We start from the raw sequence: 42,799 nt of genomic DNA, 5'->3' as shown, positions 1-42,799 counted from the left end.
AGGGCGTCCTCGACGCGCGCCTTCTTCTCCTTCATCTCGATCTCGGTGGCGGCGCCGACCTTGATCACGGCCACGCCGCCGGCCAGCTTGGCGAGACGCTCCTGGAGCTTCTCGCGGTCGTAGTCGGAGCTGGTCTCCTCGACCTGGGCGCGGATCTGCTCGCAGCGGGCCTTGATATCCTGCTCGGAGCCGGCGCCGTCGATGATGGTGGTCTCGTCCTTGCCGACCTGGATCTTCTTGGCGGTACCCAGATCGTTGAGGGTGGCCTTCTCCAGCGACAGACCCACCTCTTCGGAGATGACGGTGGCGCCGGTCAGGATGGCGATATCCTGCAGCATGGCCTTGCGACGGTCACCGAAGCCCGGAGCCTTGACGGCGCAGACCTTGACGATGCCGCGGATGGTGTTGACGACCAGGGTCGCCAGGGCCTCGCCCTCGACGTCCTCGGCGATGATCAGCAGCGGACGGCTGGCCTTGGCGACGGCCTCGAGCACGGGCAGCAGATCGCGGATGTTCGAGATCTTCTTGTCGAACAGCAGGATGTAGGGCGCGTCGAGCTCGGCGCTCTGGCTCTGCTGGTTGTTGATGAAGTAGGGCGACAGATAGCCGCGATCGAACTGCATGCCTTCGACGACGTCCAGCTCGTTGTTCAGGGAGGTGCCGTCCTCGACGGTGATGACGCCTTCCTTGCCGACCTTCTCCATCGCCTCGGCGATGATGTTGCCGATCGACTCGTCGGAGTTGGCCGAGATGGTGCCGACCTGGGCGATGGCCTTGGACTCGGTGCAGGGCTTGGACAGGCTGCGCAGCTCGGCGGTAGCCGCCTCGACCGCCTTGTCGATACCGCGCTTGAGGTCCATGGGGTTCATGCCGGCGGCGACTGCCTTCAGACCCTCGCGGACCATGGCCTGGGCGAGAACGGTCGCGGTGGTGGTACCGTCACCGGCGATGTCGGAGGTCTTGGAGGCGACTTCCTTGACCATCTGGGCGCCCATGTTCTCGAACTTGTCGCTCAGCTCGACTTCCTTCGCGACGGAGACGCCGTCCTTGGTGACGGTCGGCGCGCCGAAGGACTTCTCCAGCACCACGTTGCGGCCCTTGGGGCCCAGGGTGACCTTGACGGCGTTGGCGAGAACATTGACACCTTCCATCATGCGGGCACGGGCGTCGCCGCCGAACTTCACGTCTTTTGCGCTCATTCTCTGATTACCTCGGTTGAATTCTTGATCTGTGGGAATAACTGGTCGGTGAGATGCAGACCGGGCGGAGGGGCTCAGCCCTCGACGACACCCATGATGTCTTCTTCACGCATCACCAGGAACTCCTGACCGTCGAGCTTGACCTCGGTGCCGGAATACTTGCCGAAGAGAACGCGGTCGCCGACCTTGACGTCGAGCGGACGAGCCTCGCCGCTGTCGAGGATCTTGCCGTTGCCGACGGCGACGATCTCGCCCTGGATCGGCTTTTCGGTCGCGGAATCGGGGATCACGATGCCACCGGCGGTCGTGCGCTCTTCTTCCATGCGACGGACAACGACGCGGTCGTGCAAAGGACGGATGTTCATGAAGAATCTCCTCGCTTGGTTGAGAAGTGATGGATGAGTGCCGAGATACGAGACTGGCTGCCCGGCCTGTTAGCACTCACTGGAAATGAGTGCTAATGGTAGAGCCAAATATTCAGCTGTCAAGGCTTGAGTCGAGGAGCGAGGCACGCGAGGGATGGACGGAAGAGACGTGGGACGACACCGGCTGGCGATTCAGCCCGACCAGACAGTCGCCGTCACAGGAGCGGGCCGAACCGGCGGACGATGCCGAGCCCCCATCGACAGGGAGCGCAACCGACATCGACCGTCTCACATGAGCGATCGCGCCGCCAAGAGCGGGCAGCCTCGAACGGCGGGATTCGCGTCATCAGTCCTCGCGGCGATAGTCGCCCTCGATGACGCGAGGCCCTTGACCAGCGGGCTGACCGGGGTGCCCCTGTGCGGGGACGACGCGAACGAAGCGCGACACCATCCAGCGACGGAACGGAGGCACGAGCAGCAGGAAACCCAGTCCATCGGTCAGAAAGCCCGGCAGCAGCAGAAAGAGTCCGGCCACCAGGATGAGGGCGCCGTCCAGCATCTCCAAGGCGGGAACCTCGCCACGGTCCATCACCTCGCGGACACGCATCAAAAGACCGAACCCCTGGAGGCGCACCAGCCAGGTTCCGATGATGGCGGTGAGGATGGAGAGCGCGATCGTGGGCAAGGCCCCGATCTCGTCCCCGACCTGGATCAGGAAATAGAGCTCGATCAGCGGCAGGCCGATGAACAGGGATAGGATGATGAGGGGCATGAAGGTCTCTCTCGGCGCATTCGCCGGCGCAGTTCTTCCGGAGCCGGTATCGCCCCGCTCGGCCAGCCATGTTCGGCGGCTCGGTCGCGGCACCGGCTCGACGCATCTTTGAACCTGAAACATACCGGTCCGGCCTGATAAAGTCCAAGCCGAGAGACCCCGAGGGCGAATTCCAGTCGAATCGGGACGCGAAATGAAACCTCGGGATGCGATCGCCATCAAACCCCTGATCGATGCCACTCGACCCGAGACCCCAAGAGCTCGGGGCCATCGCGAGGCCCCGTGCGAGGATCCCGACCATGCATTCACGACATCGTCTGCTGCTCTGCACCTGCCCCGACCCGGAAACGGCCCAGGCACTGGCCGAGCGGCTGGTCGACGAACGGCTGGCCGCCTGCGTCAACATCCTTCCGGGCATCCGTTCAGTTTACCGCTGGGAGGACGCGGTCCAGCAGGACAGCGAAACGCTGCTGCTCGTCAAGACGGGCGCCGAACGCGTCTCCGAACTCATCGAGCGGCTGCGCGAGTTGCATCCCTACGAGGTGCCCGAGATCATCGCGCTTCCGATCACCGAAGGACTTTCCGACTATCTGAGCTGGGTGGATGCATGCACATCTTCGTGAAATCACGGAACAGAGACCTGGAACCCCATGCCGAGGACGAGTTCGCCCTCCGACACCATCGGCCGCGCACCTGGTCCTCCGTCCTAATCCTGCTATTGGCGATGCTGGCGCAGCCGGCGCTCGCCGACGATGAATTCCTCCAGCCCGATCAGGCGTTCAAGCCATCGGTTCAGGTGCTCGGACCGGACACCATTCAGGTCCGTTGGGACATCGCCGAGGGCTATTACCTCTACCAGAGCAAATTCCGCGTCGAGTCCGAGAGTGTCGGCATCGAACTCGGCCGCCCCCAGCTTCCCGAAGCAGAAATCAAGCAGGACGAATTCTTCGGCGCCGTCCCCATCTATCACGACAGCGTCGCCATTCGCGTCCCCGTCGACCGAGAGGCCGGCGCCGGAGACCGGCTCGAGCTCGAACTGACCTCTCAGGGCTGCGCCGAGGCCGGACTCTGCTATCCGCCTCACCGCCGGACACTGTCGGTCGACCTGCCGCCCATGGCCGACTCGACAGCCGCGTCCGGCCCCACCGCAGACCCGGTTCCGCCCGATCACGAGCCGGCCAGGGTCTCAGATGCGCTCGGACTGCAGGACTCCTTCGGCATATCCAGCGAGGACGAACTGCTGACCGCGGAAGAGGCATTCCGCTTCCAGGCCGAGGTCGCCGCGCCGGACCGTATCCAATTGACCTGGGACATCGCCCCCGGCACCTACCTCTATCGTCACTTGGTCCAGATCGGCCTCGAAGCCTCCGACGGCGTCCGACTCGGCGTCTTCGAGCTGCCCGAGGGTGAGACCAAGGAGGACGCGGTACTGCCGGACGGCAGCCTCGGCGACATCCAGGTCTACCACGGCCGGGTGGATATGACACTGCCCCTCCTGCGCGAGATCCGAGAGCCGACCCGGATCACGCTGATCGCCAGATACCAGGGCTGCGCGGAACTCGGCATCTGCTATCCGCCCCAGACCCAACGGGTGCAGCTCGATCTGCCGGCGGCCGACGTCACCGCGCCGGCCATGACCGCAACGCCCGACGCCGCTCGGACGACCGCGACGCGCACCCCCGAACCGAGCACCGTACCCCCTGCGTCCGAACAGGACCGAATCGCCGCCGTCCTCGCCGGAGGCAGCCTCTGGGTCATCGTCGCGGCCTTCTTCGGTTTCGGACTGCTGCTCGCCTTCACGCCCTGCGTCTTCCCCATGATCCCCATCCTCTCGGGCATCATCGCCGGTCACGGGGACCGGATCACGACCGGCAAGGCCTTCGTGCTCTCGCTCGTCTACGTTCTAGCCATGGCGCTGACCTATACGATCGCCGGCGTCCTGGCGGGTCTGTTCGGCGCCAATCTGCAGGCACTGTTCCAGGATCCCTGGATCCTCTCGTCGTTCGCGCTGGTGTTCGTGCTGCTGGCGCTCTCCATGTTCGGCTTCTACGACCTGCAGCTGCCCTCGAGCCTGCAGACCCGCCTGGCCGCGATCAGCAACCGCCAGCAGGGCGGCACACTCATCGGGGTGGCCATCATGGGCCTGCTTTCGGCACTCATCGTCGGACCCTGCGTCGCGCCGCCGCTGTTCGGTGCGCTCATCTACATCAGCCAGACCGGCGATGCGCTGCTCGGCGGACTCGCGCTCTTCGCGCTGAGCCTCGGCATGGGCGCACCGCTCATCGCCATCGGCACCTCGGCCGGCAAGCTGCTGCCCCGCGCCGGGGTCTGGATGGATGCCGTGAAGGCGGTCTTCGGGGTCGCACTGCTCGGCGTCGCCATCCTGCTGCTCGAACGCATCCTGCCGCCCGCCATCGCTATGGCGCTCTGGGGGCTGCTGGCCATCTGCTCGGCGGTCTATCTCGGGGCGCTCAGCCACCTTCCGCACGACAGCGGAGGCTGGGCCAAGCTATGGAAGGGACTCGGCGTCGCCCTGCTCGTCTATGGCGCCCTCATGCTGGTGGGCGCCGCCGCTGGCGGCAAGGACACGATCCAACCGCTGCGCGGACTTGTGGCGGGCACGCTCGCGCCGAGCGCCGAGCATGCCTCGTTCGCGCGCATCAAGACGACCGAGGATCTGGAGCGCGCCCTCGCCGAGGCGCGCGCGGCCGGCCGGCCCACGATGCTGGATTTCTATGCCGACTGGTGCGTCTCCTGCAAGGAGATGGAACGCTACACCTTCAGCGATCCGGCCGTGACGACCGAGATGGCGCGCTTCAGCCTGCTGCAGGCCGACGTGACCGCCAACGACGCGGCGGATCGCGCCCTCATGCAGGAGCGGTTCGGCATCCCCGGACCGCCGGCCATCCTCTTCTTCGATACCAGCGGTTCCGAGCAGGTCCACCTCCGGCTGGTGGGCTTCAAGCCCGCGGAGGAGTTCGCGGCCCATCTTCGGAGGATCCAGCCATGAAGCCGATCAAGGTCGTCCTGGTCACCTTTCTGGCCGGAGGCATCAGCATCGGTGCCGCCATCTTCGGCCAGCAATGGCTGGGCGAGAGCCCGCTGGTCGAAGGGCTCGCGGACCGCAGCCGAAACCGTCTCGACACCCTGCCCGACTTCCGCCTGACCGACCTCGACGGACGCGAGGTCCCGAGCAACGCCTGGGCCGGAAAGGTGCTGGTCCTCAGCTACTGGGCCCCCTGGTGCCCCGCCTGCCTGGAGGAGTTGCCGCTCTTCGTCGGCACCCAGGAGGCGCTCGGGGATTCGGGCGTGCAGTTCGTGGGCATCGCGGTGGACCGCCCCCAGGACGTCCGAGACTTCGTCGCGGAGCACCCCATCAATTATCCTCTGCTCATCGCCGATCCCGAGGTGATCGAGCTCTCCAAACGGCTCGGCAACCGGCTCGAGGGGCTGCCCTTCACCATCGTCTTCGATCGCCGCGGCCGGCGGGTCTTCAGTCAGCTCGGCCCCATGACCGAAGCCGAACTGAACGAACAGCTCGCCCCCCTGATCGCCCCATCCACCCTGCTGTCGTACAAGGCCCTCGACTGAGACCGACCGAGCCCTCGCTGCACACTGGTTGCGAGGACTCCGCGGACTTATTCGAGAATCCAAGCCATCCGCTGATGAGAACCGACATATGAGTTCAGTCGTCGAACTGTACGATGCGCTGACCTCGGCCCCGGACGATCGCGCACGCGCACGGGTGATCGCCGAGGCGTTCGAGCGCCTGGAAGATCGCTACCCGCACCTGCCGAACCTGGCCACCCAAGGGCACGTCCGCGAATCCGAGTTGCGATTGCAGAAAGAGATCGAGCAGGTACGAGCCGAGTCAAGATCAGGTCATCCGTCCGTCCTACTCTGCGACTGGACAATATCCCGCGAATTCCGGACAATTCGACGCGATTTGCCGCCGATTCCGACCGGACTGGCAAGCCCCGAAATCGACTACCGTCTGGAAGGCAATTGGCGCCATGGCCTCGATCCTGGTCCTCAACGGACCCAATCTCAATCTGCTCGGCACCCGGGAACCCGGAGTCTATGGCCGCACGACCCTGGCGGACATCCAGCGCGATCTGGAGTCGACCGCGCGGTCCGAAGGTCATGAACTCGAGTTCCTACAGAGCAACGCCGAGCATGTCCTGATCGAGGCCATCCATCGCGCCCCGCAGAGCGGGGTGGATTTCATCATCATCAATCCGGCGGCCTTCACCCATACCAGCGTCGCCTTGCGCGACGCCCTGCTTGGCGTGGCGATCCCCTTCATCGAGGTGCACATCTCGAACGTGCACGCCCGCGAGCCGTTTCGCGCCCATTCCTATTTCTCCGATATCGCGGTGGGCGTGATCTGCGGGCTCGGGGTCCAGGGATACGCACTGGCGCTACGCGCCGCGCTCAGCCGACTGGCGCAAGACCACACGAACGAGAACAAGTGACAATGGATATCCGCAAGGTTAAGAAGTTGATCGAGCTGTTGGAGCAATCCGACGTCGCCGAGATCGAGATCCACGAGGGCGAGGAGTCGGTGCGCATCAGCCGACACGGCAGCTCCAGCATGCCGTTCTACATGCCGCAGGCCATGCCGACCGCGGCCGCCCCAACAGCGCCGACGGTGGTGACCGCCGCAGAACCCGAGACAGAGGACGAAGACGAACTCCTTGGCGAGATCGTGCGCTCGCCCATGGTCGGAACCTTCTATCGCGCCCCGGCGCCCGGCTCCAAGCCATTCGTCGAGGAAGGACAGTCGGTCAAGTCCGGCGATACGCTCTGCATCATCGAGGCCATGAAGATCCTCAACCAGATCGAGTGCGAGCAGGCGGGCACGGTCAAGCGCATCCTGGTCGAGAACGGTCAGCCGGTCGAGTACAACCAGCCGTTGTTCGTGATCGAATGACCCGCGCGCGCTCCCCCGAGAGGCGTCCGAGCGCGTCGCGCCACCGCGTCCGGCCCGAGGGGCGCCCGACAGGGCGCCGGGCCGATCCAATCTGCCGTCCCCAACCGAAGACACTCCCATCATGGCTGCAATGATCGAGAAGGTTCTGATCGCCAATCGGGGCGAGATCGCACTGCGCATCCTGCGCGCCTGCCGCGAGCTCGGGATCAAGACCGTCGCCGTCCATTCCGAGGCCGACCGCGACCTGAAACACGTGCTGCTGGCGGACGAGTCGGTCTGCATCGGACCCGCCCCAGCGATGCAGAGCTACCTGAACGTACCGGCCCTCATCAGCGCGGCCGAGGTCACGGACACGGTCGCCATCCACCCCGGCTACGGCTTCCTGTCCGAGAACGCCGACTTCGCCGAGCGCGTCGAGCGTTCCGGATTCATCTTCATCGGACCGCGCCCAGAGACCATCCGCATGATGGGCGACAAGGTCTCGGCCATCGCCGCCATGAAGGCGGCCGGCGTACCCTGCGTGCCCGGCTCGGACGGGCCGGTCGACGACAACAAGAAGCGCACCCTGGAACTGGCGCGCGAGATCGGCTACCCGATCATGATCAAGGCGTCCGGCGGCGGCGGCGGCCGCGGCATGCGCGTGGTGCATTCCGAGGCGACCCTGCTCAACGCCATCTCCCTGACCAAGGCGGAGGCGGCGGCGGCCTTCAACAACGACATGGTCTACATGGAGAAGTACCTGGAGAACCCGCGCCACGTCGAGTTCCAGGTCCTCGCCGATCAGATGGGCAACGCCATCCATCTCGGCGAGCGCGACTGCTCCATGCAGCGTCGCCATCAGAAGGTGCTGGAGGAGGCCCCCGCCCCAGGCATCACCGAGGAACAGCGCCAGGAGATCGGCGAACGCTGCGCGGCGGCCTGCCGCAGCATCGGCTATCGCGGCGCCGGGACCTTCGAGTTCCTCTACGAGAACGGGCACTTCTACTTCATCGAGATGAACACCCGCGTCCAGGTCGAGCATCCGGTCACCGAGATGGTCACGGGCGTCGACATCCTCAAGGAGCAGATCCTGATCGCCGCCGGCGAGCCGCTGCGCTATCAGCAGCAGGACATCCAGATGCGCGGTCATGCCATCGAGTGCCGCATCAACGCCGAGGACTCGGAGACCTTCATGCCGAGCCCGGGCAAGATCACCGAGTTCCATGCCCCGGGCGGACCGGGCGTGCGGGTCGAGACCCACATCTATTCCGGCTACACGGTGCCCTGTCACTACGACTCCATGATCGGCAAGCTGATCACCCATGGCGAGGACCGCGAGGCCGCGGTCGCCCGCATGTGCAACGCCCTGCGCGAGACCGTGATCGACGGCATCAACACCAACATCAAGCTCCAGCGCTCCATCCTGCGCGACGGCGCCTTCCTGGCCGGCGGGGCGAACATCCACTATCTCGAAAAGAAGCTCGGGATGTAACGTGCCCTGGTTGCAGCTCTCATTCGATGTCCCGCGCGCCGAGGCGGAGACCTATTCGCTGAACCTGGAGATGGCCGGTGCGCTCTCGGTCACGCTCGGGGACGCCGGGGACGAGCCCCAGCTCGAGCCCGGCCCGGGCGAGACCCCGCTCTGGTCCCAGGTGACGCTCACGGCCCTGTTCGAGAGCGACCCGGAGAACCAGGCGCTGGTCGAGCGTCTGGCCGCCAGCCTCGCCGAGCGACTGGAGACGCCGCCGCGCATCGAGCGGATCGAGGACCAGGTCTGGGAACGCGTCTGGATGGACAGCTTCAGGCCGACCCGCTTCGGCCGGCGCCTCTGGGTCTGTCCGCACGGACAGCCGCCGGACGCCGAGGATGCGGTGGTGGTGGATCTGGATCCTGGTCTGGCCTTCGGCACCGGGCATCACGCCACCACGGCGCTCTGTCTCGAATGGCTAGACGGTGCCGACCTCGCCGGCAAGACCGTCCTGGATTTCGGCTGCGGCTCGGGCATCCTCGCCATCGCCGCGCTCAAGCTGGGTGCCGAGCGCGCCATCGCCGTCGACCACGACCAGCAGGCCCTGGACGCCACCCATGACAATGCCGCGGCCAACGGGGTCTCCGAGCGTCTCGAGGTCTATCTCCCCGAGGAGGCACCCAAACAATCGGTGGACTGCGTGCTGGCCAACATCCTCGCCGGTCCTCTGGTGAGCCTGGCCCCGACCCTGATCGCCCGCCTGCAACCGGGCGCCGACCTGGTGCTTTCGGGCGTCCTGGCCGATCAGGTCGAGGGCGTCCGCGCCGCCTACGCCGACCGGATCCAGCTCAAGCCCACGCGGCTACGCGAGGACTGGGCGCTGATCTGCGGACGACGTCCCCGCACCTGATCCACGCCCCGGGCTGGTCGCCATCCCCATCCGTCGCGGTCGACTCGACCGCGACCGCACTCTAGGTCATCATAGACTTTCGTCATCCTAGAGAAACAATCCAACCCTCTCTCGCTCTCCCGTGGCCGAATCCCCTACCCCGCTCCTCCGCCCCTTCAGCATCGGCCCCTACAGGCTCGCCAACAACCTGATCCTGGCCCCGATGGCCGGCATCACCGACCGCCCCTACCGGGCGATCTGCCGCCGCATGGGCGCCGGCCTCGCCGTCGCCGAGATGGTGTCGTCCAACACCACGCTCTGGGGCCAGCGCAAGTCGCTCAAACGGCTCGACTACGACGGCGAGGAGGGTCCGGTCTCGGCCCAGATCCTCGGCTCCGACCCGGCCGAGATGGCCGAGGCGGCACGGATCAACATCGACCTCGGGGCCGACATCCTCGACATCAACATGGGCTGTCCGGCGAAGAAGGTCTGCAAGGTGGCAGCGGGATCGGCGCTGCTGCGCGACGAACGGCTGATCGGGCGCATCCTGGAGGCCGTGGTCGGCGCCGTCTCGGCCCCCGTGACGCTCAAGATCCGCACCGGCTGGTCGCCCGAGAGCCGCAACGCGGTGCGCGTCGCCGAGATCGCGCGCGACTGCGGGATCGCGGCACTCACGGTGCACGGACGCACCCGGGCCTGCAGCTACGGGATCGCGGCCGAATACGACAGCATCCGGGCGATTCGCGAGCGGGTCGCGATCCCGCTGATCGCCAACGGCGACATCGCCAGCCCCGAACGGGCGCGTCACGTTCTGGACTACACGGGCGCCGATGCTATCATGATCGGACGCGCGGCCCAGGGACGCCCCTGGATCTTTCGCGACATCGCCGCCGACCTGGCCTCGGACGCCCCCGCTCCGGGGACAACGGGTCGTGGAATCCACCGCCCGGATCGGATTCCATCCGCGAGCTGGATCAGAGACATCCTGACGGAGCACCTCGAGGCGCTCTATCTGTTCTACGGTCCCCATGGCGGCGTTCGCATCGCGCGCAAGCACATCGCCTGGTACTGCCGCCACCTGCCCGGTGCGGCGAGCTTTAGAGAAGACATCAACCGAACGGAGACCCCGTCCGACCAAGTGTCGCGGGTTCTCGCGTTCTTCGATCAATGCCCCGACACGGAGACGAAAGCAGCATGAAGACAGCGGCTGCACATGACGCATCGCCACACGAATCGACGGGGCTCCAGATCCTGGAAGCGAATCGCGCCGACCCGCTGGCGCTCTGCGTGCGCAACGCACTCAAGTTCTATCTCGAGAACATGGCGGATCACGAGGTGACCGGGCTCTACAGCCTGGTCATGGAGGAGGTCGAGCGCCCCCTCTTCGAGACCGTCCTCCATCACACCAACGGCAATTTGAGCCATGCCTCGAGGATGCTCGGAATGACGCGCAGCACCCTGCGCAAGCGACTCACCGATTACGGAATCGACCGCGATTTCTGAGCGCAAGCTCCTCCCCGAGTACAAGCACCCTACCCCTCGAGCACAGAGAACCCGGACCACAGAAGATGCAAGCCATTCAACGCGCTCTGATCAGCGTTTCCGACAAGACCGGCCTGGTCGACTTCGCCAAGGAACTCGCCGCACGCGGCGTCGAGATCCTCTCCACCGGCGGCACCGCCCGCCTGCTCGCCGACCAGGGGATCCCGGTGATCGAGGTCTCCGACTTCACCGGCTTCCCGGAAATGATGGACGGACGCGTCAAGACGCTGCATCCGCGCATCCACGGCGGCATCCTCGGGCGTCGCGGCGTCGACGACCAGGTGATGGCCGACAACCAGATTCAGCCGATCGACCTAGTGGTGGTCAATCTCTACCCCTTCGAGCAGACGGTCGCCAACCCGGACTGCGACCTGCCGACCGCGATCGAGAACATCGACATCGGCGGCCCCACATTGCTGCGCGCAGCCGCCAAGAACCACGCCAGCGTGACCGTGGTGGTGGACGCCTCGGACTATCCGCGCGTCCTGGCCGAGATGGCCGAGAGCGGCGGCGTGAGCGACGCGACCCGCTTCGACCTGGCGGCCAAGGTCTTCGAGCACACCGCCCGCTACGACGGCGCCATCGCCAACTATCTGGGCGCGCGCGCCGAGGGCGAGTCCGACGCCGGCTTCCCGCGCGTCCTCAGTCTCCAATTCAAGCGCAAGCAATCGATGCGCTACGGCGAGAATCCGCACCAGAACGCCGCCTTCTACGTCGAGCGCGCGATCGAGGAGGCCGGCATCGCGACCGCCGAGCAGATCCAGGGCAAGGAGCTCTCCTACAACAACATCGCCGACACCGACGCCGCGCTCGAATGCGTCAAGCAGTTCGACGAGGCCCCGGCCTGCGTCATCGTCAAGCACGCCAATCCCTGCGGCGTCGCCTTCGGCGCCGATCTGCTGGAGGCCTACGACCGCGCCTATTCGACGGATCCGGAGTCGGCCTTCGGCGGCATCATCGCCTTCAACCGCGCGCTCGACGCCGAGACCGCGAGCGCCATCGTCGAGCGCCAGTTCGTCGAGGTGATCATCGCGCCCAGCATCTCGGACGCGGCCCGCGAGGTGGTGGCGGCCAAGAAGAACGTGCGTCTGCTCGCCTGCGGCGACTGGGCCAGCGAGTCCATCCATCGCTTCGACTTCAAGCGGGTCAACGGCGGTCTCCTGGTCCAGGACGCCGATCTGCGCCTCACCGGCGACGTACGGGTGGTGACCGAGCGCGAGCCCACGCCCGAGCAGATGGACGACCTGCTCTTCACCTGGCGGGTGGCCAAGTTCGTCAAGTCCAACGCCATCGTCTACGGCCGTGAGCGCATGACCGTCGGGGTCGGCGCCGGACAGATGAGCCGGGTCAACTCGGCGCGCATCGCCCGCATCAAGGCCGAGCAAGCGGGCCTGGTCGTGGCCGGCTCGGTGATGGCCTCCGACGCCTTCTTCCCCTTCCGCGACGGCATCGATCAAGCGGCGGAGGCCGGCATCACGGCGGTCATCCAGCCCGGCGGTTCGATGCGCGACGAAGAGGTCATCGCCGCCGCCAACGAGCACGGCATGGCCATGGTCTTCACCGGCATGCGTCACTTCCGTCATTGAGAGCGGCCAGCTTCCAGCCACCAGCCTCCAGCTGTCGAGCCATTAGAGTGACGAGGTTCCAGACAGCCACCGCTGGAAGCTGGAGGCTGAACGCTGGAGGCTATACCCATGTCCATCCATCCCACCGCCATCGTCGAGGACGGGGCCGAGGTCGACCCCAGCGTCGCCATCGGCCCCTACTCCATCGTCGAGTCCGGCGCCGTGATCGGCCCGGGCTGCCGCATCGAGAGTTGCGTGCGCATCTTCGCCAACACCCGCATGGGCCGCGACAACCGGGTCTGCCACGGCGTCACGCTCGGCTCCGAGCCCCAGGATCTGAGCTTCACGCCGGAGAAGGCGCGCCCGCTGACCATCGGCGACCGCAATCACTTCAAGGAAGGGGTGAACATCAGCTGCGGCCTCAAGTCGGAGGACGGAACCCGCATCGGCAGCGACAACTACTGGATGGCCTTCTCGCACGCCGGTCACGACTGCATCGTCGGCGACCACAACATCTTCGCCAACTCGGCAACGCTGGCGGGACACGTCGAGGTCGAGGACCGCACCTTCATCTCGGGCCAGGTCGCCGTGCACCAGTTCTGCCGCATCGGCTCATACGCCATGGTGGCCGGGGTCTCCGGGGTCCCGCAGGACGTACCGCCCTATGCCCTGGCCGACGGACATCGCGCCCGCATGGTGGGACTGAACCTGGTCGGCCTGAAGCGCAACGGCTTCAACCAGGAGCAGCGCACCCGCATCAAGGAGGTCTACCGGCTGGTGCTGCGCTCCGGCCTGAAGCTCCCGACGGCACTGACCCGCGCCGAGCAGGAGTATCCAGGGCCGGAGACCGACCATATCCTCCGCTTCATCCGGTCGAGCCGACGCGGGATCATCTCCTTCGGTGAGACGACGCCATGAGTCATCGGCCAACAAGCATCCAATTCACTGAGTGGGTCCGATACGACCCGGAGACGTTTCGATGAAGATTTTGATCATTGGCAGCGGTGGGCGCGAGCACGCACTTGCCTGGAAGGCCGCTCAATCCCCCCTGGCGGAACAGGTCTTCGTCGCCCCCGGAAACGGCGGCACGGCACGCGAGCCCGGCGTCCGGAATCTGCCAATCACGGCGACCGACATCCAGTCTCTGGTCGATTTCGCGGCCAAGGAATCCATCGGACTGACCATCGTGGGCCCTGAGGCCCCTCTGGTCGCCGGCCTGGTCGACGCCTTCGAGGCCGCCGGACTGCCCTGCTTCGGCCCCACCCAGGACGCGGCCCAGCTCGAGGGATCCAAGGCATTCACCAAGGATTTTCTCAGCCGTCACCAGATTCCGACCGCCGCCTACGGCGTCTTCACCGAGATCGCGCCAGCGCTCGACTACCTCGAACAGGTCGGAGCCCCCGTGGTGGTCAAGGCCGACGGACTGGCCGCCGGCAAGGGCGTCATCCTGGCCGACGACCTGGAAACGGCCAAAACGGCGGTGCGCGACATGCTGGACGCCGGACGCTTCGGCGCCGCCGGCGCGCGGGTCGTGATCGAGGAATTCCTCACCGGCGAGGAGGCGAGCTTCATCGCCATGGTCGACGGCAGCCATATCCTGCCCCTGGCCTCCTCGCAGGATCACAAGGCCCGCGACGAGGGCGACCGCGGCCCCAACACCGGCGGCATGGGCGCCTACTCCCCCGCCCCCATCGTCACCCCCGAAATCCACGACCGCATCATGCGCGAGGTCATGGAGCCGACCATCGCCGGACTCGCCAGCGAAGGCATCCGCTATCTGGGATTCCTCTACGCGGGCCTCATGATCGGCAAGGACGGCACGCCCAAGGTTCTGGAATTCAACTGCCGCATGGGCGACCCCGAGACCCAGCCGCTGCTGATGCGCCTCGAATCCGACCTGGTCGAGCTCTGTCTCGCCGCCGTCGAGGGTCGACTGAACACGGCGACGGCCGATTGGGACCCACGCGCCGCGCTGGGCGTCGTGATGGCGGCCGGCGGCTACCCCGACGACTATGCGACCGGCGACCGCATCTCGGGACTCGACGCGGTGCCGGCCGACGAAGCCAAGGTCTTCCACGCCGGAACCAGGATCGAGGAAGAGGATGTGGTGACCAGCGGCGGTCGCGTACTCTGTGTTACAGCTCTTGGACACAAGGTGTCCGCGGCACATAAGCTAGCCTATCAGGCGATCGATCGAATTCACTGGGATGGTTGTTTCTGTCGGCGGGACATCGGTCATCGGGCGATCGAGCGAGAAGAGTGACTCGCCCATCGGCTCCATCGAGCAGCAGTGAAACGGCAGAGGTAGTACAACTTTAGGATTGGCCACGAGATGGCGGGACACCAGAATAGGATCGTCCCGTTCAACTGTCCCACCAGAGCGTGGAGCGCACCCTCATGTCAGCTGACTTTTTGAGCAAGACCTATCTGGTCGTCGACGATTTTTCCGATATGCGGGCGGTGGTCAGAAGCATTCTGCGTTCGCTCGGCGTCACTCAGGTCGATCAGGCGCGCGATGGCAAGGACGCCATCGATCATATGCAGCAGAAACGTTACGATGTCGTCCTCTGCGACTACAACCTGGGCGTCGGCAAGAACGGCCAGCAGGTGCTCGAAGAGGCCCGTTATCGCCAGTTGATCGGTGTCGACACCATCTTCGTCATGATCACCGCCGAGAACACCCGGGACATGGTGATGGGGGCGGTGGAGTTCGCCCCGGACAGCTATCTGGCGAAACCCTTCACCAAGGAGCTGCTGCAGACCCGTCTGACCAAGGTCTTCGAGCGCAAGGGCGACCTCAAGAAGGTCAACAAGGCGCTGATGGCGAAGGACTACCGGGGAGCCATCGCCGAGCTCGACAGGCTGCTCGCCACCAAGCCGAAGAACCTCGCCGAGCTGCTGAAGCTCAAGGCGGATGCCTGCATGGCGGCGAATCGCCACGACGAGGCCCTGGCCATCTACGAAGAGGTTCTGGGGACGCGCGAAATCGCCTGGGCCAGGATCGGGGTCGGCAAGGTCCAATTCCACAAGAAGGACTATGCGCAGGCCAAGGAGACCTTCACCCAACTGATCGAGCAGGACCACAATCTCATTCTGGCCTACGACTGGCTGGCCAAAACGCAGACCGCCCTGCACGAATTCGCCGAGGCCGAGCAGACCCTCCAGAACGCGGCCAAACTCTCGCCGCGAGGACTCCACCGCCAGCAGCTGCTCGGCGACCTAGCCTTGAGCAATGGCAACACCGGGGAGGCCGAGACGGCCTATCAGCGCGCCGTGTCACTGGCCAAGCACTCGGTCCTCAACCACCCTGCGCTGTTCGCCGGACTGGCCAAGTCGAAGTCGTCCAACAACAAACATGCCGAGGCGCTCAAGGTCATCGGCGAGATCGGCAAGACCTTCGCGGACTCGGACCAGGCACATTTCTACGCCTCCACCGCCACGGCGGTCGTCAAGGGCAACCAGGGCGACACCGAGGGCGCCAAACAGGCGATGCAGGCCGCCGAACAGGCCATGAGGAATCTCGGCGACCAGCGCCAGAACCCGAAACTCGCGCTCGAGATGGCCAAGACCTACGCTGGACTCGGCGAGAAGGAGAAGGCCGCGGCCCTTCTGCATCAGGCCATCGCCAACAATCACGACGAAGACGAATTCCTGACCGAGATCGTCCAGGTCTGCCGCGCTGCCGACCTGGACTACGATGCCCAGAAGGCCATCCGCGAGATCCAGCAGGACGTCATCAAGACCAACAACAACGGCGTTCGCCTCATCAGGCAGGGCGAATTCGACGCGGCCATCAAGCTGCTGCGCGAGGCAACCGAAGAGATGCCAGCCAACAAGACCATCAACCTCAACACGGCCAAGGCAATCATCATGAAGATGGAGAAGACGGGTGCCACCACCGAAGACATCCTCGCGGTCAGGCATTACATCGACCGAGTGCAGGCGCTCGCGCCGGACGACTGGCGTTTGGCGGATATCATGATACGTCTCGGGCAGCTCGCCGCATCCAGGAACTAGGAACCCAACACGATGGATTTTTCCGACATCCTCGCCTCCTCGATCCACGACATCAAGAATTCGCTGAGCCTCATCCTGAACAATCTCGACGAACTGATCGGCGATCCGAAGAATCGCATCAGGGATCCGCGTCAGGCCCGTCTGCTTCAGCACGAGGCGCAACGCGCCAACAGCAACCTGATTCAGCTCCTGACCCTCTACAAGCTCGGCAATGCCCAGCTGGTGGTCCGCATCTCCGAGTACAATCTCGAGGATTTCCTCGACGAGGTCATCGCCGCCAATCAGGCGGTCTGTCAGGCCCTCGGCCTTGAGCTCACACACAACTGCGGCCCGGATCTGAGCGGATATTTCGATTCGGAGCTGATCCGCAGCGTGCTCGACAACGCGATCGGCAATGCGCGCCGCTATGCGAAAAGCCGCATCCTGCTCAGCGCCGACCGCGAGGACGACTGTCTGGTCATACGCGTCGAGGACGACGGCGCGGGCTTCCCGGCGCGTCTCATCGGCGAGAGCCAATCGATCATGCAGCCCCCCATCGATCCGGACAACCCGGCCAGAACCCAGCTCGGCCACTATTTCGCGGCCCAGATCGCGGCCCTGCACGAGACACGGGACCGCCAGGGTCGCATCCAGCTCAAGAACGCGCATCGGCTGCCCGGTGGCTGCTTCGAGCTCTGGCTGCCCTGATCGCGGACAAGATCGTTCGAGCGGTCCATGACCCATGGATCACGACCGGATGGGGTTCAAGAAACCGCCCAGGCGGCCGAGACACTCAGCATGCAGCTCATCCAAATCCTCAGCCTTCGGCAAGGTGCCAAACGCCTTCCGATTCTCCTGACACTATTGCTATCTTCGCTGTGGCTCGCGACCGCCACCGCCAAGACGCCCGATGTCCGCATCCTGATCGACGTTTCCGGCAGCATGCGCCAGACCGACCCTGGAAACCTGCGGGTTCCGGCGCTCCAGCTGGTCAACGAGCTGCTGCCGGCCGGCGCCAGATCGGGCGTCTGGCTGTTCGCCGAGAAGACCGAGGAGCTCTCGCCTCCGGAAACGGTCGACGACCGCTGGAAGGGCAAGACCCGATCCCAACTCAAGCGCATCCACTCGCGCGGCCTCTTCACCGACATCGAGCAGGCGATCGCGACCGCGACCGTCGGCTGGGATCGGCCGGATGAGGAATACGAGCGTCACCTGGTCCTGCTGACCGACGGGATCGTCGACGTCTCCAAGGTGGAAGGCGAGAGCGCGGCATCGCGTGAGCGCATCGTCTCGACCCAGCTCGAGCGGCTGAAGGAAGAGGGCGTCAAGGTCCACACCATCGCACTCTCGAACGCGGTGGATACGGATCTGCTGCATCTGCTCTCGGACGAGACCGGCGGCTGGTTCGAAACGGCCAAGGACGCCGACGCACTGCAGCGGGTCTTCCTCCATATGCTGGAGCAGAGCGCCGCGCCCACCACCGTCCCGCTGAAGGGCAATGCGTTCGAGATCGACGGCCAGGTCTCCGAATTCACCCTGCTCGCCTTCCGCGAGGGTGACAACAAGACCGAGCTGACCACGCCGGACGGCGAGACGCTCTCGAGCGCCCGGCCGCCGCCCGGCGTCATCTGGAGGGCCGAACTCGGATACGATCTCATCACAATCAGCAATCCCAAGCCAGGCGAATGGCGGCTCCAGGGCGTCTCCGATCCGGACAACCGGGTCGTGGTCATCACCGACCTGGGGATCGAGGTCGGTGAATTGCCCAGCCGCATCCTCGCCGGCGAGGCGCTCCGGATCGAGACCTGGCTGACCGATCATCGCCAGCCCGTCACCCGCCCCGACCTCCTCAAACTGCTCTCGGCCAGCGTGGTCCGGACCTCGACAGAGGTCCAGAGCCCGCCCGCCCAGGAGGCCCCGGCCATCGCGCAAGCCCCCCCCGCCGAGGAAGGCATGGAACCCGGGCCGGACACGGAACCGGCGCAAGCCCAATCGAACGCAATCGACATGACGCTGGATGCCGAAAGCAGCCGTTTTCAGGCCACCCTGAACACCAGCTCGCTCGAGCCCGGCACCTACCAGCTTCAGTTCGTGATCGACGGAGGCACCTTCGAGCGCCAGCTGGTCCGTCATTTCAAGGTCAGCGGGCCACCTATCTCGGTGAAATTCGAGCAGCGCTCTCCCTCGGAACAACTCCCGACCCACGCCATCGACGTCATCATCGACGCCGAGCCCGAACTGATCGATCCAGGAAGCCTGGCCGGTTATCTGCTTCTGAAGGCCCCCAAGGACAAGGAAACGGCGCTCGAGCTCTCGCCGCCGAAACAGCTACCGACGGGCATCCGCTTTCCGGTGCTCCAACCCGGCGAATACGAGCTGTCAGCCAAGGTGTTCGCCCAGACCCTGAAGGGCAATCCCATCACCTTCGCCCCCGATCCTGGCCATTTCAATTTCGAGTTCGAGCCCCCCCAGGCACTCCAGGACGAAGATGAGTCCGACGCCGATGCGGACTTCTCCTGGCTCGACCTGACGCTGGTGCTGGCCGGAGGCAACATCGCCCTGGCACTCCTGATCGGGCCGACCATCTTGTATCTGAAGGGTCCCAGCAAGACAGGCAAGAATCAGGCGAAGGGCGCCGCCGGAAAGGCGGGCAAGACCAAGAAGAGGAAAGCCAAATGACGGCCATCGAGATCGGTAGCCTCGTTCTCGCCGGTGAATTCGGCTTGGTCGCTTGGGGCATCCTCTTCTACCTGCTGAGACAGCATCGCGATCTCAGACATGCGGACCACCACCATGCCGGCGCCGTCATGGAGGAACTGGAACAGGCTGAGGTGGACCGCCGAGACGCCCTGCAGACGCTGTTCGCAGAGACCTACCGGCTCGAAGGAGACGAACTCTCGGCCAAGGTGGACGAATACATCGATCGGGAGAAGGCGTTCTACAACGCCATGCTGAGCCTCTATCTCGAACGCGACGGCGAGAAATTGAAGGAGATGCCGGTCGAGCTCACCAAGGTGCTCGCCCCCTGGGCGCATATGACCCCGAGCGGCATGGTGCATGCCAGCGAGATCGGAAGCCTGGAAGAGGAAAAGGCCGCACTGGCCTCGGAGCTGCAATCGACGAAGCAGACGCTCGAGGACCTCATGGAAGAATACATGGCCGCCTTCGACAAGAATCAAGAGGCCGCGCAATTACCGGTCGAAGAGGACCAGCTGCAGGAGGAGCTGGCCCAGGAAGAGATGCCGGAGCCGGAACCCGAGGAAGCGGCCGAGATCACCTTCGACGAACCGGCCGCCGCCTCCCCCGAGGAAGAGATGCCGCTGGAAGATGAGACGGATCCGACGGCCGGCATCGAATTCGACGCACCGGGCGCGGAGACACCGAAAGAGGTTCCACCAGAAGAAGAAATGGACGTCGCGGCCGAACTGGGCATCGACGAACCTCCTGCGTCCACGCCATCGGATGAATCCACCGCACGTCAAGAACAGCAAAAGGAAAGGGAACAGATCGACCCGCTGGAAGAGCCGGAAGACCTCGACGACGTCTCGCTGAGCGCATTGGGTATCGACCCGGAGCCCACCCCAGCCATCCCTGAGCCAGAGACCGCCGAAGATATCGAGCCGGGCAACCTCGAAGAAGACCTGTTCGAAATGCCGGATTCCCCGGACCAGCCCGAACAGCCGAAGCAGAAGAATCAAACCGAAGAGACTCCACCAACCGAGGAGGATTTGGAGGATGCCCGGGCCCGGGAAGAGCTGGAGGGCCTGGCGGATCTGTTCGATCCGCCATCCGACAAGCCATGAGTCAGCCGGCAGCTGCCACGGGCGATGCCTGGCGTTCGCACCTGAAAACCGCTGGCGTCTTCAAAACGACGGCTCTTCGACCCCGGTCGCCTGATTCTGGATCAGGGACTCATGTACGTTCAGTGGCGGCTCCACCGTCGCATCGCGCCCACGGATGAAGGACTGCTCTTCGACGATGACCCGATAGGCCTTGTCGAGCGTCAACGCACGCTCGGCGGACGGCAGGAGCAGCGTGCCCATGTCCTCGTGCAGCGCCTGGATGCGCTCGGGAAGCAGGTTGCCGTCGGCATCGAAGAAGCGTTCCATCACCTCCGTATTGGCGCGGAACTCGTCCCCCGCCCCGTTGATCTCCAGATAGCGGCTGTACTCGTAGCTGCCGTCCTCCAGACGCGGCTCGGGGATCCCGGCCAGTCCGTGCTGGCTCCAGTGGAACCAGCCGTGCCGATAGGTCTCGTAACCCAAACGGCGCGGGAATGAGAAGATGGTGTCCGTGGTGGCACCGATCCCGCCGTGACAGCCCATGCAGAAGAGCGTCTCCTCCTGGGATTGGGGACGCAGGCTCCCCTGCCCGTCCTCGATGAACCCCTGATAGACCCAGCCCTGGGTGAACATGCCGCGCTCGAAGTCGCCCGGCACGGACTTGAGGATGTCCGGATCCAATGCGCGCTCGGCGCCCTCGCGGTCGTTGATGCCCTTGAGCTCGGCATAGCTGTACCAGGCGTTCTTGCGCGCGTATCTCAGCTCCTTCATCCGCGCCGCCAGACGCACGGCACCCGCCTCGTCCAGGTCGATGTAGCGCACGCTGTGCAGGAACTCGGTGCCCTCGGGGAAGAGACCGGCGGCCAGGTGCAGCTCGCCCTTGGATTGCAGCGCGCCGGCCTGCCCGGCGTAGCTCATGGATCGCCCTTCGAGCGGCGCCCAGTCGAAGACCAGGCGCGTCGCCTCGCCCAGGATGCCGTCATCGTCCAGGTCCAGCCCCACGGCGATCTCGTCGACCGGATCCAACCGGACGTCACGGCGCCGCACCAGCGACTCGACGATCGCCAGATTGACCCGGTAGATGCTCAGATCGAATCGTCCGTCGGCGTTGCGCTGGAAGACGGCCGGCAGCCGGATGAGGACATCGTCGGTCGAGCCGTTGGTCGGCCAGAAGGTACCAGGAAAGGGGTGATAGCCGAAGGCGCGCCAGCCGCTGTAGCCCCCGTCCGGGGTGCGGTCGAAGCCCGCCTCGTCGAAATCGAAATAGGCATCCGGGACGTAGCCGTCCCACTGCCCGTTGCCATCGAGATCCCAGGTGTCGGGCAAGTCCCGGGTCAGGGTCTCGGCCAGGATGGGGCGGCCCTGCGCATCGCGATAGTTGTCGGTGCGAACATAGTCGAGGATCGCCGCATCGCCGATCGCGGCCACCCGGGCGCTGCGGTCGACCTGCAGGTTGGTCCAGGGATTCGCCAAGGCATCGCCCGGCAGACTGTAGGAGAGCTGCAGGTCGTGATCGTCGAGATAGGTGGGGATGCGTCCGCGCGTATGGCAGGTGAAACAGGGGTTGGAGACCCGACCCGAGTCGTCCTCGGTTCGAGTGTAGCACTGGGCGCTGATATAGGCCGTGAGATTGCCGATCCGCGGATCGCTCAGATCCACGACGGACTCGTCCGCTCTGGAATCGCCGCCGATCCATGCCAGCGCGCCCGCGAGCACGAAAACCCCGGCAAGCCCCACAAGACCGATCCGGTCGCCAAGATGTGTCATCGCCTTGACCTCCATTCCAACGCATGGGCGCGCACCCCGACAGGGTGCGCGCCACTCTGGGGATCCTGGACGTCGATCAGTCCAGGGGCGGGAATGGACCGATATAGCCCACGTGCGACTCCTTGTCGTCCGCGCTCTGGGCCTGATCCGCGTCGGACTCGCCGTAGGGATGCTGGGTGACCAGGGTCAGATAGCCGTGGCCATTGATGTCGGCATGCCAGAAGGGCGAGGTCGTCTCGGCGCCGTAGGGCGTGGTGGCGATCCGGGTCAGACGCCTGGAGTCGACGTTGTAGCTCCAGACATAGTCGTTCTGATGGGCGCTGGTGTCCTCGCCGATCACCAGGGTGCGGTACTTGGGCAAATAGGTCAGGTTGTCGGGCGAGGCGATGCCATCGACGTCGCAGCTGTTCTCGGACAGCTCGGTCCCGCTGTAGTCCTTCGACTGGCCGGCGACCATGCCCCACATGTTGCGGGCGACATACTGGCTGTCGATCGCATGACCCTCGGTGTCCGAGACCCCGCCCGCGAGGTTCATGCCGTAGACCGCGCCGCACTTGTTCTTGGGCAGACGGATGTGGTTGGGACCGCCCACGTCCTGAGAGGCGCCATCCTCCATACCCTTGGCGACCTCGCTCATGGCGACGTAGAGCACCTTGTCGTCCGGGTTGTAGGTCAGGCCCTCTTCCTTGCGGAACTCGGTCGTCGCGCCCTTGTGGGCGGCATAGAGACGGGTCTCGAGACGCGAGGCGATCTTGTCCATGCCGGACTTGAGACGGGTGCAGAGCAGCCCCTCGTCGTAGGTGTTGGTGCTGGTGTAGCCGTCGGGACAGGTACCGGCCTCCGCGTCGAGCGGCTCGACCCGGTCGAACATGTCGGCAAAGGTGGTCTTGGCCTCGATGGCGGCACGGACCTCGTCGTTGGTGGCGTGACCCAGGTTGATCCATTCGATATCGGCGCGACCGGAGCCATCGGCCGAGGTCTGAACCCAATGGGCGGCATAGAGGGTTCCGGAGCTCAGCACCCTGGCGCGGTCGGCGACGAAGAGGAAGAGCCCCACGTTGGTGCCGTCGTCCGAGAGATAGACGGTGCGCTCGTCCGGCATCACGTAGGCCAGCTCATGGGCGAAGCGGCCCATGGCGAAATGCTTCATGACGCGGTGCCGCCCGTTGGCGGAGATGATCTTGATCTCGGGAATCCAGCCGAACATGTAGCCGAAATAGGCGGCGTTCTCGGCGGTGTTCTCGATCTTGTTGTAGTCGGCGATGGCCTGCATGTGGGCGTCGTGCCAGGTGGGGTCGTCGAACCAGGCCTGGTTCTCGGCATCGGCATCGAAGATGGCCATCGGCGGCTCGTATTCCTCGGAACCCAGATGGCTGTTCCAGGGCGTGGTCATGCCGGCACAGTTGACGTAGGTCCCGTAGACGTCGGAGAAATCCACCGAGGTGGTGGAGAGCGCCTTGAGGGCACCCAGTCCGTCCTGCTCCAGCTTGGTGATATAGGCCCCGCCGAGACTGCATTCGAGCTGGGTCACGGCGAACAGATCGGTCCCATAGCGCAGAAGGGAGGTATGGTCGGGTCCGGAACCGTTGGTGCAGACCCAGGGACTGCCATCCTCCTGGAGCAGTGCGTCGCCGTTCTTGTCCTTGAGCAGACCAAAAACCTGGGTATCGTTGCCGCGGCCGCCGAGCTCGGCCAGTGTTTCGTTGGTACGTACCAGATCCCGATAGCCGATCGCGTAGGCGACTCCGTCGATCGTCACGCTGTCCGAGGCACGGATGGCGCGCTTCTCCTCCTGCGTGGTGGGAACCGAGAGCTCGGAGAATTCGAGCGTCCCGAAATCGGCCGAGTTCGATTGGCTGCAACCGAGCGACAGCATCAGCACCGGCAGGCCGCACGCGGCTTTACTGAGGGCATGCATCATGAGTCGGGCTCCAAAATCTATAGTGGTGCCGAACGCCCCGGAGGCGTCATAGCGGACGTCGACGGAGGAGTGCCGAGATTAAGGAAAAACCTTGGACCCCGGATCAGGGGAACGTGAAGGTTGGATGAAGATGCGATGACGACCGGTCGATCCCAAGTCAGGAATCTGACCACACCAACCTGGGTCACGTATAATCCCGCCCTTTGCGCGAATCACTGCTGATCCATGAGGCTTATCCGAGGCTTGCACAACCTGCGTCCCGCCGACAGGGGCTGTGTCGCCACCATCGGCAACTTCGACGGCGTCCATCTCGGCCATCGTGCCGTTTTCAGGCGTCTGCTGGCCCGGGGGCGGGAGATGGGTCTGCCGGCGACCGTCATCATCTTCGAGCCCCAGCCGATGGAGTTCTTCGCGCCCGCCGCCGCGCCGGCGCGGCTCACCCGCCTGCGCGAAAAGCTGGCGGCGATCCGGGACGACGGCATCGAGCGCGTCATGCTGCTCGAGTTCGGCCCCAGGCTGGCGACCATGGATGCGCGCGATTTCGTGCAGCGTCTCCTCCTCGACGGACTGGGGGTCGAGTTCCTGCTGGTGGGCGACGACTTCCGCTTCGGGCACGGTCGTGCCGGCGACTACGAACTGCTACGTGAGATGGGCGAGCAGGCACAGGACAATGGGCAAGGCTTCGAGGTCGCCAACCTGCATACCATCGTTCACGGCGAGGAGCGTATCAGCAGCACCCGGGTGCGCGACGCCCTGGCCCGAGGCGATCTGATGCAGGCCCAGCATCTGTTGGGACGCCCCTACCGCATCCGCGGTCGGGTCGCGCACGGCGACAAACGTGGACGCTCGATCGGGTTTCCGACCGCCAACATCGACCTGCACCGGCGCGTGAGCCCGGTGAGCGGCGTGTTCGCGGTGACGGTGGAAGGTATCGAGGGCTCACCCTGGCCGGGTGTCGCCAACATCGGCAGCCGGCCGACCGTCGACGGCCGCGGCGACCGACTGGAGGTGCATCTATTCGACTTCGATCGCCAGATCTACGGACAGCATCTGTCGGTCGAGTTCAAACTCAAACTCAGGGACGAGAAGCGCTTCGAATCCTTCGCGGCGCTCAAGGAGCAGATCCAGCGGGACGCGGCGACCGCGAGGGATTTTCTGAATTCGACGAATTGAAGGCCGATGCCGCCAATGCGGCTGAAGCCGCACCTACCGACTATGCATCTCTTGCTGGGCGATGATCAGCCAACGCAGGGATTAGGGGCCGAAATACACCGGACAGCAGGGCCGGTCCAACACCGCCCCGCCGCCCGAAGGATCGAAGATCAATCGTAGATCAGCTCGGACCAGCGGCCGTCCTCGATCATCTTCTGCTTGATTCCCTTCCACGCGTCCTCGGAACCGGCCTTCTCGGTCATCACCTTGTCGAAGACCTTGGCGACCTTGCCCAGTCCGGACAGGAAGACGTGGGTGTTGGGCTCCTGGATCAGACGCCAGGCATCGGCCACGTTATCGGCGAGCCCCTGCTCCAATGCCTGAGACGAGGTCTCCAGGGGACGCGAACCAAGGGCGCGGAAGGCATTGAAGGTCTTGTCGTCGTAGTAGTCGGCCAGGTCGGTGGACTCGTCGTTGGCGTACATGAGGTCGAGACCGCTGTGACCGCCGTAATAGAGACGCACCTGACCCTTCCAGTCGCCGCGACGCTCGTAGATGAGCTGGGCGAAGGCGCGGAAGGGGGCGATGCCTGTGCCGGTGCCGATCATGAGCAGGTTGGCGCGATTGTCCAGCGGCATCTTGAAGGGGCTGAGATGCGGGCCGTTGATGGTGATCTTGTCTCCCACCTTGGCATCGCAGAGATAGTTGGAGGCGACGCCCGCGTAGCGCTCGCCGCTCACCTCGTCGAGATAGAAGCAGCGGCGCACCAGGACGTCCAGATGCACGCCCGTGCCCAGTGGGATCTCGCGGGCGTTGGCGATCGAATAGCGGCGCACGTGATAGGCGTTGCCGAAATCGTGCGGGCCTGGAACCACGACACCGATGCTCTGACCCTCGACGAACTGGAAGGCGGGATCCAGTACCTCGAAGGTGATGTGACGCACCTCGTCGGTCTCTTCGGGAGTGACCCGCTGCGACGCCTTGATGACGGCCTCGGTCGTCGGGCCGATCTCCGATGGGAACTGACTCATCCGATAACTCCTCGATCTTGCGTTGAATGTGCGCAAGAGCATGCGTTGGTCAAGTGGGATGTTTGTATGCCGATGGCAGCTTGGGCGGCGCAACCGGGAGGGGCTGCTCGCAATGTCCGCTGCCGCAGGAGCAGCCGCCGCCCTCGGGCCTGAAGGGCCCCAGATCGGGATGTCGCGCGGCGAAGCCCGAATAGAGCCGCTGAACCAGGACCCAGCCGGCCAGCATGACGAAGACGACCAGCGGGGCCAGCAGCAGCTTAGCCATGCGAGCCGCCCAATCCGGCGAAGCCCATGAAGGCGAGCGACAGCAGCCCGGCGAGCATGAGGCTCATGGCCGCGCCCTGGCTGACGTCGGGCACCTTGGCCAGGGCCAGCTTCTCGCGCAACCCAGCCATCAGCATCAGCGCCAGGGTGAAGCCGGCACCGGCGCCCAGTGCGTAGACCAGGCTTTGCAGGAAGTCGTATTCCTTGGCGGTCTGGAACAGGGCCAGACCCAGGATGGCGCAGTTGGTCGTGATCAGCGGCAGGAAGATGCCGAGCGAGCGGAACAGCGCCGGGCTGAAGCGCTTGACGAACATCTCCACCAGCTGCACCGCCGAGGCGATGACGGCGATGTAGCAGATCAGGCGCAGGAACAGCAGATCCAGCTCGGTCAGCAGCTCGTTGATGCCATAGGCCGCGGCCGAGCTGACCAGCATGACGAACATGGTCGCCAGCCCCATGTTCCAGGCCGTCTCCTTCTTCCCGGAGACGCCGAGGAAGGGACAGATCCCCAGAAAGAGCGCCAGGACGAAGTTGTTGACGATGGCCGCGTTGAGGAAGATCAGCGACAGGGGCTCAGCGTGCATGGGCGGTCACTCCGATCTGCTCCGTCTGTTTGCGCTCCTTGCGCAGACGCAGCCAGTTGAACAGCAGAAGCCAGGCGCCCAGGACGAAGAAACCGCCCGGAGGCAGGATCATGACGATCCAGGGCTGGAAATCCGCCGGGAACAGCGAGATCCCCAGGATGGTCCCGTTGCCCAGGATCTCGCGCACCGTACCCAGGGCCAGCAGCGCCAGGGTGAAGCCGGCGCCCATGCCGAGACTGTTGACGAAGGTCGTCGTGAGCCGCTGCTTGGAGGCATAGGCCTCGGCCCGGCCCAGGATGACGCAGTTGGCGACGATCAGCTGGATGAAGGCGCCGAGCGCGGCATAGAGCTCCAGACTGATGGCCTGGATGCCGTAGTCGACGATGGTCACGAAGGTGGCGATGATCACGATGTAGCTGGCAATGCGCACCTGCTTCGGGATCCAGTTGCGCAGCAGCGAGACCAGCATGCTGGAGCACACCAGCACGAAGGTGGTCGCCAGACCCATGGCGAGCGCGTTCATGGTCGTGCTGGTCACCGCCAGCACCGGGCACATGCCGAGCAGCATGACGAAGACCGGGTTCTCTTCCCAAAGACCGCGCAGGAAGGTATCCGGGGTCAGCTTCTCTCGTGTATCGGGCAATTCAGCCATTGGTCTCGCCTCAGTGTTGTTGCTTCAGCCAGGCCAGGTCGCGCTCGATGGCCGGCACGGCATGCTGGGCGGCCGCGTTGGCGGCGCGGCCCATGGCCTTGGATGAGATGGTCGCGCCCGAGATGCCGTCGATCTCCCAGGGCCGGCTCTTGGTGCCGTGCTTGACGGTGACGATGGGATTGGCCAGCGCCTTGCCCTCGGCGTCGAGCCGGGCATCCAGTTCCTCGAAGTTCTTCAGAAAGACGGGATCGAAGTCCAGCTTGTCGCCGAATCCGGGCGTCTCGTTCGAGCTCAGCACCTTGCTGCCGGTGAGACAGCGGCAGTCCGGGTCGTAGGCGAACAGAACCCGGATCGGTCCCGCGTAACCCACGGCGACGCCGGTGATCGCCAGACCGACCAGATGACCCTGGGCATCGTATCCACCATACACGACCTCGCCCTCGGCACCCGAGCCGACGGGGGCCAGCCCACCCTTGTCGGTGATGACGAAGTCATGCTTGACGCTGGCCTCCGGCAGGACGTGGAAGACCGCCTTCTCGGTCAGGACGCGCTGGTTCTCGGCGATGATCGGCAGGGTGAACTGATAGACCAGCGCGACCAGGAGACCGGAGATCAGGGCGATGCCGCCCAGGGTACGCAGCATGGCCCAGGCGGGCGTGCTCGGAACGCGCGTCTCGGTCGGCGTCTGTTGTTGGGTATCGGCCGTCATGATGTCACTCCGACTCCTTCGCTTTCTTGGTCGCGCCATAAACGCGCGGCTGGGTCCAGCTCGAGATCAGCGGGCCGACCGCGTTGCCGATCAGGATGGCGTACATGACGCCCTCCACCAGACCGCCGAACAGACGGATGACGACCGTCAGCATGCCGATGAAGAGTCCGTAGATGATGGCGCCGCGCGCCGTCACCGGGGAGGCGACCATGTCGCTGGCCATGAACCAGGCCGCCAGCATGAGACCGCCCGAACTGAGCACGAACCAGGGACTGGGATAGTGGCCGGGGTCCAGCAGCCAGAACGGCAGGGCCATGAGCGCGGCCCCGGCCAGGACGCTGAGCGGAATGCGGATGTCGAGCATGCGCTGCCAGGCCAGCCAGAGACCGCAGATGAGGATGAGCAGCGCCGAGGTCTCGCCGGCCGATCCGGCGATCATGCCGGTGAAGACGTCCGAGGCCGGCAGCTCGATGTGCTGGAATTTCTGGATCGCCAGCGGCGTGGCGCCGGTCCAGCCGTCCATCTGCAGCCCGGCAACCCAGTCGGCGACCGGGATCGGCTGCATGAAGGGGAGCGTCAGGGTGGACGGGATCAGCTCGGCGAAGCGACCGGGCGCAAAGGCCGGCGTCCAGGTGGTGATGGCGACCGGAAAGGCGGCCTGCACGAAGGCGCGGCCGACCAGGGCCGGGTTCATGACGTTGTAGCCGAGCCCGCCGAACAGCGCCTTGCCGAGCGCCACGCCGACGAAGGCGGCAACCGCGGCCATCCACAGCGGAAAGCCGGGCGGCAGGGTCAGACCCAGCAGCAGGCCCGTGATGACCACCGACCAGTCGGACACCGTGTTGCCCTTGCCGCTCGCACGGGCGAAGAACCACTCGGTGAGGACGGCAACGGCCGTGGTCGTGGTCAGCAGCAGCAGCGCGCTGAGGCCGAACTGGTAGACCGAGAAGGCGCAGATGGGCAGCAGCGCCAGCACCACGGTGCGCATGATCTTGTCGACGGACATCACCCGCTTGAGGTGGGGAGAGGTCCTGATTTCGATGCCTTTAGCCATTTGGAGAGTGGTCAGTGGTTATTCGTCAGTGGTGAGGCGATGTGCGGATAACAATGTACCCGCAGGACGCGGTGAGGAACGAACCGCGCGGCGGCTCCCACGCCGAGGCCTGGGAGCCGGAAACGAGCGGTTCGGTGACTGACGGCTAATGATGGGTCTTGTTGTCCTTGTGCCTGTCGTAGTGATGCGGATGCGGGTCCGGATGGCGCGCGTCGTAATGACGGGCCGCCGCGTCGCGGTTGATCGATTTGGCGATGCGGAAATATTGGGTCAGCGGGATGTTCGAGGGACAGACATAGGCGCAGCAGCCGCACTCGAAGCACTGATCCAGATTGTATTCGCCCGCCATCGACTCGTACTCGCGGGCCACCGCCAATTCGCCCAGCATGGAGGGGTTGAGCGAGATGGGACAGGCGTTGAGGCACTCGCCGCATTTGATGCAGGGATAGACCTGACGCTGTCCCAGATCCGGGTGCTCGGGCTCCAGCGCCACGACACCCGAGACCGGCTTGGTAACCGGAACGTCCAGCGAGGAGACGGCCATGCCCATCATGGGCCCGCCGAGGATCACCTCGCCCACCGGCCCCTTGAGACCGACCTGCTCCAGCAGGAAGCGCACCGGCGTTCCGATCGGCACCAGGAAGTTGCCCGGATTCTTCACCGCCGGTCCGCTGACCGTGACCACGCGCTCGATGAGACCTCGGGTCTTGGGCAGCAGATCGCCCATCTGGGCCAGGGTCCCGACGTTGAACACGGCCACGCCCACATCGGCGGGCAATCCACCGACCGGCACCTCGCGGCCGAGCAGCGCCTTGATGAGCATCTTCTCGGCGCCCTGCGGATACTTGCTCTGCACCGCCTCGACGCTGATGGGCAGATCCTTGGGCAGACGGGCGCGCAGATGGGCGACCGCGTCCAACTTGTTGTCCTCGACACCGATGATGGCACGCTCGGCACGGGTCGCCTTGATCGCCATCATGATGCCCCGCACCAGTGCATCCGTCTGTTCGAGCATGATGCGATGGTCGCAGGTCAGATAGGGCTCGCACTCGCAGCCGTTGACCAGAACCGTCTCGATGACGTGACCCGCGGCCGGTTTCATCTTGACATGGCTGGGGAAGGCGCCGCCCCCCAGCCCCACGAGCCCCGCGTCCTGCACCGCCTCGATGATCTCCTGTCCGGTCATCCGCTCGGGATCGCGCTCCAGGTCGTAGAGCACCTCCTGACTCGCGGCATGATAGACCTTGAGATAGATGGCCTGGGTCTTGGGACCCTCGGCGGTCGGTGCCAGACCGATCGCGCGGATCACGCCGGTGGCGGGCGCGTGCATGGGTACGGAGACGAAATGGTCGGCGACCGCGATCGGCTCGCCCCGTACCACCTCCTGTCCCACCTTGACCAGCGGAATGGCCGGACGGCCCTTATGCTGCTGCAGCGGAATGACGAGTTCGTCGGCGAAGGGCATGCGCCGGATCGGCTTGTGCGCCGTCAACTCCTTGTGCTCGATCGGATAGATGCCGTGATCGAAGGTCTTGTGACCATTGAACAAACGAACGAGACCTTTTTGCATGCGCTTCATGAGTTCTGAACCTTTGCCATCCCTGGGCGCAAGATTCGAATCCAGTACGGCCGATTGATCTTTCATGATTGAATCCTCCGCCGATGAGACGGTGTGGGAATCAGCAGCGTGCCTCTTCTCCCCCAGTAGCCTCTTTGGAAGCCGTCTGAACTCCCCGCATCCAGCGGTCCGCACAGCGGACCCTAGAGTCCACGCCTCGGTAGGACCCGCTGTGCGGACCAGACCTCCAGTGTCGGATTTTCAAACGGCCTCCTAACCCACCCGGCCCCAGGACTGGGCCTGGCAACCGGGGATGGAGTCTAGAGGGCCTCGAGCAAGGCGCCTAACGCCTCGGATTACTGGAACTTCTCCGCACGCTTGACCAGCTTGTCCAGACCGGCCTCGGAGCCGTTCCAAGGCATGCCGGGATGGATACAGCCGGCGGCGCACTTCTCGGCGGCCTTGACGATGTCCTTGAAGGCACCGCCCTTGGGATCCGCGATCTCGACCTTCTTGTCGCCGTTGTACTTGAAGATCTTGGGGTTGATGTTGACGCACTCGTCACAGGCGGTGCATTCGGGCGTCTCGACCCACACCGGTTCCCAATCCGCCGCCGCGCCATTACCCGAGCCGTTCAGACCCGCGCCGGCCCCGTTGCCGTTACCGTTGGCGGGAGCGGTCAGCCCAGCCAGTGCACCGGCATCGCCGACCGCCATGGCCAGCAGGCTGCTGGTGAGCTTCTGGGCGATCTCGGCCTTGGCCTGGTTGCGCACGGCCTCGACGTCGACCTTATTGAGCTCGCCGCAGATACCGCGCAGCTGGGTCCAGTAGTCGCGACGCTCCTCGCAGCTCTCGACCAGCTCCTGCGAGACCAGGACGCGCATCAGACGGTTCTTGCCGTCGACGCCCCAGATGTAGGGGAAGAGACCGTCGCGGTCGTCATCGGCCAGCGCCAGGAACTCGGCGATCGGCAGCATGGAGTCGTTCCAGGTCTCCGGCGGCGCCTTGCGGAAGTGCTTGCGGAAACGGCCTTCCGTCATCGCGAAGTCGACGAAGGTGAAGGGCACGGTCATCTCGGCCTGCTCTCCCTTCTCGTCGGTGTACTTGAGGGTCCAGTCGATCCAGTCGGCCTCGACATCGGGATTGCCCTCGATCGAGCAGCACTCCTCGAAGCTGGCGCCCGCGTCCGGGTCGTAGCGGAACAGCGGATAGGCGCGCGACTCGACCGCCATGCGAGCATGCTTGTTCGACATGTCGTCGCCGATGCCATGCTCGGGCTGACAGGAGGTGTAGACGTTGAACAGGGCCGGACGACGGGCGTTGAGACCGTCGATATAGCCCTCCAGCAGGTGCGTCAGGTGCGAGGCGGAGCTCGAGAGCACGAAGCTGGTGCGGTGCGCCATGCCGATCAGACCCATCTCCTTGCGGATCTCGGTCTTGCCCTTCCACTGCTTGCCGTAGGGCGCCATGTCCGCGATCTGGCCGATGAAGCCCGAGGTACAGGACTGGCCGCCGGTGTTGGAGTAGCTCTGGGTGTCGAGCACCAGGATCTTGACCGGGGTGCCGGACATGAGCGCGCGCGACAGGTTCTGGAAGCCGATGTCGTACATGGCGCCGTCACCGCCGACCGCCACGACCGGCGGACAGAGCAGCCATTCCTCGTCGCTGAAATGCTTCCAGCCGAAATAGGTCAGGCTGCAGTTCGGATCGGCGGCGTTGAATTTGCCCTCGAGTTCCAGGCGCGCCTGGCGGATGGCCTTGAAGCCCTCGCCCATCTTGCGCATGTGGCCCTCGAACAGACCCATCGCCATGGAGGGCGAGTCCTGGAACAGGTTGTTGGACCAGGGGAAGGGATAGGGGTTGTAGGGGAAGGTCGCGCCCCACACCGAGCTGCAGCCGGTGGAGTTGACGATGCCCATGTCGGCGCGCGGCTGACTCGCGGTGTACTGGGCCTTGAGGTGACGCAGCTTGTCGAGCAGTCCGGTGACCCACTTGAGCCAATCGGGATCGACCGGCTGGGCGCGCTGATCGGTCAGCTCGGCGGACAGACCCGAAAGGGTCAGGTCCCCGTCCTTGTGGGCGTCGAGCGCCTTGGCGATGGCCGAGCTGTTGCTCAGATCCATGCCGGCGGCGAGCTTGAGCCGCACATGGGTCTCGAGACGGTTGATGAGGTCGTCGATCTCGGCCAGATGACGCTTGACGCGCGGCTGCATGAGCGCGGTTACGGTCGCGGTGAAGAGATGGATGGCCGTCTTCTCGCCGCAGCCCATGCAGGAGCCGTCGCCCGACACGGTGGACTGGTAGTTGCTCTTGTCGAGCAGCAGGGTCTCAAGCGCGCCGACCTTGTCGTCCAGGTCCTCGATACGGATGAAGTCCGGATCCGTGGTGGGCAGGTCGAGCCAGAACTGCCAGCGTTCCTGCAGCTGCTTGATGGTCTCGTCGGTCTGCGGCTCGGCGACCAGCGCGCCGTCGTTACAGACCTCGATACATTCCATGCAGCCCTTACAGGTGTAGGGATTGACGGTGATGCTGAAGAGTCCGCCGCTGCCCTTCTGCTTCTTCTCGCGATTGCTCCAGTAGGGCTTGGTGATGGCGAACTGGTAGTCCGCCAGGGCCTGCATCATGAGACCGAATTCCTTCTCGGCGGTCTCCTTCTGCTCCGGCTCGCCTGAGAAGGCGGCCAGGGTCTCGAGCACGGCCTGATCCATGAGCGCGCGCATGTCGGCGGTCTCGCCGGCAGCCTCGACCAGCTCGCGCAGACGCTTCTCGACGTTGCGGGTCTCGCGGCGCAGATACTGGGTCGGCATGCCGCGCTCGACGCGGGCGATGGCGGTGGCGAAGACGTCCGAGATCTTGTTGACCAGGCCGGGGATGGCGCTGTCCGGGCAGACCGAGAAACAGCTGCCGCAGGCGGTGCAGTTCTCGGGCACGAACTTGGGATATTCGAAGCGGATCTGGGTCATGTCGCGATAGACGCCGGTGGAGGCCGGCATCAGCGACAGGGCCATGTGCGGATCGGCCAGGTTGTCGCTGCCGCGACCGCTGGCGTAGAAGGATCCGGTCTGCTCCCAGAAGCGGTGCACGTCGGAGATGCGGCCCTCGCCCTCGGGCAGGGTCTTGAGCATGACCGGCAGCTTGGGCTCCTTGCGCGGCATCAGCTGGCCGGCGACCAGCGGCTTGTCGGTGATCTCGACGATCTCGTCGAAGCCGCGACGCACGATGCGCAGGTTGTCCTGCACCACGCGCTCGCCCTTGGCGCCGAACTTGGCGCGCAGCTGCTCCTCGATGGCGGCGAACAGCCCCTTCTCGTCGAGGCCGGAACGCTCCATCAGCGGCGAGGCGGCGAAGAAGGCACCCTGGAAGGCGTTGCCCTGCATGCGGAACTGGAGCTCCGGATTGGAGGCCTCCTCGCGGGCGATCTTGAAGCCGTCGATATAGAAGACGCGGATCTCGCGCTCGATGATGAACTTGCGCGCGGCCGGCGGGAAGCTGGCCCACACCTGCTCGGCGTTCTCCAGACTGGACTGGATGACGAAGCTGCCGCCCTGATCGATACCGGAGAGCGGATTGGAGTGGGTGAAGACGTTCGGGTCCGGACTCAGGACCACGTCGACATAGGTGTACTCGCAGTTGAGCCGGATCGGCTCGGGCGCGGCCGAGAGGAAGTAGGTGGTCGGCTGACCCTTCTTCTCCGAGCCGTACTTGGGATTGGCGCGGATGTCGTAGCCAAGCAGCTCGTAGAGGGTCATGGCCAGGTTCTTGCCCGTGGTCACGGCACCCCAGCCGCCGACCGAGTGCATGCGCACGGTCACGGCGCCCTTGGGCAGCAGGTTCGGATTCTCGCTGCCGCGCAGTGACATGTCGGCGATGTTCGGATAGGCCTCGAGCAGCTTCTGCAGACGGATCTCGTCCTTGGGATCGGCGGCGTCGCGCATGAAGTCGATCGAGAGATAGTAGAACTTGCGCTGCTTGCCCTCGGGCAGCATGTTCTCGACCGCGGCGATCAGCCCCTCGGGCTGCAGATCGCGCGAACCCAGGCCGTAGCAGCCGGAGAACAGACGCGGCATGTCGCCCTGCCTGTAGGTCGGATAGTTCGGGAAGGCGGCCTCTTCGCCCTTGACGGCCATGCCGTTCTCGAGACATTTGGCCAGCGCGGCGCGGGTCTCGCGCATGATCGGCAGATCCTCGGCCAGCGGCTGGTCGGTGCGCTCGAGGATGGCGACGCCCTTCTTGCCCTGCAGCAGCTTGGCGACGACATCGCCGGGGAAGGGACGGAACATGGTCAGGTTGACCACGCCGACCTTGAGCTTGCGGGTCTCGCGCAGATAGTCGGCCACGGCCTCGGCCTGAACGATCATGCTGCCCTGCCCGACGAGCAGATAGTCGGCGTCCTCGCAGCGATAGCCCAGGGCACGCGCGTAGCGACGGCCGGTCAGCTCGTAGAACTCGTCCATCACCTGATCGGCGATCTCCTCGATGTGATCGAAGAAATAGGGACGCTGCGAGGCCACCGACTGCATGTAGGCGTCCTGGTTCTGCACCGTGCCCGAGCTGACCGGGTTGTCGACGTCCCACACCAGGGGCACGCGGCGACGGGTCGGGCCGTAGACCAGACGCTGGGCTGGGGTCGGACACTCGATGATGTCGTCCGGACGGCCGCAGAACTCGTCGACCAGGGCGCGCTCGGGAACCATCAGCGGCTCGATCAGATGGGTGGTGAGGAAGCCGTCCTGACCCACGGCGGCGGGGGTCAGGGTGAGCTCGGCGATCTTGCGCGCAATCAGGTTGAGATCGGCGGCCTCCTGGGCGTTCTTGCCGAAGACCTGGAAGAAGCCGGTGTCGTCGATGCAGTGATAGTCGTCGTGGGCGCAGTGGACGTTCAGACTGGCCTTGGTAATGGCGCGCGAGCCGATGTTGAGCACATAGGGCAGACGCTTGCCGACCGCCGCGTAGAGCGACTCGTGCATGAAGGCCACGCCCTGGGCCGAGGAGAAGTTGGTCGCGCGCAGGCCGGTCATGGACATGCCGGCGGTGACGGCGGCGGCCGCGTGTTCGGACTCGGGCTCGACGAAGATCAGCGGATTGCCCGAGGTATTGAGGTGCCCCTTGGCGACCTCCTCGGCCCAATACTCGCCCATCTGGGTCGAAGGCGTGATCGGATAGGCGCCAGCGGCGTCGGATGCCTCGCGCTCGCACATGATGACGGCGGTGTTACCGTCCATCGCCATACGGGTGCCGGGGTACTTGATCTGCTTTTCGTCTTTCTTTCCGAACATGGGCCTTCTCTCAGTGTTGAATCACCACGACGCCAGCCGAGCCAATGAAATCAAGGCCGCGCACGAAGGGGAATTATTCTGATTTTCGTGGATCCGGCGGATTTCAGATCACCGCCGAATTACCGATCTAAACTGCGTCAGTCACCGCATGCAGAGGAACCTCACACACCCGGCGTGCTTCGAATCGGGCCTGGAAGCGGCCGGCCGCCGCTTCCGGGCACTGCTGCGGGCCGCTCGTCAAGCCACCGGGAGCGCTCCCTTGCGGACCACCTTGCGGGCATCCCGGCCCTTGACCACGCGCCCATCCTGCTCGAGCCAGAGAATGGCCCCCGTCGGACAGCGCTCGATCGCAACCTTGGAGGCGAGATCGTTCTTCGCGTAGTCGACGATGGCCAGGTTGTCCTCGATCCGGATCAGGCCCTCGGGCGAGTCCTGGGCACAACGACCGCAGGCGGTACAGGCCACCTCGCAGTGGTGCTCGGCCTGATCGCCGAACTCGAGATTCTTGCAGGCGACCCACAGCCGATGGCTCGCCGGATGCAAACTGAAGAGATCCTTGGGACAGACGGTCACGCAGTCGCCGCAAGCGGTGCACTTGTCCTCGATCACCACGGGAAGGCCCTGGTCGTTCATATAGATGGCGTCGAAGTCGCACACCTCGGCGCAGTCGGCGAAGCCGAGACAGCCCCAGGAGCAGCCGCGTCCGCCACCGGACACCAGGGCGGCGGCCCGGCAGGACTTGAGCCCGTCATAGGTCGCACGCACGTAGGCGACATTGCCGCCGCCGGCACAGGCCAGACGGGCGACCCGTTTGTCGCCGCCGCCCAGGTCGACTCCGAGGAAGTCGGCGATGATCTGGTTCATCGGCTTGGCATTCACGGTGCACTTGCCCGGCTCGATCTCGCCCTTGACCAGCATCTCGGCAAAGGGACGGCAGCCAGCCGCGCCGCAGGCACCGCAATTGGCCATGGGCAACAGGCTTTCGACCTGATCGATCCGAGGATCTTCATAGACGTAGAGCCGTTTGTTCGCCACGACCAACATCGAGGCGAGAATCAGGCCGAGCGCGGCCATGAAGCCAACGGCGGTTAGGATAGTTGCCATAAACTGCGTATACCGGCGAAGGACGAACTGGAGAGCGCGGCACAGAGTCTCGATGAGTCCAGCTCATCGAGCGCGGGGTTCCCAATGGCCGTGAGCGGGATCCGAATATAGGGAAGATTACGAGACATGCCGCCAGAAAAACGGGCGGGAGTTTACGAAATTATTATCCATTAATATTGGCAATTATATTAATCGTCAATATTAAAAAACAAACAAGGCATTGATAAAATAGAATTTTGCGGTACATGGACCGGCCCTGAAGCCAGATCGGGTAACCATCGACAGGCTAAAGGCCACGTCCCGGGGCTACTCGAAGCCCTCGACGATACCCGTGACCAGACCGGTCGCCAGGGCCTCGTCGAGCGGGATGATGAGGATCTTGTCGTTGGGCACCGAGGCGGCGACGATGGCGACGTCCGGATCGACACCCATCTCGCGCAGATAGAGGAAAGAGTCGGCCACATAGAGCTGTCCGCCCTCGTGACTGCTGTAGCGGTTCGGGACCTTGCTCTGGTGGATACCGAGCCTGGCGTCTCGGGTGACGTAACGCTCCACTCCGCCGGCGAGGACGTCGACGCAGGCCGAGACGCAGATCCGGTCGACCGCGGCGCGCAGACCGTTCGACCTCAGATAACGTCCCAGAATCCTGGCCTCGTAGACGGATCCGCCGGGACTGTTGATGACCAGGCCGATCGCCCGGCGCCGCCGCAGCTCGCCGATGGTGCGCTTGGCGAATCCCGGCAGGATCTCGGCATCGTCGATCCGCAGCCAGGAGGTCCGGAGCTCGCCGTTGGGTTCGAAGCGCACCAAGGCCGAAACCACTCCCGTCTCCTCTGCCAGCCGCTGACAGGCATCGGTGGCGATCGCGATCAGATCGGCGGGGGCCGATCGATACTCCAAAAGCAGATCGTCGGCGCTGGAAACGATGGTCTCGACCGGAATGCGATAGCGGTCGGTGGCGACGATCACGGTCGCGTCGGTCGCAGCCACATCGTTGGTCTGACTGACACGCAGCAGGTGGCAGGCCGAGATGTCCATGACCAGATCTTCCCGGGAGATAGCGTCGAGCGAATCCTTCTCCCTCGACGAGAAGCCGACATTCGGCCCGCCGAGCATGGCACAGCCGGCCAGGGCGCCGATGAGCGCGAGGGCGACGACCGTGACAGCCGGCTTGAACATGAACCGAATCAGGCTCGGATCTCGACCCCCTGCTCGCGCAGATAGGACTTGACCGCCTCGATCGGCACCTCGCGGCGGTGGAAGATGCCAGCGGCCAACGCCGCCTCGACGCCTGTCTCGGCGAAGACCTCGGCGAAGTGCTCGACGCAGCCCGCGCCGCTGGAGGCGATCACCGGGATGCTCACCGCCTCGCTGACCGCGCGGATCAGCTCCAGATCGAAGCCCGACCCCGTGCCGTCGCGGTCGATGGAGTTGAGCAGGATCTCGCCCGCCCCCAGGTCCTCGCAGGCCCTGGCCAGCTCGACCGCGTCGACGTCGCGACCCTCGCGCCCGCCCTTGACGGTGCACTGAAACCAGCAGTAACGCTCGCCGTTCGGACCGGGCGTCGCGGTCTCGACCGTGACATGGCGAGTCGACTCGGGCGAGTCCACGTAGACCCGGCGCGGATCGATCGAGATCACCACCGCCTGGGCGCCGTAGACCTCGGAGATCTGCTCGATCGCGCTCGCGCCATCCTTGACGCCGCCGCGCTCCAGATATCGCTCGACGGTATGGACCGCGTCCGAACCGATCGAGATCTTGTCCGCCCCGGAGCGGAAATACTCGTCGGCGACGTCCAGGGCCGAATAGCTGACACCCTTGGCATCGGTGAAGGAGCGGATGCCGCCGCCGATGGTCAGGGGCACGAAGACCCGCTCGGAGGTGCGCCGCAAAACCTCCAGCATGGGCTGATCGGCGAGCGGGAAGTCGCGGAAGGCGGTGATATTGAGGAAGGTGACCTCGTCCGCGCCATCCTCGTAGTAGCGTTGCGCCAGCTCGACCGGCTTGCCCAGGTTGCGAACCTCGCCGGCCTCGCGCACGTCGTACTGGTCGCCCTTGGTGACCACCAGATCGCCGGCATCGTTGGTCCGCACGTCCAGACAGGCGATGACGCGCTTGGCGAAACAGGTATCGGCTCCGGGAACCCGGGCCTCGCCCAGCGAAGGCTCCTCGTCGCCGGCGAGGAAATGGCCCAGCAGCCTCAGTCCGGCCGCCCCGCTCTTCTCGGGATGGAACTGAACGGCGGCCACCCGACCGCGCTGGACCGCGCTCAGGAAGGGAGTGCCGTAATCCGTGGTCGCCAGACGCCAGTCCTGGTTTTCAGGGCTCGGCTCGGCGCGATAGGAGTGGACGAAATAGAGCTTCTCGCCGGCATAACCGGCGAAGAGCGGCGACGGCTTCTCGACACGCACATCGTTCCAGCCCATGTGCGGCACGGACAGACGGCTGGCATCGAAACGGCGGATCTGGCCTGGAATCACACCGAGCCCGGCCACGCCGGGACACTCCTCGCTCCCTTCGAAGAGGCTCTGCAGACCGATACAGATCCCGAGAAAGGGCCGGTCGGCGGCGAGATATTCCTTGAGCGGCTCGACATAGCCCAGCCGATGCAGTCGCTCCATGGCGGCGCCGAAGGCACCGACGCCGGGAAAGATCAGACGCTCGGCCTTGAGGATGTCTTCCGGCCGCTCGATGTCGGTGAGCGTGAATCCGAGTGCCTGTATGGCGTTGCGCAGACTGCGGACATTGCCCGCGCCATAGTCCAGGAGCGAAATCATACGTGGAATCCGAGGGGTCGTGGATTGGACTGAACACACACTCAAGCGGGCGCGTGCGTAATGGGGCATTTTACGCCAACTCGGAATCCGGTTCAGTCTTTCGGAGACATATCGCAACCATCCCCGTCGGCCTGGCCCAGGGACCGTTCCAGAACCGCCTCCAGGACCGCCCGCGCCTGTACCACGCCCGCATGCACGAGCGCATGGGACGCGTCGACCTCGGCCCCACGCAGCTCGCATCCCCGGGCATAGGACTCGAAGGCCGACAATCCGGCGATCAGATCGGCCAGATGACGATAGCAGTCGCAGGAACTGCGACGGCTGCCCGCAATGGCCGCGAGTTCCTCCGCCGAGTAACGCGGCGATGGCGCCGGCCGGACCAGATCGATTCCGAGCTGCTCGAGCGAATGCCGCTGCGGAGACGGCTGCGACCTAAGCCCCTGGCAACAATGCCGGAGATCGGCCAGGCCAATGGGCGCGCGACACGCGGACAGATGCTCGGAGACCACTTGCTCCACCACTCCCTGACCGGCGAAGCCATAGACGAGGACGCAGTGCGCGGCACCGGAACGGGCCAGAAGCCGATGGACCTCGCCGACCTGATCGGAGTGCAAAGCGGGGTACTCGAGCACCAGGACATCCGGAGCCGGATCCCAATCGTTCGAGAGGATACCCTCGCGCGAGCTGTGGAACCCGAGACACTCGAAGTCTTCGGTAGCGGCCAAATCCGCGCGCAGACGTTCGCCGAGATAGGGTCCATAGACCAGAAGACGCAAGGGCCGGGAGCGAACGACAGGTGCACGGCCGGCCAGTTCTGCACCGCGCATGCGTTCTCGCAAGGCATCGAGAGAGAGATTGGCGACGCTGCTGATCGCATCCCCGCGATCGACCAGTCGCTTGATGAGCGTCAGACGCCCTATGTCCTCTGAGTCGTACAGACGGGTGCCGGCTTCGGATCGGACGGGCGTCGCCACATGATAACGACGCTCCCAGACCCTCAATGTATCCGCGGGAATGCCGGTCAATCGGGAAACGGCACCGATCCGGTAGGTCTGACGTTCTGTCGGCGGAGAGCGATCTGTCAACTCGTCGGTCCTCATAGCTTAATCATTCTCGATTACAAATCCGCAACGATTTTATGGGACCAGAGGAGACAACCTCCAACCCCAACAGATGGACCGCCCTCCATACATGGCTTGCATTTCATAAATAATGCCCACATATGTAACAAAGTTGATACAAAATCGCCTCATAAGCTGACGCCTGACCGGGGCCAAGTGACTCTAGAGCCGCATGGATTTAGAGAAGGTGGATTGGTGCGGATCCTGCCTCGATATTCAGCAACATTCCTTCAACGATCAACCCGACAACCGAACCTCACTGCAGCCTTCTGCACGGATGGAATTGATGTTTGCTCGAAAACGGCCGTTAGCGACTCAACCGAGCAGGTCGGAACGTTCGTGAAATCGCCACTGCCCTCACCGGCGGACACGAACCGGAAGAGATCACGACGATGAAGACAAGAATCCATCCAGCCCTTCTGACGCTGTTGGGCATCTTGGCCTGGACGCAAGACATCTCCGCCTCGACCATCGTCCACACGGACAAATCGAGCTGGAAGTCGCAGGTGCTGGCCCTGACGCACGCGTTCCAGACCGAGGATTTCAATGACGCCACGCTCAACGCGGAACTGACCTACCGGACGCGTGTCGGTGGCGTCTACCAACCCGAGCACGGCGCAGGAGACGACGGCGGAGTCTGGAAAGATCGTGTCGCCAAACCCAGCCATCACTATGCGGAACTCACCACGACCTTCGAAATCTCCGGCGGGGCCTACGCGATCGGCGGCAACTGGGACATGACACCTGCCGGCCATGGATCTCATGTCGCGATCAGCCTGCTCGACGTGACGGGGCAGGTGATCTCATCTCATGAGATCCCCTATCTACAAGGTGAATTCTGGGGTGTCGTCTCGGACGCGAAATTCTCGAGCGTGCTTCTGAGCAGCTATCACGACGCCAACGACCTGATTCAGGAAACCTATTATCTCGAAGATATGGTCTATAGCTGGGACGGCCCGAGCCCTCGGGCGAGCACGCAAGGTACTCAGGCCGTCGTACCCCTTCCAGCGGCCTTCTGGCTCTTCACCTCCAGTCTCATGGGCCTGATCGGAATCGGGAGGTGGCGCAACCGCCCGGCCTCCCTCTCCGGAATCACGTCTCGCGGCCAGCTCGGCAACACCGAATAGCGACAGATCGCCTCCCATTCCACGCATCCGGATTCGGGTCGAGCCAGCGATCGATTCGGATGCGCGCCTCCCACCAAAGGGAAGCACCACCCGACCGACCCCATTCCTTCACAGCCATCCAGGGCCGCGGGCCGCCAGGACCTCGCCCGACATCTTCATCTCGTCAAGCAAGCCATGCCGCATTTGCGCTAGCCTTGCGCCCACGCGCGTAT

Annotated in this window: 35 protein-coding genes and 1 pseudogene; 19 read left to right on the top strand and 17 right to left on the bottom strand. The window is 64.7% G+C overall.

Annotated features, from left to right (window positions below):
- The 3 genes from groL to D779_RS03540 form a co-directional block, all read right to left on the bottom strand.
- A partial coding sequence (gene groL / locus D779_RS03550; protein ID WP_043749522.1) for a chaperonin GroEL occupies window positions 1-1,199 on the bottom strand: 1,199 nt, incomplete at its 3' end.
- 74 nt (window positions 1,200-1,273) lie between these two features.
- Window positions 1,274-1,564: a co-chaperone GroES gene (gene groES, locus D779_RS03545; protein ID WP_043749452.1), complete on the bottom strand. Its 291-nt coding sequence runs from the start codon at window positions 1,562-1,564 to the stop codon at window positions 1,274-1,276.
- Between the two features lie 346 nt (window positions 1,565-1,910).
- Complete coding sequence (locus D779_RS03540) at window positions 1,911-2,336, bottom strand: FxsA family protein (RefSeq protein WP_043749519.1); 426 nt, start codon at window positions 2,334-2,336, stop codon at window positions 1,911-1,913.
- 299 nt (window positions 2,337-2,635) lie between these two features.
- Here D779_RS03540 and cutA point away from each other — a divergent pair, with 299 nt between their 5' ends.
- The 17 genes and pseudogenes from cutA to D779_RS03460 all read left to right on the top strand — a co-directional run bounded on the left by cutA (window position 2,636) and on the right by D779_RS03460 (window position 20,511).
- Window positions 2,636-2,959, top strand: coding sequence for a divalent-cation tolerance protein CutA (cutA, locus tag D779_RS03535; RefSeq protein WP_043749448.1), 324 nt, complete (start codon window positions 2,636-2,638; stop codon window positions 2,957-2,959).
- A gap of 101 nt (window positions 2,960-3,060) precedes the next feature.
- Complete coding sequence (dsbD, locus tag D779_RS03530) at window positions 3,061-5,346, top strand: protein-disulfide reductase DsbD (protein ID WP_052347776.1); 2,286 nt, start codon at window positions 3,061-3,063, stop codon at window positions 5,344-5,346.
- Complete coding sequence (locus tag D779_RS03525) at window positions 5,343-5,927, top strand: TlpA family protein disulfide reductase (RefSeq protein ID WP_043749445.1); 585 nt, start codon at window positions 5,343-5,345, stop codon at window positions 5,925-5,927. The genes dsbD and D779_RS03525 overlap by 4 nt, the downstream gene beginning before the upstream one ends.
- Before the next feature lie 88 nt (window positions 5,928-6,015).
- Window positions 6,016-6,208: pseudogene (locus D779_RS22755) on the top strand (DUF1640 domain-containing protein); the annotation flags it as partial.
- 141 nt (window positions 6,209-6,349) lie between these two features.
- A complete protein-coding gene (gene aroQ / locus D779_RS03520) occupies window positions 6,350-6,811 on the top strand; it encodes a type II 3-dehydroquinate dehydratase (protein ID WP_043749442.1) in 462 nt (153 codons plus the stop codon).
- 2 nt (window positions 6,812-6,813) lie between these two features.
- The gene (gene accB, locus D779_RS03515) at window positions 6,814-7,269 is read left to right on the top strand and encodes an acetyl-CoA carboxylase biotin carboxyl carrier protein (protein WP_043749439.1); all 456 of its coding nucleotides are present in this window, start codon (window positions 6,814-6,816) and stop codon (window positions 7,267-7,269) included.
- 130 nt (window positions 7,270-7,399) lie between these two features.
- Window positions 7,400-8,740 carry an acetyl-CoA carboxylase biotin carboxylase subunit gene (gene accC / locus D779_RS03510; protein WP_043749513.1) on the top strand — a complete coding sequence of 447 codons (1,341 nt, stop codon included), beginning with the start codon at window positions 7,400-7,402 and terminating at the stop codon, window positions 8,738-8,740.
- Window position 8,741: 1 nt separating this feature from the next.
- Window positions 8,742-9,626 carry a 50S ribosomal protein L11 methyltransferase gene (gene prmA, locus D779_RS03505; protein WP_043749437.1) on the top strand — a complete coding sequence of 295 codons (885 nt, stop codon included), beginning with the start codon at window positions 8,742-8,744 and terminating at the stop codon, window positions 9,624-9,626.
- 121 nt (window positions 9,627-9,747) lie between these two features.
- The gene (dusB, locus tag D779_RS03500) at window positions 9,748-10,803 is read left to right on the top strand and encodes a tRNA dihydrouridine synthase DusB (RefSeq protein WP_043749435.1); all 1,056 of its coding nucleotides are present in this window, start codon (window positions 9,748-9,750) and stop codon (window positions 10,801-10,803) included.
- On the top strand, window positions 10,800-11,108 hold the full coding sequence (locus tag D779_RS03495) for a helix-turn-helix domain-containing protein (RefSeq protein WP_043749432.1): 309 nt from the start codon (window positions 10,800-10,802) through the stop codon (window positions 11,106-11,108). Before dusB ends, D779_RS03495 begins: the two co-directional genes overlap by 4 nt.
- Window positions 11,109-11,173: 65 nt before the next feature.
- Window positions 11,174-12,733 carry a bifunctional phosphoribosylaminoimidazolecarboxamide formyltransferase/IMP cyclohydrolase gene (purH, locus tag D779_RS03490; RefSeq protein WP_043749430.1) on the top strand — a complete coding sequence of 520 codons (1,560 nt, stop codon included), beginning with the start codon at window positions 11,174-11,176 and terminating at the stop codon, window positions 12,731-12,733.
- A 108-nt stretch (window positions 12,734-12,841) separates the two neighbouring features.
- Complete coding sequence (gene lpxA / locus D779_RS03485; protein WP_043749428.1) at window positions 12,842-13,630, top strand: acyl-ACP--UDP-N-acetylglucosamine O-acyltransferase; 789 nt, start codon at window positions 12,842-12,844, stop codon at window positions 13,628-13,630.
- A gap of 61 nt (window positions 13,631-13,691) precedes the next feature.
- A complete protein-coding gene (gene purD / locus D779_RS03480; protein WP_043749425.1) occupies window positions 13,692-14,975 on the top strand; it encodes a phosphoribosylamine--glycine ligase in 1,284 nt (427 codons plus the stop codon).
- 134 nt (window positions 14,976-15,109) lie between these two features.
- The gene (locus D779_RS03475) at window positions 15,110-16,729 is read left to right on the top strand and encodes a tetratricopeptide repeat-containing response regulator (RefSeq protein ID WP_043749510.1); all 1,620 of its coding nucleotides are present in this window, start codon (window positions 15,110-15,112) and stop codon (window positions 16,727-16,729) included.
- 12 nt (window positions 16,730-16,741) lie between these two features.
- On the top strand, window positions 16,742-17,416 hold the full coding sequence (locus D779_RS03470; protein ID WP_043749422.1) for a sensor histidine kinase: 675 nt from the start codon (window positions 16,742-16,744) through the stop codon (window positions 17,414-17,416).
- A gap of 90 nt (window positions 17,417-17,506) precedes the next feature.
- Window positions 17,507-19,387, top strand: coding sequence for a VWA domain-containing protein (locus D779_RS03465; protein WP_052347774.1), 1,881 nt, complete (start codon window positions 17,507-17,509; stop codon window positions 19,385-19,387).
- Between the two features lie 227 nt (window positions 19,388-19,614).
- Entirely contained in the window at window positions 19,615-20,511 is an 897-nt protein-coding gene (locus D779_RS03460; RefSeq protein ID WP_157726306.1) for a hypothetical protein, read from the top strand.
- Window positions 20,512-20,571: 60 nt separating this feature from the next.
- Here D779_RS03460 and D779_RS03455 read toward each other — a convergent pair whose 3' ends face one another.
- Both D779_RS03455 and D779_RS03450 read right to left on the bottom strand, forming a co-directional pair.
- Complete coding sequence (locus D779_RS03455; protein WP_052347772.1) at window positions 20,572-22,257, bottom strand: hypothetical protein; 1,686 nt, start codon at window positions 22,255-22,257, stop codon at window positions 20,572-20,574.
- A 76-nt stretch (window positions 22,258-22,333) separates the two neighbouring features.
- Entirely contained in the window at window positions 22,334-24,178 is a 1,845-nt protein-coding gene (locus tag D779_RS03450; RefSeq protein WP_043749416.1) for a PhoX family protein, read from the bottom strand.
- Between the two features lie 225 nt (window positions 24,179-24,403).
- Between D779_RS03450 and ribF the strand changes: the two genes are divergently transcribed.
- Window positions 24,404-25,351 (top strand): bifunctional riboflavin kinase/FAD synthetase, encoded by a 948-nt coding sequence (ribF, locus tag D779_RS03445; RefSeq protein WP_043749415.1) that lies wholly within the window; start codon window positions 24,404-24,406, stop codon window positions 25,349-25,351.
- A 149-nt stretch (window positions 25,352-25,500) separates the two neighbouring features.
- Here the strand turns inward: ribF and D779_RS03440 are convergent, their stop codons facing one another.
- The 12 genes from D779_RS03440 to D779_RS03385 form a co-directional block, all read right to left on the bottom strand.
- Window positions 25,501-26,361: a ferredoxin reductase domain-containing protein gene (locus tag D779_RS03440; RefSeq protein ID WP_043749413.1), complete on the bottom strand. Its 861-nt coding sequence runs from the start codon at window positions 26,359-26,361 to the stop codon at window positions 25,501-25,503.
- A gap of 49 nt (window positions 26,362-26,410) precedes the next feature.
- On the bottom strand, window positions 26,411-26,626 hold the full coding sequence (locus D779_RS03435; RefSeq protein WP_043749410.1) for a hypothetical protein: 216 nt from the start codon (window positions 26,624-26,626) through the stop codon (window positions 26,411-26,413).
- On the bottom strand, window positions 26,619-27,209 hold the full coding sequence (locus tag D779_RS03430) for an electron transport complex protein RnfA (protein ID WP_043749407.1): 591 nt from the start codon (window positions 27,207-27,209) through the stop codon (window positions 26,619-26,621). Before D779_RS03430 ends, D779_RS03435 begins: the two co-directional genes overlap by 8 nt.
- Complete coding sequence (gene rsxE / locus D779_RS03425; RefSeq protein ID WP_043749404.1) at window positions 27,199-27,861, bottom strand: electron transport complex subunit RsxE; 663 nt, start codon at window positions 27,859-27,861, stop codon at window positions 27,199-27,201. The genes D779_RS03430 and rsxE overlap by 11 nt, the downstream gene beginning before the upstream one ends.
- 10 nt (window positions 27,862-27,871) lie before the next feature.
- Complete coding sequence (locus tag D779_RS03420) at window positions 27,872-28,570, bottom strand: FMN-binding protein (protein WP_043749403.1); 699 nt, start codon at window positions 28,568-28,570, stop codon at window positions 27,872-27,874.
- A gap of 4 nt (window positions 28,571-28,574) precedes the next feature.
- A complete protein-coding gene (locus tag D779_RS03415; RefSeq protein ID WP_043749400.1) occupies window positions 28,575-29,624 on the bottom strand; it encodes an RnfABCDGE type electron transport complex subunit D in 1,050 nt (349 codons plus the stop codon).
- A 145-nt stretch (window positions 29,625-29,769) separates the two neighbouring features.
- Complete coding sequence (gene rsxC / locus D779_RS03410; RefSeq protein WP_408605993.1) at window positions 29,770-31,194, bottom strand: electron transport complex subunit RsxC; 1,425 nt, start codon at window positions 31,192-31,194, stop codon at window positions 29,770-29,772.
- A gap of 344 nt (window positions 31,195-31,538) precedes the next feature.
- Window positions 31,539-36,458 (bottom strand): 2-oxoacid:acceptor oxidoreductase family protein, encoded by a 4,920-nt coding sequence (locus D779_RS03405; protein ID WP_043749398.1) that lies wholly within the window; start codon window positions 36,456-36,458, stop codon window positions 31,539-31,541.
- A gap of 237 nt (window positions 36,459-36,695) precedes the next feature.
- Window positions 36,696-37,562 carry a (Fe-S)-binding protein gene (locus D779_RS03400; RefSeq protein WP_043749397.1) on the bottom strand — a complete coding sequence of 289 codons (867 nt, stop codon included), beginning with the start codon at window positions 37,560-37,562 and terminating at the stop codon, window positions 36,696-36,698.
- Window positions 37,563-37,868: 306 nt separating this feature from the next.
- Window positions 37,869-38,741 (bottom strand): COG3904 family protein, encoded by an 873-nt coding sequence (locus D779_RS03395; protein WP_043749394.1) that lies wholly within the window; start codon window positions 38,739-38,741, stop codon window positions 37,869-37,871.
- Window positions 38,742-38,749: 8 nt separating this feature from the next.
- Window positions 38,750-40,339: an imidazole glycerol phosphate synthase HisHF gene (locus tag D779_RS03390; RefSeq protein ID WP_043749393.1), complete on the bottom strand. Its 1,590-nt coding sequence runs from the start codon at window positions 40,337-40,339 to the stop codon at window positions 38,750-38,752.
- A gap of 92 nt (window positions 40,340-40,431) precedes the next feature.
- On the bottom strand, window positions 40,432-41,424 hold the full coding sequence (locus D779_RS03385; RefSeq protein WP_043749501.1) for a MerR family transcriptional regulator: 993 nt from the start codon (window positions 41,422-41,424) through the stop codon (window positions 40,432-40,434).
- A 428-nt stretch (window positions 41,425-41,852) separates the two neighbouring features.
- Between D779_RS03385 and D779_RS03380 the strand changes: the two genes are divergently transcribed.
- Complete coding sequence (locus tag D779_RS03380) at window positions 41,853-42,587, top strand: hypothetical protein (protein WP_157726305.1); 735 nt, start codon at window positions 41,853-41,855, stop codon at window positions 42,585-42,587.
- Window positions 42,588-42,799 lie beyond the last annotated feature (212 nt).

This window comes from Imhoffiella purpurea, assembly GCF_000585215.1.
Lineage (GTDB): Bacteria > Pseudomonadota > Gammaproteobacteria > Chromatiales > Chromatiaceae > Imhoffiella > Imhoffiella purpurea.
The sequence above is the reverse complement of the archived record's forward strand: the minus strand, read 5'-3'. Positions and strand labels throughout refer to the sequence as shown.

Bases quoted from the DNA above. Each gene is read 5' to 3' on its own strand.
- groES (WP_043749452.1), bottom strand. From the start codon at position 1,564: ATGAACATCCGTCCTTTGCACGACCGCGTCGTTGTCCGTCGCATGGAA.
- D779_RS03540 (WP_043749519.1), bottom strand. From the start codon at position 2,336: ATGCCCCTCATCATCCTATCCCTGTTCATCGGCCTGCCGCTGATCGAG.
- cutA (WP_043749448.1), top strand. From the start codon at position 2,636: ATGCATTCACGACATCGTCTGCTGCTCTGCACCTGCCCCGACCCGGAA.
- dsbD (WP_052347776.1), top strand. From the start codon at position 3,061: ATGCTGGCGCAGCCGGCGCTCGCCGACGATGAATTCCTCCAGCCCGAT.
- D779_RS03525 (WP_043749445.1), top strand. From the start codon at position 5,343: ATGAAGCCGATCAAGGTCGTCCTGGTCACCTTTCTGGCCGGAGGCATC.
- aroQ (WP_043749442.1), top strand. From the start codon at position 6,350: ATGGCCTCGATCCTGGTCCTCAACGGACCCAATCTCAATCTGCTCGGC.
- accB (WP_043749439.1), top strand. From the start codon at position 6,814: ATGGATATCCGCAAGGTTAAGAAGTTGATCGAGCTGTTGGAGCAATCC.
- accC (WP_043749513.1), top strand. From the start codon at position 7,400: ATGATCGAGAAGGTTCTGATCGCCAATCGGGGCGAGATCGCACTGCGC.
- D779_RS03495 (WP_043749432.1), top strand. From the start codon at position 10,800: ATGAAGACAGCGGCTGCACATGACGCATCGCCACACGAATCGACGGGG.
- purH (WP_043749430.1), top strand. From the start codon at position 11,174: ATGCAAGCCATTCAACGCGCTCTGATCAGCGTTTCCGACAAGACCGGC.
- lpxA (WP_043749428.1), top strand. From the start codon at position 12,842: ATGTCCATCCATCCCACCGCCATCGTCGAGGACGGGGCCGAGGTCGAC.
- purD (WP_043749425.1), top strand. From the start codon at position 13,692: ATGAAGATTTTGATCATTGGCAGCGGTGGGCGCGAGCACGCACTTGCC.
- D779_RS03475 (WP_043749510.1), top strand. From the start codon at position 15,110: ATGTCAGCTGACTTTTTGAGCAAGACCTATCTGGTCGTCGACGATTTT.
- D779_RS03470 (WP_043749422.1), top strand. From the start codon at position 16,742: ATGGATTTTTCCGACATCCTCGCCTCCTCGATCCACGACATCAAGAAT.
- D779_RS03465 (WP_052347774.1), top strand. From the start codon at position 17,507: ATGCAGCTCATCCAAATCCTCAGCCTTCGGCAAGGTGCCAAACGCCTT.
- D779_RS03455 (WP_052347772.1), bottom strand. From the start codon at position 22,257: ATGACACATCTTGGCGACCGGATCGGTCTTGTGGGGCTTGCCGGGGTT.
- D779_RS03450 (WP_043749416.1), bottom strand. From the start codon at position 24,178: ATGATGCATGCCCTCAGTAAAGCCGCGTGCGGCCTGCCGGTGCTGATG.
- ribF (WP_043749415.1), top strand. From the start codon at position 24,404: ATGAGGCTTATCCGAGGCTTGCACAACCTGCGTCCCGCCGACAGGGGC.
- D779_RS03440 (WP_043749413.1), bottom strand. From the start codon at position 26,361: ATGAGTCAGTTCCCATCGGAGATCGGCCCGACGACCGAGGCCGTCATC.
- D779_RS03435 (WP_043749410.1), bottom strand. From the start codon at position 26,626: ATGGCTAAGCTGCTGCTGGCCCCGCTGGTCGTCTTCGTCATGCTGGCC.
- D779_RS03430 (WP_043749407.1), bottom strand. From the start codon at position 27,209: ATGCACGCTGAGCCCCTGTCGCTGATCTTCCTCAACGCGGCCATCGTC.
- rsxE (WP_043749404.1), bottom strand. From the start codon at position 27,861: ATGGCTGAATTGCCCGATACACGAGAGAAGCTGACCCCGGATACCTTC.
- D779_RS03420 (WP_043749403.1), bottom strand. From the start codon at position 28,570: ATGACGGCCGATACCCAACAACAGACGCCGACCGAGACGCGCGTTCCG.
- D779_RS03415 (WP_043749400.1), bottom strand. From the start codon at position 29,624: ATGGCTAAAGGCATCGAAATCAGGACCTCTCCCCACCTCAAGCGGGTG.
- rsxC (WP_408605993.1), bottom strand. From the start codon at position 31,194: ATGCAAAAAGGTCTCGTTCGTTTGTTCAATGGTCACAAGACCTTCGAT.
- D779_RS03405 (WP_043749398.1), bottom strand. From the start codon at position 36,458: ATGTTCGGAAAGAAAGACGAAAAGCAGATCAAGTACCCCGGCACCCGT.
- D779_RS03400 (WP_043749397.1), bottom strand. From the start codon at position 37,562: ATGGCAACTATCCTAACCGCCGTTGGCTTCATGGCCGCGCTCGGCCTG.
- D779_RS03395 (WP_043749394.1), bottom strand. From the start codon at position 38,741: ATGTTCAAGCCGGCTGTCACGGTCGTCGCCCTCGCGCTCATCGGCGCC.
- D779_RS03390 (WP_043749393.1), bottom strand. From the start codon at position 40,339: ATGATTTCGCTCCTGGACTATGGCGCGGGCAATGTCCGCAGTCTGCGC.
- D779_RS03380 (WP_157726305.1), top strand. From the start codon at position 41,853: ATGAAGACAAGAATCCATCCAGCCCTTCTGACGCTGTTGGGCATCTTG.